Source organism: Salmonella sp. 32031103-2018-00083-FB-01-SM-01 (genome assembly GCF_017571995.1).
GTDB lineage: Bacteria > Pseudomonadota > Gammaproteobacteria > Enterobacterales > Enterobacteriaceae > Salmonella > Salmonella enterica.
The window spans coordinates 113220-156663 of the sequence record NZ_JAGEQL010000008.1 but is presented as its reverse complement, the minus strand read 5'-3'; the positions used below and the strand labels follow the sequence as shown (position 1 = coordinate 156663).

Annotated in this window: 33 protein-coding genes, 1 rRNA gene, 1 pseudogene and 1 riboswitch (1 of these 36 running past the window's edge); of the genes and pseudogenes, 20 read left to right on the top strand and 15 right to left on the bottom strand. The window is 53.5% G+C overall.

The window, feature by feature from the left end:
- The 3 genes from J4614_RS20305 to btuB all read right to left on the bottom strand — a co-directional run.
- Nucleotides 1–110: ribosomal RNA gene (locus tag J4614_RS20305) — 16S ribosomal RNA — on the bottom strand; the annotation flags it as partial.
- A 379-nt stretch (nucleotides 111–489) separates the two neighbouring features.
- Nucleotides 490–1341, bottom strand: coding sequence for a glutamate racemase (gene murI, locus J4614_RS20300; protein ID WP_023197534.1), 852 nt, complete (start codon nucleotides 1339–1341; stop codon nucleotides 490–492).
- The gene (gene btuB, locus J4614_RS20295; protein WP_023213940.1) at nucleotides 1286–3130 is read right to left on the bottom strand and encodes a TonB-dependent vitamin B12 receptor BtuB; all 1845 of its coding nucleotides are present in this window, start codon (nucleotides 3128–3130) and stop codon (nucleotides 1286–1288) included. The genes murI and btuB overlap by 56 nt, the downstream gene beginning before the upstream one ends.
- A 65-nt stretch (nucleotides 3131–3195) precedes the next feature.
- Nucleotides 3196–3389, bottom strand: a riboswitch (cobalamin riboswitch).
- Nucleotides 3390–3503: 114 nt separating this feature from the next.
- On the opposite strand from btuB, the gene trmA reads away from it, so the two are divergent.
- Nucleotides 3504–4604 carry a tRNA (uridine(54)-C5)-methyltransferase TrmA gene (gene trmA, locus J4614_RS20290; RefSeq protein WP_208293299.1) on the top strand — a complete coding sequence of 367 codons (1101 nt, stop codon included), beginning with the start codon at nucleotides 3504–3506 and terminating at the stop codon, nucleotides 4602–4604.
- A 46-nt stretch (nucleotides 4605–4650) separates the two neighbouring features.
- On the opposite strand, the gene J4614_RS20285 is transcribed toward trmA, so the two are convergent.
- The gene (locus tag J4614_RS20285) at nucleotides 4651–5010 is read right to left on the bottom strand and encodes a YijD family membrane protein (RefSeq protein ID WP_000813838.1); all 360 of its coding nucleotides are present in this window, start codon (nucleotides 5008–5010) and stop codon (nucleotides 4651–4653) included.
- A 15-nt stretch (nucleotides 5011–5025) separates the two neighbouring features.
- Nucleotides 5026–5661 carry an HTH-type transcriptional repressor FabR gene (fabR, locus tag J4614_RS20280; protein ID WP_000971958.1) on the bottom strand — a complete coding sequence of 212 codons (636 nt, stop codon included), beginning with the start codon at nucleotides 5659–5661 and terminating at the stop codon, nucleotides 5026–5028.
- Nucleotides 5662–5859: 198 nt separating this feature from the next.
- On the opposite strand from fabR, the gene sthA reads away from it, so the two are divergent.
- Nucleotides 5860–7260, top strand: a complete 1401-nt coding sequence (sthA, locus tag J4614_RS20275; protein WP_001120789.1) for a Si-specific NAD(P)(+) transhydrogenase — start codon at nucleotides 5860–5862, stop codon at nucleotides 7258–7260.
- Here the strand turns inward: sthA and oxyR are convergent.
- The 4 genes from oxyR to argC all read right to left on the bottom strand — a co-directional run bounded on the left by oxyR (nucleotide 7243) and on the right by argC (nucleotide 11727).
- Nucleotides 7243–8160 carry a DNA-binding transcriptional regulator OxyR gene (gene oxyR / locus J4614_RS20270; RefSeq protein ID WP_001025919.1) on the bottom strand — a complete coding sequence of 306 codons (918 nt, stop codon included), beginning with the start codon at nucleotides 8158–8160 and terminating at the stop codon, nucleotides 7243–7245. The two genes, sthA and oxyR, sit on opposite strands and share 18 nt — an antisense overlap.
- Nucleotides 8161–8444: 284 nt before the next feature.
- Entirely contained in the window at nucleotides 8445–9821 is a 1377-nt protein-coding gene (gene argH / locus J4614_RS20265) for an argininosuccinate lyase (protein ID WP_001230054.1), read from the bottom strand.
- A gap of 117 nt (nucleotides 9822–9938) precedes the next feature.
- Nucleotides 9939–10715: an acetylglutamate kinase gene (gene argB / locus J4614_RS20260; RefSeq protein WP_086776771.1), complete on the bottom strand. Its 777-nt coding sequence runs from the start codon at nucleotides 10713–10715 to the stop codon at nucleotides 9939–9941.
- A 7-nt stretch (nucleotides 10716–10722) separates the two neighbouring features.
- The gene (argC, locus tag J4614_RS20255) at nucleotides 10723–11727 is read right to left on the bottom strand and encodes an N-acetyl-gamma-glutamyl-phosphate reductase (protein ID WP_000935332.1); all 1005 of its coding nucleotides are present in this window, start codon (nucleotides 11725–11727) and stop codon (nucleotides 10723–10725) included.
- Between the two features lie 88 nt (nucleotides 11728–11815).
- Here argC and argE point away from each other — a divergent pair, with 88 nt between their 5' ends.
- From argE to J4614_RS20225, 6 genes are all read left to right on the top strand, one after another.
- Nucleotides 11816–12967 (top strand): acetylornithine deacetylase, encoded by a 1152-nt coding sequence (gene argE, locus J4614_RS20250; RefSeq protein ID WP_000800208.1) that lies wholly within the window; start codon nucleotides 11816–11818, stop codon nucleotides 12965–12967.
- Nucleotides 12968–13358: 391 nt separating this feature from the next.
- Nucleotides 13359–16010, top strand: a complete 2652-nt coding sequence (gene ppc / locus J4614_RS20245; RefSeq protein ID WP_001005549.1) for a phosphoenolpyruvate carboxylase — start codon at nucleotides 13359–13361, stop codon at nucleotides 16008–16010.
- 210 nt (nucleotides 16011–16220) lie between these two features.
- Nucleotides 16221–17954, top strand: a complete 1734-nt coding sequence (locus J4614_RS20240; protein WP_001192092.1) for a phosphoethanolamine transferase CptA — start codon at nucleotides 16221–16223, stop codon at nucleotides 17952–17954.
- A gap of 160 nt (nucleotides 17955–18114) precedes the next feature.
- On the top strand, nucleotides 18115–18951 hold the full coding sequence (locus tag J4614_RS20235) for an AraC family transcriptional regulator (RefSeq protein WP_053445377.1): 837 nt from the start codon (nucleotides 18115–18117) through the stop codon (nucleotides 18949–18951).
- A gap of 254 nt (nucleotides 18952–19205) precedes the next feature.
- Entirely contained in the window at nucleotides 19206–19868 is a 663-nt protein-coding gene (gene fsa / locus J4614_RS20230) for a fructose-6-phosphate aldolase (RefSeq protein ID WP_000424861.1), read from the top strand.
- A gap of 11 nt (nucleotides 19869–19879) precedes the next feature.
- Entirely contained in the window at nucleotides 19880–20983 is a 1104-nt protein-coding gene (locus tag J4614_RS20225; RefSeq protein ID WP_000374031.1) for a glycerol dehydrogenase, read from the top strand.
- A 106-nt stretch (nucleotides 20984–21089) separates the two neighbouring features.
- On the opposite strand, the gene katG is transcribed toward J4614_RS20225, so the two are convergent.
- From katG to J4614_RS20210, 3 genes are all read right to left on the bottom strand, one after another.
- Nucleotides 21090–23270 carry a catalase/peroxidase HPI gene (gene katG / locus J4614_RS20220; RefSeq protein ID WP_000108114.1) on the bottom strand — a complete coding sequence of 727 codons (2181 nt, stop codon included), beginning with the start codon at nucleotides 23268–23270 and terminating at the stop codon, nucleotides 21090–21092.
- Between the two features lie 164 nt (nucleotides 23271–23434).
- The gene (gene metF, locus J4614_RS20215) at nucleotides 23435–24325 is read right to left on the bottom strand and encodes a methylenetetrahydrofolate reductase (RefSeq protein ID WP_000007507.1); all 891 of its coding nucleotides are present in this window, start codon (nucleotides 24323–24325) and stop codon (nucleotides 23435–23437) included.
- A 194-nt stretch (nucleotides 24326–24519) separates the two neighbouring features.
- Nucleotides 24520–26076, bottom strand: a complete 1557-nt coding sequence (locus tag J4614_RS20210) for a bifunctional UDP-sugar hydrolase/5'-nucleotidase (RefSeq protein ID WP_001647007.1) — start codon at nucleotides 26074–26076, stop codon at nucleotides 24520–24522.
- A gap of 135 nt (nucleotides 26077–26211) precedes the next feature.
- Here J4614_RS20210 and J4614_RS20205 point away from each other — a divergent pair, with 135 nt between their 5' ends.
- Nucleotides 26212–27336: a hypothetical protein gene (locus J4614_RS20205; protein WP_023263120.1), complete on the top strand. Its 1125-nt coding sequence runs from the start codon at nucleotides 26212–26214 to the stop codon at nucleotides 27334–27336.
- Between the two features lie 234 nt (nucleotides 27337–27570).
- Nucleotides 27571–28001 (top strand): annotated as a pseudogene (locus J4614_RS20200) (hypothetical protein).
- 62 nt (nucleotides 28002–28063) lie between these two features.
- Here J4614_RS20200 and J4614_RS20195 read toward each other — a convergent pair.
- Both J4614_RS20195 and metB read right to left on the bottom strand, forming a co-directional pair.
- The gene (locus J4614_RS20195; RefSeq protein WP_000110805.1) at nucleotides 28064–30496 is read right to left on the bottom strand and encodes a bifunctional aspartate kinase/homoserine dehydrogenase II; all 2433 of its coding nucleotides are present in this window, start codon (nucleotides 30494–30496) and stop codon (nucleotides 28064–28066) included.
- Between the two features lie 2 nt (nucleotides 30497–30498).
- Nucleotides 30499–31659 (bottom strand): cystathionine gamma-synthase, encoded by a 1161-nt coding sequence (metB, locus tag J4614_RS20190; protein WP_000197211.1) that lies wholly within the window; start codon nucleotides 31657–31659, stop codon nucleotides 30499–30501.
- Between the two features lie 264 nt (nucleotides 31660–31923).
- Between metB and metJ the strand changes: the two genes are divergently transcribed.
- From metJ to J4614_RS20175, 3 genes are all read left to right on the top strand, one after another.
- The gene (gene metJ / locus J4614_RS20185; RefSeq protein WP_000852811.1) at nucleotides 31924–32241 is read left to right on the top strand and encodes a met regulon transcriptional regulator MetJ; all 318 of its coding nucleotides are present in this window, start codon (nucleotides 31924–31926) and stop codon (nucleotides 32239–32241) included.
- Between the two features lie 457 nt (nucleotides 32242–32698).
- On the top strand, nucleotides 32699–34489 hold the full coding sequence (locus tag J4614_RS20180) for an aryl-sulfate sulfotransferase (protein ID WP_023251908.1): 1791 nt from the start codon (nucleotides 32699–32701) through the stop codon (nucleotides 34487–34489).
- Between the two features lie 200 nt (nucleotides 34490–34689).
- Nucleotides 34690–35352: a TIGR02117 family protein gene (locus tag J4614_RS20175; RefSeq protein WP_023233053.1), complete on the top strand. Its 663-nt coding sequence runs from the start codon at nucleotides 34690–34692 to the stop codon at nucleotides 35350–35352.
- A gap of 44 nt (nucleotides 35353–35396) precedes the next feature.
- On the opposite strand, the gene rpmE is transcribed toward J4614_RS20175, so the two are convergent.
- Nucleotides 35397–35609 (bottom strand): 50S ribosomal protein L31, encoded by a 213-nt coding sequence (rpmE, locus tag J4614_RS20170; RefSeq protein ID WP_000715284.1) that lies wholly within the window; start codon nucleotides 35607–35609, stop codon nucleotides 35397–35399.
- 203 nt (nucleotides 35610–35812) lie between these two features.
- Between rpmE and priA the strand changes: the two genes are divergently transcribed.
- The 7 genes from priA to rraA all read left to right on the top strand — a co-directional run.
- A complete protein-coding gene (gene priA, locus J4614_RS20165; protein ID WP_208293298.1) occupies nucleotides 35813–38011 on the top strand; it encodes a primosomal protein N' in 2199 nt (732 codons plus the stop codon).
- Between the two features lie 154 nt (nucleotides 38012–38165).
- Entirely contained in the window at nucleotides 38166–39191 is a 1026-nt protein-coding gene (gene cytR / locus J4614_RS20160) for a DNA-binding transcriptional regulator CytR (protein ID WP_000841337.1), read from the top strand.
- 93 nt (nucleotides 39192–39284) lie between these two features.
- On the top strand, nucleotides 39285–40277 hold the full coding sequence (ftsN, locus tag J4614_RS20155; protein WP_000068798.1) for a cell division protein FtsN: 993 nt from the start codon (nucleotides 39285–39287) through the stop codon (nucleotides 40275–40277).
- A 91-nt stretch (nucleotides 40278–40368) separates the two neighbouring features.
- On the top strand, nucleotides 40369–40899 hold the full coding sequence (gene hslV / locus J4614_RS20150) for an ATP-dependent protease subunit HslV (protein WP_000208240.1): 531 nt from the start codon (nucleotides 40369–40371) through the stop codon (nucleotides 40897–40899).
- A gap of 9 nt (nucleotides 40900–40908) precedes the next feature.
- Entirely contained in the window at nucleotides 40909–42240 is a 1332-nt protein-coding gene (gene hslU, locus J4614_RS20145; protein ID WP_001293360.1) for an HslU--HslV peptidase ATPase subunit, read from the top strand.
- Between the two features lie 66 nt (nucleotides 42241–42306).
- A complete protein-coding gene (gene menA, locus J4614_RS20140) occupies nucleotides 42307–43236 on the top strand; it encodes a 1,4-dihydroxy-2-naphthoate polyprenyltransferase (RefSeq protein WP_000139639.1) in 930 nt (309 codons plus the stop codon).
- A 92-nt stretch (nucleotides 43237–43328) separates the two neighbouring features.
- Nucleotides 43329–43444, top strand: partial view of a ribonuclease E activity regulator RraA gene (rraA, locus tag J4614_RS20135; RefSeq protein ID WP_000872918.1) — the beginning only. Its footprint extends 370 nt past the window's final position; only the first 116 of its 486 coding nucleotides appear in the window; it begins with the start codon at nucleotides 43329–43331; the stop codon falls past the right edge of the window.

The window sequence follows — 43444 nt, the reverse complement described above, 5'->3', positions numbered from 1 at the left end:
GTCCGCCACTCGTCAGCAAAGCAGCAAGCTGCTTCCTGTTACCGTTCGACTTGCATGTGTTAGGCCTGCCGCCAGCGTTCAATCTGAGCCATGATCAAACTCTTCAATTTAAAAGTTTGATGCTCAAAGAATTAAACTTCGTAATGAATTACGTGTTCACTCTTGAGACTTGGTATTCATTTTTCGTCCGAGGACGTTAAGAATCCGTATCTTCGAGTGCCCACACAGATTGTCTGATAAATTGTTAAAGAGCAGTGCCGCTTCGCTTTTTCTCAGCGGCGCGGGGTGTGCATATTACGCTTTCCCGCTTCAGAGTCAAGCGTTTATTTTCGCTTTTCTCCGTGAGGTTCTGGTCTGAACCCCGCTGACCCGGCGGCCTGTGTGCCGTTGTTCCGTGTCAGTGGTGGCGCATTATAGGGAGTTATTTCTGCCTGACAAGAGGAAATTTAAAATAATTTCTCAAGTGCCTGGTATTTACCCAAAACGCCATTAAACCGCCAGTTTTTCGAGCGTTTCAAAGCCATAACGCTGTAAAACGGGTAATAATTGTTCAGCTCCTGGCGTCATTGCCATGCAATAAGCAATATTGGCATCGGTTGATTTCGCATCCGGCGCTTCATGTTCCAACAGCCAGGCTGTACGACGCGCTATCGCCGCGCCGGAATCCACTAACCGCGTCCCTTCGGGCAGGACTTGCAAAAGCTCGTCCCGTAATAGAGGGAAATGCGTACACCCCAGAACGACCGTGTCAGGCGGCTCCGGCATTCGTAGCCATGGGCGTAATATGCGGCGCAGCTCTTCCAGCGACACCGAGTCGCCATGTAATTTCGCTTCCGCCAGTTCCACCAGTTCTGCCGACCCCAACATGGCTATCTGACATTCATTAGCGAAGCGCGCAATCAGCTCGTGAGTATAAGGACGTTTGACCGTCGCTCTCGTCGCCAGTAGCCCGACGACGCCATTGGCGGTCAGCCGCGCCGCTGGTTTAATCGCAGGCACAACGCCCACCACCGGGAAGGCAAACTTTTCACGTAATGCGGGAAGTGAGACCGTACTGGCGGTATTGCAGGCAATCACCGCCAGTGAAAGGGGATAGCGCTGCTGTACCGCAGTCACAATCTCGACAACGCGATCAACGATAAACGTTTCGCTCTTTTCCCCGTAGGGGAAAGCCACGTTATCGAAAGCATATATATAGTGGAGATCCGGCAGGAGCCGCCGAATCTCATCATAGACCGACAATCCACCGACGCCGGAATCAAATACCAGCACGGTGGGACGTGGTTCAGAAGGTGTAGCTGCCAGACAAGGTGTATTCTCGTCCTGCAGTTTGGTAGCCATAAACTGTCTCGTAATCTTTGTCGAACAGGTTGGCTATTTTACCACGAACTGTCAGATGTGAGGTGACCGGATATGCAACCGTAAGATCCCATAAACTGACGCCGCCCATTTTTACTGTCCGGTATGGGTAAGCGGAGTAATCCGAATCATAGCGGGAACCAAGGTATTGATATGTCACCCCCCAGTCAAAATCGAAAACGTCCCAGTCAAGTTGATATTTTGCCATCTGTTTGGAACGCCGCGGTAATGGCGTATCGGTAATCGCATTACGCGCATCAACGTAATCATAACTGACCGTATGCGTTAACGGTCCGGTATCGAAATTCGCCGTCGCCTCAATACCTTTAATGCGCGCCTTACCTTCGTTGTAATATTTTTGCAGATGATCGTCATAATCGATCATGTCATTAATATCGTTACGATAACCTGAAATACGCCAGCTGACGCCAGCGGTTAGCCCTTCAAATGCGCCTTCCCACTGTTTACTCTTTTCAGGATTCAGGTTCGGATTACCGTAATAACCATACAGTTGGCCCAAATTAGGCGCTTTGTAGGAGGTTCCGTAGGAAGCAATAAAGCGATAACCTTCTATAAACTCCCATCCCGCGCTGGTTTGCCATGTACCGTGACGACCAAACTGGGAGTTGTCATCACTGCGCGCCGCCGCTTCCAGAGTGAAGTCACCCAACTGTTGTAATCCTGTCAGGTAAACCCCGGTATTACGCTGGTCATATCCCTCGGGCACATAGCCGGTACCTGGCGTGGTAGTCTGTTTCTGCCAGTCTACGCCCGCCCCAACATTACCGTGCCCCACGACCACACTGTTGGTCCATTGAACATTGTACTGTTTCATCTCATCCAGCGTGGCGGAGGTATCATACCGGCCATAGTGCGGATCATAGTTGTAATCTTTACTGTGGCTATAGCTTGAAACCAGCTGAGACTGAATACGTTCGCCATTAAAGCGCAGCCCGGCGTCCCAGCTTTGGCTATAAAGTTTGCGTGTATCAATCAGCGGCGAGCCCGGCGAGTAATAGGCGTCGTAATCGGTACGGTTATCGTAGCCATAACCACGCACGAATCCGCTCCAGCGATCAGAAAAGGTATGCTCTAACGCGCCATAAAGCGTTTTACTCAAAAAGCCGTCCCGGTCAGGCTGCGCCTGCATCCCGGTACCGCCTTTCGCTACCACGTCAAACCCTTTGGTGTATTCGTAATCGCCGATCAACGTCGCCCGCGTGTTTTCGCCAAGTTGCTGTTGCGTCGAGAGGTCGTAATTCTGGTAGCTATTGCTTCCCCATCCAGCGGTTAATTCTGTGCCTGGGTTATCGCGCGTCGTAATGATATTCACTACGCCGCCGATAGCATCGGAACCATAAATAGCGGAACGCGGACCACGAATATATTCAATGCGCTGTACCAGCGACACCGGGAACTGGCTGAGATCGGCGGACCCGCTCACGCCTGCTAAATTCAGACGCACGCCGTCAATCAATACCAGTACATGGCTGGAGTTGGTGCCGCGAATGAAAATGGAGGAGTTTTGTCCGGCGCCGCCGCTCTGCGCAATATCGACGCCAGGCAAACGGCGCAGAACATCATTTACGGAGGTCGATTGCCAGCGTTCAATATCCTGACGCGTCACGATGGTAACGGGCGCCAGAACCGCGCTGCGCGGCTGCTGAAAACGGTTGGCGGTGACAACCAGGGTATCCGGGCTAGTGTCCTGCGCCCAAGCGGAAAAGGCCGTGACGGAGAACGCCGTCAGCAGCGTAGCTTTTTTAATCATTGTAAAGCATCCACAATATAAGAAGGATGCCGCAGGCTTCATCGATAGTACGCGATGATGAAAAACCAGATGCGACGTTAGCCGGCAGGTCTTCGGGCTTGGAGGGTTATCCGTTGGCTGGATAGCAGAAATGATGACTTCCCGCCGGAGGCAGTGTCTGCTTACGCTCTCATCTCACCTTTCCTTACCGCTGCGCGTCAGCTCCAGATTTTCACTGGATTCCCTATTAACTCACAGGACCGGCCCACGGATGCTACCGTCTGTCACAACACCCTGTCCAGACCGCGCATCACAAATCAGAAATCATCAATAGCTGGACATCCACTGAGCAATCCCTACAATCCCCGCGTACTTTTATTATTCAGGATGCGATATGACCCCCGAACATCTTCCGACAGAACAGTATGAGGCGCAGCTGGCCGAAAAAGTGGCACGCTTGCAGAGTATGATGGCGCCGTTTTCTGGCCTGGTTCCGGAAGTATTTCGCTCGCCGGTCAGTCACTATCGTATGCGTGCGGAATTTCGCCTGTGGCATGACGGCGATGATCTGTACCACATTATGTTTGATCAGCAGACCAAAAGCCGGATTCGCGTTGACTCCTTCCCGGCGGCCAGCCAACTGATTAATACCTTAATGAAGGCGATGATTGCCGGCGTGCGCGATAATCATGCACTGCGGCATAAGCTGTTCCAGATCGATTATCTCACGACCTTGAGCAACCAGGCGGTAGTGTCGTTGCTGTACCATAAGAAGCTGGACGAAGAGTGGCGTGAAGCCGCCACTGCGTTACGCGATGCTTTACGCGCGCAAGGTCTGAACGTACACCTGATTGGCCGGGCTACTAAAACCAAGATCGAATTGGATCAGGATTATATTGATGAGCGTCTGCCTGTGGCAGGTAAAGAGATGATCTACCGCCAGGTCGAAAACAGCTTTACGCAGCCAAACGCCGCCATGAATATTCAGATGTTAGAGTGGGCGCTGGAGGTGACGAAAGACTCAAAAGGCGATCTGCTTGAGTTGTATTGCGGCAACGGCAATTTTTCTTTAGCGCTGGCGCGCAATTTTGACCGCGTGCTGGCAACCGAAATCGCCAAACCGTCCGTCGCTGCCGCACAGTACAATATTGCCGCTAATCATATTGATAATGTACAAATTATTCGCATGGCGGCGGAAGAGTTTACCCAGGCGATGAATGGCGTTCGTGAGTTTAACCGCCTGCAGGGGATCGACCTGAAGCGCTATCAGTGCGAAACCATTTTTGTCGATCCGCCGCGCAGCGGTCTGGACAGCGAAACGGAAAAAATGGTGCAGGCTTATCCACGTATTCTGTACATTTCCTGCAATCCGGAAACGTTGTGCAAAAACATGGAAACGTTAAGCCAGACGCACACGGTGTCTCGCCTGGCGCTATTCGATCAGTTCCCATATACGCATCATATGGAATGCGGGGTATTACTCACCGCAAGGTAAAATGTACGTCGGATGGCCGGTTATACCGCCATCCGGCATTCGCACACTATTCCGCGGTGTCCTGCTTGCGGTTACGCAGTTTAAAGCCAATCCAGAATACCAGAATCACCGACAGCACCGCCGGGAAGAAATTAGAGCCAATATCCGGATATTCTGCACGCACGACGGTGCTATACAGTAAAACGCCAAGAATGAAACAAGCGGCGGCCAACCCCGGCAAACCTACCGGCATAGTACGATTTTGGTAGCGCTGATGCAGGCAATATACCGTCAGCACCAGCGAGATAACCGGGAATACGGAGAACGGCACAATAGCGCTAAACAGCGCCGCGAATGTGCCGTTAATCGATAAGCCAGCGATGAGCGCCAGCAACAGCGTACCTTTATCTTGACCTGACTGTTTCATTACTCGTCCTTCACGTTATTCGGAATGATGTGCTATTTTCTCTTGCTCACGGCGATACCAGTAATACGCCCCTTTCGCAATCATGCGCAGTTGCAATACCAGCCGCTCTTCTAATTGCCGACGCTGTTCAGCGCCGATGTCCAACGCCTCTGCGCCCGCGCTAAAAACAATAGTCACCATCGCTTCGGCCTGGGCTTCAGTAAACGCGCGCGGCATATGGTTTTCGAGTTCCAGATAGTCGGCAAGTTCCGCAATAAAATGCTGAATCTCCCGCGCGACGGCGGCACGAAACGCCGCTGAAGTGCCGGAACGCTCGCGCAACAACAGACGGAAGGCGTTGGGGTTGTTGCCGATAAACTCCATAAATGTGGAGACCGACGTGCGAATGACGCTGCCGCCTTTCGCGATGCGCTGTCGCGCCTGACGCATCAACTGACGCAGCATCAGACCACTTTCATCCACCATCGTCAGACCGAGTTCATCGACATCGCGAAAATGACGGTAAAACGACGTTGGCGCAATGCCCGCTTCACGCGCCACTTCACGCAAACTCAGGCTGGCGAAACTCCGCTCAGCGCTCAGTTGGCTGAATGCGGCTTCCACCAGCGAACGCCGGGTTTTTTCTTTTTGTTGCGCTCTAACACCCATCACAATGTCTGAATCCTTCCATATGCCTTATTCGGCACTATACCAGAGAATAAAAGTAACGGGTTCACACTGGATTGTGAATGATTGTTTACAGACAGTTTGTGCTCCGGCTTCGCAAAAAAGCACAACGATAATTGGGTTAAAGCTGGGCAAATGTTATCATCGTGTTTATTTTATGTATAAAAACAGGTGAGTAATACCATGCCACATTCCTGGGATTATGATGCAGTCGTCATAGGGTCAGGCCCCGGCGGTGAAGGCGCTGCAATGGGTCTGGTTAAGCAAGGAGCACGCGTCGCGGTGATTGAGCGTTATCATAACGTTGGCGGCGGATGTACCCACTGGGGCACCATTCCATCCAAAGCCCTTCGCCACGCCGTCAGCCGCATTATTGAATTTAATCAAAACCCGCTCTATAGCGACCACTCCCGTCTTCTTCGTTCTTCATTCGCCGACATCCTTAATCATGCCGATAACGTGATTAATCAACAAACGCGTATGCGTCAGGGGTTTTATGAGCGTAACCACTGTGAAATCTTGCAGGGCAACGCCCATTTTATTGACGAACATACCCTGGCGCTGGAATGCCATGACGGCACGGTTGAAACCCTGACGGCAGAAAAATTTGTTATTGCCTGTGGTTCGCGTCCTTACCATCCCAATGATGTGGATTTCTCGCATCCACGCATTTATGACAGCGACTCAATCCTGAGTCTCCACCATGAACCGCGCCACGTTATTATTTACGGCGCCGGCGTTATCGGCTGCGAATATGCGTCCATCTTCCGCGGTATGGATGTGAAAGTGGATCTGATCAACACCCGCGATCGCCTGCTGGCCTTTCTCGATCAGGAGATGTCCGACTCTCTCTCTTACCATTTCTGGAATAGCGGCGTGGTTATTCGCCACAATGAAGAGTATGAGAAAATCGAAGGCTGCGATGATGGCGTCATCATGCACCTGAAATCCGGTAAAAAACTGAAGGCTGACTGCCTGCTCTATGCTAATGGCCGTACCGGTAACACCGATTCGCTGGCGCTGGAGAATATTGGTCTGGAAACAGACAGCCGTGGACAGCTCAAAGTCAACAGTATGTACCAGACCGCCCTGCCGCACGTCTATGCGGTGGGCGACGTGATTGGCTATCCCAGTCTGGCCTCCGCCGCCTACGATCAGGGACGTATTGCAGCGCAGGCGCTGGTGAAAGGCGAAGCGACCGCGCATCTTATCGAAGATATCCCCACCGGGATTTATACCATTCCGGAAATCAGTTCTGTCGGCAAAACCGAGCAGCAGTTAACGGCAATGAAAGTGCCTTACGAAGTGGGCCGCGCGCAGTTTAAGCATCTGGCGCGAGCGCAAATCGTCGGCATGAACGTCGGCACGCTAAAAATTCTCTTCCACCGCGAAACCAAAGAAATTCTGGGGATTCACTGCTTTGGCGAACGCGCCGCCGAAATTATTCATATCGGCCAGGCGATCATGGAGCAGAAAGGTGGCGGTAACACCATCGAATACTTCGTTAACACCACCTTTAACTACCCAACCATGGCGGAAGCTTATCGGGTTGCGGCGTTGAACGGCTTAAACCGCCTGTTTTAACGCCTTGTCGAAATGGCCATCCATTGCGCCACGGATGGCCTCAGCCAGTTGCTCATAACGGCTACGCAGCGGCGATCCCGGGCGATAAACCAGCCCCACGGTACGACGCGGCTCCGGCTTAATGCATGGCAGATAAACCACGCCGTCGCGCTTACGCTCCTGTGGTACGGCCAGCGCGGGGAGTAGTGTAATACCACTGCCCGCCGCCACCATGTTGCGCAGCGTTTCCAGACTGGTCGCCCGGAAATGGGTATCTTCATCCGCTCCCGCTTCAAAACAGAACCCCATCGCCTGATCGCGCAGACAGTGGCCATCTTCCAGCATTAGCAATTTCTCGCCCGCCAGGTCGGACATCGGCACGCGATCGCGATTCGCCCACGGATGATCCTCATAAATAGCCAGCATCATGGGCTCATCAAACAGCGGCACTTCGATGAACGCCTCGCTCTCTTTCACCAGCGCCAGAATAGCGCAGTCAAGCTTGCCGCTATCGAGTTGCGCTAACAACTGATGCGTTTGCGCCTCATGCAGATACATTTCCAGCTTCGGGAAAGTCTGGTGCAACATTGGAATGATAAGCGGCAGCAAATAGGGACCAATTGTTGGGATTAAACCAATATGCAGCGGGCCGGACATCGTCTCGCCTTGTTGGCTTGCCATCTCCTTGAGCACCTTGACCTCACGCAGTACGGTACGCGCCTGATCCACCAGCAGTAAGCCCGCCTGGGTAAACAGCACCTTACGGCTCGTACGCTCCAGCAGCATAACGCCCAGCTCATCTTCCAGCTTACGTATTTGCCCGCTAAGGGTTGGCTGGCTGACGTGACAGGAGTCCGCCGCTCGCCGGAAATGGCGATGTTCGGCTAACGCCACCAGATATTCAAGATCACGAATATTCATTATTCATCCTCCGTCGCCACGATAGTTCATGGCGATAGGTAGCATAGCAACGAACGATTATCCCTATCAACCTTTCTGATTAATAATACATCACAGAACGGAGCGGTTTCTCGTTTAACCCTTGAAGACACCGCCCGTTCAGAGGGTATCTCTCGAACCCGAAATAACTAAAGCCAACGTGAACTTTTGCGGACCTCTGGTCCGCTTTTTTTTTGCGTAAAAAAGCCCGGCGTCGCTGATGCTCGGCCGGGCAGTATTACCTGATGGCGCTACGCTTATAAGGCCTACAACGCGAGGCGCGCCCTGGCATCGTCGATGGCCTGCGCCACCTGCTGCGGAGAAACGCCGCCTTTTGCCGCCCGTTTATCCAGACACGACTGCAAAGACAATATCGGATACACATCGTCGCCAATCACGCGGCTGAATTTCTGTAAATCGGCCAGCGGCAACGCTTCCAGCGGCTTACCCTGGCGAATGGCTTCTACCACCGCTTCGCCGACAATATGGTGCGCTTCGCGGAACGGCACGCCTTTCGCGACCAGGTAATCCGCCAGCTCCGTGGCGTTGGCATACCCCTGTTGCGCCGCGTCCTGACAACGTGGGCGTTTCACCTGAATACCGTCCAGCACCAACGCCGCCATATGCAGGCAGTCAAGCCAGGTATCGAGCGCATCGAACAGCCCTTCTTTGTCTTCCTGCATATCTTTGTTATACGCCAGCGGCAGACCTTTTAAGGTCATCATCATGCCGGTTAGCGCCCCTTGTACGCGACCGCACTTACCGCGAATCAGCTCCAGCGCGTCCGGGTTTTTCTTCTGCGGCATTAACGATGAACCGGAAGTCACGCGGTCAGAAAGCTCTACAAAACCCGCTTCACCAGAATTAAAGAAAATCAGATCTTCCGCGAAGCGTGACAGATGCACCATGCCGATAGCCGCATCAGAAAGCAGTTCCAGTACGTGGTCACGATCGGACACGCTGTCCAGGCTATTGCGGGTCGCAGACGTAAAGCCCAGCCAGCCTGCCAATTGTTCACGGTCAATTTCATAGGCCGTTCCCGCCAACGCGCCGCAGCCTAGCGGACTCACGTCCAGACGTTTAAGCGTGTCCTGCAGGCGGCTTTCATCGCGCGCCAGCATTTCGACATACGCGAGACACCAGTGGGCGAAAGTCACTGGCTGCGCGCGTTGCAGATGGGTATATCCCGGCATTACCGCGTCCTGGTTCGCCTGCGCGGTTTCCACCAGCGCGCTCTGTAGCTGGCGGTTAGCGGTAAGCAGTTCCCTCACCGTCTCTTTGCACCACAGTTTCAGGTCCGTCGCCACCTGATCGTTACGGCTGCGTCCGGTGTGCAGCTTTTTACCCAACTGACCCACTTTGTCGATGAGCTTACCTTCCACCCAGCTATGGATATCTTCCGCATCGCTTTGCAGGATTTGCTGCGGATTCGCGCGAACCTCTTCCAGCAGCACGTTCAGCGCTTCTTCCAACTGTCGTTGCTCATCGGCAGTCAGTACGCCTACCGTGACCAATGCTTTGGACCAGGCCACAGAACCGACAATATCCTGCTCCGCCAGACGGTAATCGAAGCGCAACGAATCATTGAATTGTTTAAACCGCTGGTCTGCCGCCTGTGTAAAACGCCCACCCCAAAGTGCCATAATAGACTTCCTTAAATTCTTCGAATTTCACTGCCGGATGGCGCTACGCTTATCCGGCCTATAATTTCTGTTCACATAGGCCCGATAAGGCGCAGCCGCCATCGGGCGAACAAATAGTTAAGCCAGAATACGCGTGCCAATCGGCGTGCCGTTAAACAGCGCCGGCAGTTGCTCCGCATGACGCCAGGAAGCGATATCCACAGGGCGACCCAGCGCCCGCGCAGCATCGAGGGCCGCATTCACTTTCACAATCATCCCGTCGGTAATAATGCCCTGGTCGATAAGCTGCTCGGCTTTGGACGCCGTCATTTCGGCGATACGCTGGCCTTTGCCGTCCAGAATACCGCTCACGTCAGAAAGCAGGATCAGATCGGCCCCCAGCGTCGCCGCCAGCGCGGTTGCCGCCTGATCGGCGTTGACGTTCATCAGTTGGCCGTCGTCTGTTACGCCAATGGAGCTGACCACCGGCAGAAAGCCATTTTCCAGCAGCATGTTAATCAGCTTCGGCGACCCCGGCTGTGCCAGCCCGACGTGGCCTAAAGCTTCATCGAGTTGGGTCACTTTTACGCTGTCGCCATCGCCCAGAAACAGACCAACAGAGGCGATATGGTGTTTCTTCGCCCAGGCCAGCAGAGTTTTGTTAGCGGTTCCCGCCAGCGCGCCGGTAATGATGCCAATCTGATCGGCAGGCGTCACGCGCAGGCCGTCTTTCTTTTTCACTGGCAAATTAAGCCCTTTCATCAGCTCATCCACCACGCAACCGCCGCCGTGAACAATCACCAGCGGACGCTGATGGGACTCACGATAGTTGACCAGCGCGGTAAAAAGACGTTCCAGAGCCTCTTCGCTATCCAGTAATACGCCACCCAGCTTGATAATTAATGGATTCATCATTTCACCCTTAAATAAGAGACTGCGTTTCAGCGAAGCCAAAACGAATATTAGCGCACTGCACCGCCTGCGCCGCTGCGCCTTTCAACAAGTTGTCTTCGGTTGCCACCACAATCAGATGTTCGCCCTGGACGGCAAAACCAATATCGCAGAACGGCAGCCCGACGACGTTCTTTAACGCCGGAACGCCTTTGTCATACAGGCGCACCAGCGGTTTGTCGCCATAGGCTTTTTGCAACACGTCGGCGACCTGCGCATGGGTTACTCCCGCTTTCAGGCGGCAGGTAATGGTTTCCAGAATCCCGCGCGGGAAATTCCCCAGATGCGGGGTGAAGATGACCTCCGCGCCCAGATGGGCGGCGATTTCCGGCTGATGACGATGCGTAAACACGCCATACGGTTGCAAACTCACTTCACAGAAACTGTTCGATATTGCCGCCTTGCGCCCCGCGCCGCTCACCCCGCTGGTGGCATTAATTACCGGCCACTGCGTCAGATCCAAAAGACCGCCGTCAATCAGCGGTTTTAGCGACAACTGCGCTGCGGTTGGATAGCAACCAGGAACCGCAATCAGATTCGCCGTGTTCAGTTTATCGGCATTCCACTCCGCCAGACCGTACACCGCCTGCTCCAGCAGCTCAGGATACTGATGAGTAAATCCGTAGTACTTTTCATAGAAGGCGCGATCGTTTACCCGAAACGCGCCGGAAAGATCGAATACGACGCATCCGGCCTGTAAAAATTGCGGCGCCAGATCGTGGCTCACTTCATGCGCTGTCGCCAGGAACACCACATCAACATCTGCACTAAAATCACGTACATCCGACATCGGTTGCAATGGCAGGTCGACAATCCCTTTTAACTGCGGATGTAAATCAGAAATTAACTTTCCTGCATCATTGCTTTGCGCTGAGACGGTCAAAGCGGTTATGGTCATATGTGGGTGGCGATTTACGTAGCTTACAAGCTCTGCGCCCGCATAACCGCTAGCGCCTACAATCAGCGTATTCAACATCGGGTTCCTTTATGCTCAACGTTAATGTATTTTTATTCATAATTAATGCATGAATATTGATACTATCATGACCTGAGGTGTGTCAACAATGAAAAACGTTTTACCGCCATTTATCGAGATTTACCGCGCTCTGATTGCCACACCGTCGATAAGCGCAACCGAAGAATCCCTGGATCAAAGTAATGCGTCTTTAATCACTTTGCTTGCAGGCTGGTTCAGCGATCTTGGTTTCAACGTAGAGGTTCAACCGGTTCCAGGAACGCGAAACAAATTCAATATGCTCGCCAGCACCGGACATGGCGCGGGCGGTTTGCTGCTGACCGGCCATACCGACACGGTTCCCTTTGATGACGGACGCTGGACGCGCGACCCGTTCACGCTGACCGAGCACGACAATAAGCTCTATGGTCTGGGCACTGCGGATATGAAAGGCTTCTTCGCTTTTATTCTGGACGCGCTACGGGACGTTGACGTCACAAAGTTGAAAAAGCCGCTCTACATTCTGGCGACCGCCGATGAAGAGACCAGCATGGCGGGGGCGCGTTATTTTTCCGAAACCACGGCATTACGTCCGGACTGCGCGATCATTGGCGAACCGACGTCGTTGCAACCGATACGCGCGCACAAAGGGCATATCTCTAATGTCGTTCGCGTCCTGGGGCAGTCCGGTCATTCCAGCGACCCGGCGCGTGGGGTTAACGCCATTGAACTGATGCACGATGCGATTGGCCATATCATGCAACTGCGTGACTCGCTGAAAGCGCGGTATCACTACGAGGCGTTTACCGTTCCGTATCCAACGCTGAATCTGGGCCATATCCACGGCGGCGATGCCTCAAACCGTATCTGCGCCTGCTGCGAATTGCATATGGATATTCGTCCACTGCCGGGCATGACGTTAAACGACCTTAATGGACTGCTTAACGACGCGCTGGCCCCGGTAAGCGAACGCTGGCCGGGCCGCCTGACGGTGGCGGAATTACATCCGCCGATTCCAGGTTACGAGTGTCCACCGGACCACCAACTGGTTGAAGTAGTAGAAAAACTGTTGGGAACAAAAACCGACGTGGTGAACTACTGTACTGAAGCGCCGTTTATGCAGACATTATGCCCAACGCTGGTGCTTGGTCCGGGCTCAATTAATCAGGCGCATCAGCCGGATGAATATCTCGAAACGCGTTTTATTAAGCCAACCCGGGAATTGATTACCCAGGTAGTACACCATTTTTGCTGGCATTAATGCATATTGCCCGGTGACACGATGTTTACCGGGCCTCCCCCGTCTTGTAGGCCGGATAAGCGCAGCGCCATCCGGCATCTCTACGCCACATGTTCATAAGCATTTCTTATTTGGCACGATGCGAATTAACTTTAATAAATTACCGCCATTTTTTCGTTTGCTGAACCGATTTCGCAGTAATTGACGCCACGGGTTTTACGTGGCTTTATAAAGATGAGAAGTGATGTGAAAAAGCTTGGTCCGAAAGATTTCGCGTTGCGGCAAGACGGCAAACGAGCACATCCCAGGGAGCTTACATAAGTAAGTGACCTGGGTGGGAGAGCGCAGCCAACGCCGCCGCAGCGTGAAAGATGCAGGACAATTACAACAGAGATGGGGTGTCTGGGATCATATGAACGAACAATATTCCGCGTTGCGTAGTAATGTCAGTATGCTCGGCAAGGTGCTGGGAGAAACCATCAAGGATGCGCTGGGAGAACACATTCTTGATCGCGTAGAAACAATCCGTAAGCTATCCAAATCTTCACGCGCCGGCAATGAAGCTAATCGCCAGGAGCTGCTCACCACGCTACAAAACTTGTCTAATGACGAGCTGCTGCCAGTTGCGCGCGCGTTTAGTCAGTTCCTGAACCTGGCCAATACTGCCGAGCAATACCACAGCATTTCGCCAAAAGGCGAAGCCGCCAGCAACCCGGAAGTGATTGCCCGCACTCTGCGCAAACTGAAAAACCAACCGGACCTCAACGACGCAACCATCAAAAAAGCGGTAGAGTCGCTGTCTCTGGAGTTGGTGTTAACCGCCCATCCGACAGAAATTACCCGCCGTACGCTTATTCACAAGATGGGTGAAATCAATAACTGTCTGAAACAGCTTGATAATACCGATATCGCCGACTACGAACGCCACCAGGTAATGCGTCGCCTGCGCCAGTTGATTGCCCAATCCTGGCATACGGATGAGATCCGCAAGCAGCGCCCAAGCCCGGTGGATGAAGCCAAATGGGGCTTCGCCGTGGTTGAGAACAGCCTGTGGCAGGGCGTACCTAACTATCTGCGTGAACTGAACGAACAGCTGGAAGAAAATCTCGGCTACAAATTGCCGGTGGATTTTGTGCCGGTACGTTTTACCTCCTGGATGGGCGGCGACCGTGACGGCAACCCGAACGTGACGGCGGATATCACCCGCCACGTGCTCCTGTTAAGCCGCTGGAAAGCCACCGATCTGTTCCTGAAAGACATTCATGTTCTGGTATCAGAACTGTCGATGGTCGACGCCACGCCGGAGCTGCTGGCGTTAGTGGGCGAAGAAGGCGCGTCTGAACCGTATCGCTACCTGATGAAAAAATTGCGCGCCCGTCTGATGGCGACCCAGTCCTGGCTGGAAGCGCGTCTGAAAGGCGAGAAACTGCCCAAACCGGATGGCCTGCTGACGCAAAACGAGCAGCTCTGGGAACCTCTGTACGCCTGCTACCAGTCGTTACAGGCCTGCGGCATGGGCATTATCGCCAACGGCGAGTTACTCGACACGCTCCGCCGCGTGAAGTGTTTCGGCGTACCGCTGGTGCGTATTGATATCCGTCAGGAGAGCACCCGCCATACCGAAGCGCTGGGCGAAATTACCCGCTACCTTGGTATTGGCGACTACGAAAGCTGGTCGGAAGCCGACAAGCAGGCCTTCCTGATCCGCGAGCTGAACTCCAAACGTCCGCTGCTGCCGCGTAACTGGGAGCCGAGCAACGATACCCGCGAAGTGCTTGAAACCTGCAAGGTTATTGCCGAAGCGCCAAAAGGGTCGATCGCCGCCTACGTAATTTCAATGGCGAAAACGCCGTCTGATGTGCTGGCTGTGCATCTGCTGCTGAAAGAGGCAGGTATCGGCTTTGCCATGCCGGTCGCGCCGCTGTTTGAAACCCTCGACGACCTGAACAACGCCGACGACGTGATGACCCAGTTGTTGAATATCGACTGGTATCGCGGGCTGATTCAGGGTAAGCAGATGGTCATGATCGGCTACTCCGACTCGGCGAAAGACGCCGGCGTTATGGCCGCGTCATGGGCGCAGTATCAGGCGCAGGACGCCCTGATCAAAACCTGTGAAAAAGCCGGCATCGAGCTCACCCTCTTCCACGGCCGCGGCGGCTCTATTGGCCGTGGCGGCGCGCCAGCCCACGCGGCGCTGCTTTCGCAACCGCCAGGCAGTCTGAAAGGCGGTCTGCGCGTGACCGAGCAGGGCGAGATGATCCGCTTCAAATACGGCCTGCCGGAAGTCACCGTCAGCAGCCTCTCGCTCTACACCAGCGCAATTCTGGAAGCAAACCTGCTGCCGCCGCCGGAACCGAAAGACAGCTGGCGTCATATTATGGATGAGCTTTCCGTCATCTCCTGTGAAACCTACCGCGGCTACGTGCGCGAAAATAAAGACTTTGTACCGTACTTCCGCTCCGCGACGCCGGAACAAGAGCTGGGCAAATTGCCGCTCGGCTCACGTCCGGCGAAACGTCGTCCAACTGGCGGCGTCGAATCGCTGCGCGCGATTCCGTGGATCTTCGCCTGGACGCAAAACCGCCTGATGCTGCCAGCCTGGCTGGGCGCGGGTACTGCGCTGCAAAAAGTGGTGGAAGACGGTAAACAAAGCGAACTGGAAGCCATGTGCCGCGACTGGCCGTTCTTCTCCACGCGTCTTGGGATGCTGGAAATGGTATTCTCGAAAGCCGACCTGTGGCTGGCCGACTATTACGATCAGCGTCTGGTGGCGAAAACGCTATGGCCGCTGGGCAAAGAGCTACGAGACCTGCTGGAAGAAGACATTAAAGTGGTGCTGGCGATTGCCAACGATTCGCACCTGATGGCCGACTTACCGTGGATTGCGGAGTCCATTCAGTTAAGAAACGTTTATACCGATCCATTAAACGTGTTGCAGGCCGAGTTGCTGTATCGTTCCCGTCTGACTGAAGAGCAGGGCAAATCGCCCGATCCTCGCGTCGAACAGGCGTTGATGGTCACGATTGCGGGCGTCGCCGCCGGTATGCGCAACACCGGCTAACGCCAAAAGAAAGCCGCCCTCACGCAGTTATGTGGGGGCGGCATGAAATACTGCTGTCATCCTCGTCATTTTTTCAATATATTCCTGTCTGCATTTTATGCATTTGTAAATCTTTCTTAGCAAAACGTGCGGCATAAAGCAGGTTTGCTTCAGATTCTTTTAAGGTTCAGGCGTTACGTTTGGCGCTACGATTAAAGACAGGCTCTCATTATGCAATCCACATTACTCCAGACTAAACCCGCGTTTAGCTGGAAAGCCCTGGGCTGGGCACTGCTCTACTTTTGGTTCTTTTCCACCCTCCTGCAGGCCATTATTTATCTCACCGGATACAGTGGGACAAACGGTCTGCGGGATTCGCTACTGTACAGCTCACTGTGGCTGATCCCGGTCTTTCTGTTTCCAGGCCGCATCCGGGTTATTGCTGCCGTTATTGGCGTCGTACTTTGGGCCGCCTCGCTGGCGGCGCTGAGCTATTACGTAATCTACGGGCAGGAGTTCTCGCAAAGCGTGCTGTTTGTGATGTTTGAAACCAACGCCAATGAAGCCAGCGAATATTTAAGCCAATATTTCAGTCTGAAAATTGTTCTTGTCGCGCTGGCTTATACGGTAGCGGCGATTCTGCTGTGGACACGTCTGCGCCCGGTTTATATTCCATCCCCCTGGCGCTATCTGGTGTCGTTTGCCCTGCTGTACGGGCTGATCCTCCATCCCATCGCGATGAATACCTTTATCAAGCATAAGTCGATGGAGAAAACGCTGGATAGCCTGGCGTCACGAATGGAACCCGCCGCGCCGTGGCAATTTATTACTGGCTACTATCAGTACCGTTTACAGCTCGCTTCGCTGAATAAACTGCTGAATGAAAACGATGCCCTGCCGCCGCTGGCTAACTTCCAGGACCACTCCGGCGATGCGCCGCGCACGCTGGTACTGGTGATTGGCGAATCGACCCAGCGTGGCCGTATGAGTCTGTACGGTTATCCGCGCGAAACCACGCCGGAACTGGATGCGCTGCATAAAACCGACCCCGGGCTGACCGTGTTTAATAATGTGGTGACTTCACGACCGTACACCATTGAGATTCTGCAACAGGCGCTAACGTTCGCGGACGAAAAGAACCCGGACTGGTATCTGACGAAGCCATCGTTGATGAATATGATGAAACAGGCCGGGTATAAAACCTTCTGGATCACTAACCAGCAGACGATGACGGCGCGTAATACCATGCTGACCGTGTTCTCCAAGCAGACTGATAAGCAGTTCTATATGAACCAGCAGCGCACTCAAAGCGCACGCGAATATGACAGCAACGTGCTGGCGCCGTTTAAAGCGGTGTTAGCCGACCCGGCGCCGAAAAAATTCATTATTGTGCATCTGCTGGGAACGCACATTAAATACAAGTTCCGCTATCCAGAAAACCAGGGCAAGTTTGATGGTAAAACCGACCATGTTCCGCCGGGATTAAGCAGCGACGAACTGGAGTCGTATAACGATTACGACAACGCGAATCTGTATAACGACTATGTTGTCGCCAGCCTGATTAAGGACTATAAAGCGACCGATCCGAACGGTTTCCTGCTCTACTTCTCCGATCACGGTGAAGAAGTGTATGACACGCCGCCGCATAAGACGCAGGGACGAAACGAAGATTCGCCAACCCGTCATATGTATACGGTGCCGTTCCTGCTGTGGACCTCAGAGAAATGGCAGGCGGCGCATCCGCGCGACTTCTCACAGGATGTCGATCGTAAGTACAGCAGTTCCGAGCTTATCCATACCTGGTCGGACTTAGCGGGCCTGACCTATGATGGTTACGACCCGACACGTTCCATCACCAACCCGCAGTTCAAAGAGACCACGCGCTGGATTGGCAACCCGTATAAGAAAAACGCGCTGATTGATTATGATACTTTGCCGTATGGCGATCAGGTCGGTAATCAATAGCCTGTATGTTGCCCGATAACGCTAACGCTTATCGGGCCTGGCGTGCTTCTCTCCCGTAGTCCGGATAAGGCGCAAAGCGCCGCTATCCGGCAATAATCGCTTGAGGACATCGGTTTTCGACGTTACTGTTTCCTCTGTTTGCGATCGGCAGGGGATTATCATGTATCACGACGTCAGCCACCTTCTCTCCCGTCTCATCAACGGCCCGCTGCCGCTGCGCCAGATTTATTTTGCCAGCGCCAGCGGCCCAGCGCCGGAACTGGCGTACCAGGTGGATTTTCCGCGGCTGGAGATTGTGCTGGAGGGCGAGCTTACTGACATGAGCATTACCGCCCCGCTCATTCCTTGCGATGTTCTCTACGTTCCGGCTGGCGGCTGGAACATCCCGCAGTGGCAAACGCCCGTCACCACCCTGAGCATTCTGTTTGGCAAACAGCAGTTAGGTTTCAGCGTAGTCCACTGGAATGGTCAGCAGCATCAAAACCTCACGAAACAGCACGTTGCGCGCCGCGGCCCGCGTATAGGCTCGTTCCTGTTACAAACGCTTAATGAGATGCAGATGCAGCCGCAAGAGCAGCAAACGGCCAGATTGATTGTCGCCAGCCTACTAAGCCATTGCCGCGATCTGCTCGGCAGCCAAATCCAGACCGCCTCCCGCAGCCGCGCGCTTTTTGAAGCCATTCGGGAGTATATTGATGAACGCTACGCCGCGCCGTTGACGCGCGAATCGGTAGCACAGGCGTTTTATATCTCGCCAAATTACCTCTCGCACCTGTTCCAGAAAACGGGGGCCATCGGCTTTAACGAATATCTGAACCATACGCGACTGGAACACGCCAAAACGTTGCTGAAGGGTTATGACCTGAAAGTGAAAGAGGTGGCACACCGCTGCGGCTTTGTCGACAGTAACTATTTCTGCCGCCTGTTTCGCAAAAATACGGAACGCTCGCCGTCGGAGTATCGCCGCCAGTATCACAGCCAGCTAACGGAGAAATAATCCACACGCCAATAAAGAGAATACAGTAGATAAAACGCGCATTTACTGGATTATTGTAATATCAATGCAAAAACCTCACTCCCCCACATGGCATACAACAGCACGTTATACGTTAATCATCACCAACTTGTGAAGTAAATCACACTTTACCAAGAGCATCACATTTGTCCAGTTTTTGGCAGATTTGTCACATAGCGCATCCGGGACACGCTCCTTTATCCTGTCCATAACGAAAACTCACGAAGAGAAAGACTATGGAACTCTATCTGGATACCGCTAACGTGGCGGAAGTTGAACGTCTGGCGCGCATTTTCCCGATTGCCGGCGTCACCACCAATCCAAGCATTGTGGCAGCCAGCAAAGAACCTATCTGGGATGTGCTGCCCAGGCTGCAAAACGCCATCGGCGAAGAAGGCACTTTATTTGCGCAGACCATGAGCCGCGACGCGAAAGGGATGGTGGAAGAAGCCAAACGGCTGAATAACGCCATCCCCGGCATTGTGGTTAAAATTCCGGTGACCGCCGAAGGTCTTGCAGCGATTAAATTGCTGAAAAAAGAAGGCATCGTGACGCTGGGCACCGCCGTCTACAGCGCATCGCAGGGCCTGCTGGCGGCGCTGGCGGGCGCAAAATATGTCGCTCCCTACGTCAACCGCGTTGATGCGCAGGGCGGCGATGGCATTCGTATGGTTCAGGAGCTGCAAACGCTACTGGAACATCACGCTCCCGACAGCATGGTGCTGGCGGCCAGCTTTAAAACACCGCGGCAGGCGCTGGATTGCTTACTGGCAGGTTGCCAGGCGATTACCCTTCCTTTAGATGTAGCGCAACAAATGCTCAATACGCCTGCGGTAGAGTCAGCAATAGAGAAGTTTGAGCAAGACTGGAAAAACGCTTTTGGTAATCTGAACCTGTAGGGGAGAAATGTATGGATCGCATTATTCAGTCACCAGGTAAGTATATTCAGGGTGCAAACGTCATCGCGCGTCTTGGCGATTATTTAAAACCAATGGCGAACAACTGGCTGGTTGTGGGCGATAAATTCGTGCTGGGATTTGCCGAAGAGACGCTGCGCAAAAGCCTGACGGATGCCGGTTTGTCAGTAGAAATCGCCCCGTTTGGCGGCGAATGTTCGCAAAATGAGATCGACAGGCTGCGCGCCGTCGCCGAAAAAAGTCAGTGTGGCGCCGTACTGGGTATCGGCGGCGGTAAAACGCTGGATACCGCCAAAGCGCTGGCGCATTTTATGAACGTCCCGGTCGCTATCGCGCCGACCATCGCCTCTACCGACGCACCGTGCAGCGCGCTCTCGGTTATTTATACCGATGCCGGTGAGTTTGACCGTTATCTGTTGCTGCCGCATAACCCGAATATGGTCATTGTCGATACGCAGATAGTGGCGGGCGCGCCGGCGCGTCTGCTGGCAGCCGGTATCGGCGATGCACTGGCGACCTGGTTTGAAGCGCGCGCCTGCTCACGCAGCGGCGCCACCACAATGGCGGGCGGCAAGTGTACACAGGCCGCGCTGGCGCTGGCGGAGCTATGCTATAACACGCTGATCGAAGAAGGCGAAAAAGCCATGTTGGCCGCCGAACAGCACGTCGTCACGCCAGCGCTGGAGCGCGTCATCGAAGCCAACACCTACCTGAGCGGGGTCGGTTTTGAAAGCGGCGGTCTGGCCGCAGCGCACGCGATTCATAACGGTTTAACGGCGATTCCGGATGCGCACCACTATTATCACGGTGAGAAGGTCGCTTTCGGTACGCTGACGCAACTGGTGCTGGAAAACGCGCCGGTCGAAGAAATCGAAACCGTTGCGGCGCTGTGCCATTCCGTTGGCCTGCCGATTACGCTGGCGCAACTGGATATTAAACAGGATATCCCGGCCAAAATGCGCACCGTCGCGGAAGCCTCCTGCGCAGAAGGTGAAACTATTCATAACATGCCTGGCGGCGCAACGCCGGATGAAGTGTACGCCGCGCTGCTGGTCGCCGACCAGTACGGTCAACGCTTCTTGCAGGAATGGGAATAAGGTCGGCTTGCAATGAAAAATCCCCGCAATTGCGCGGGGATTTTTTTGCCCGGTGGGCATATGAGACGGTAGGCCGGATAAGCGTTAGCGTCATCCGGCATAAGATTTACAACAGATCGAAACGGTCCAGGTTCATCACTTTCACCCATGCCGCGACGAAGTCCTTCACAAACTTCTCGTGCGCATCGCTACACGCGTAAACTTCCGCCAGCGCGCGCAGTACAGAGTTGGAACCAAACACCAGATCGGCGCGGGTTGCCGTGTATTTTACCTCGCCAGTCAGACGATCCCGGCCTTCGAACAGCTCATTAGCGTCGTCGGTGGGCTTCCACTCGTAACGCATATCCAGCAGATTAGCGAAGAAGTCTGTGCTGAGCACGCCCGGTCTGTCGGTAAAGACACCGTTCTGGCTGCCGTCAAAGTTGGTTCCCAGCACACGCATCCCGCCAACCAGTACCGTCATTTCCGGCGCGGTCAACGTTAACTGCTGCGCTTTATCAATCAACAGCGATTCGGTCGTCGACACATCCAGACGCGCACGATAGTTACGGAATCCATCGGCAATCGGTTCAAGCAGCGAGAACATCTCGATGTCGGTCTGATCCTGACGCGCATCCACCCGGCCCGGCGCAAAAGGTACGCTGATGCTGACACCCGCAGCAGCGGCCGCCTGCTCGATACCAACCACGCCCGCCAGCACAATAATATCGGCCAGCGAGGCTTTATTCGTCGTTTTCTGGATCTCTTCTAATACCGGCAGAACGCGAGCCGCAACGGCGTTGACCTCCCAGTCGCGCTGAGGCGCTAATGCCAGACGCGCGCCGTTAGCGCCGCCACGCTTATCGCCGCCGCGGAAAGTAGACGCGGATGCCCAGGCAACCGAAACCATCTCGCTAATAGAAAGCCCGGATGCAGCGATCGCCGCTTTCAGGTTGATAATGTCTTCCTGCGTTGGCTGATAGAGCGGTTGCGGCAACGGGTCCTGCCAGATCAGATCTTCTTTCGGCACTTCCGGTCCGATGTAACGCGCTTTTGGTCCCATATCTCTGTGCGTCAGTTTGAACCAGGCACGAGCAAAGGCTTCATTAAAGGCCTGCGGATCGTTAAGGAAACGACGGGAAATCTTCTCGAACTCCGGATCAAAACGCAGCGTCAGGTCGGTGACCAGCATGGTTGGCTTACGTTTTTTCGACGGATCGAACGGGTCCGGGATGATATCCGGCGCGTCTACCGCTTCAAACTGAATAGCGCCAGCCGGACTACGGGTTTGTACCCACTCATATTTGAACAGGTTCTCGAAGAAATAGTTGCTCCACTGGGTCGGCGTCTGCGTCCAGACCACTTCCAGCCCGGAGGTGATAGCATCCGCGCCAACGCCGCTACCATAGCTGCTGGCCCAACCTAAGCCCTGCGCTTCAATCGGCGCGGCTTCCGGATCGGCCCCTACATGTGATGCCGCTGCCGCGCCGTGGGTTTTACCGAGGGTATGCCCGCCAGCGATCAACGCCACGGTCTCTTCGTCGTTCATCCCCATATTGCCAAAGGTAGCGCGAATAGCGGCGGCGGCAGAAAGTGGTTCGCCGCTGTGATCCGGCCCTTCCGGGTTAACGTAGATAAGGCCCATCTCGGTCGCGCCCAGCGGCGCTTTTGCCAGCGCTTCAGGGTGTCGGTGAGTCAACCAGGCTTTTTCATCGCCCCAGTTCACATCCAGATCCGGTTCCCAGACATCTTCACGCCCGGCGCCGAAACCGAAGGTACGGAAGCCGGAGTTTTCCAGCGCCACGTTACCCGCCAGAATAAACAGGTCGGCCCAGGAAATTTTCTGGCCATATTTCTGCTTAATCGGCCACAACAAACGACGCGCCTTATCCAGGCTGACGTTATCCGGCCAGGAGTTAAGCGGCGCAAAACGCTGTTGACCACGACCCGCGCCGCCACGACCATCAATAGAACGGTAGGTGCCAGCGCCATGCCAGGCCATACGAATAAACAAACCGACATAGCTGCCCCAGTCAGCGGGCCACCACGGTTGTGAATCGGTCAGCAGCGCCTTGAGATCCCCTTTCAGGGCGGAGTAGTCTAACTTGCTAAACTCTTTGCGGTAGTCAAAGTCTTCACCCAGCGGGTTAGAACGGTTGGAATGTTGATTCAAAAGATCCACACGAAGCTGGTTCGGCCACCAGTCGCGGCTGGCAGTCCCTGCGCCTGCGCTTCGGTCATGCCCCCCCTGATGGAAAGGACATTTTCCAGTGGATAACGTGTTATGGGTATCGTCGGTCGTGCTCATATCTCAGCTCCCTTTTAAAGTGTTACCGTTACGATATACACCAGGAGCAAATAGATATAGTTGAATTAATCCACAGATTCGATAGCTAATACCTTTTATATTTTTAGTTACAGAGATGTAGATCAATATGAGGTGTAATAAAGCTCCCGGCAGGGAGCTGGAGATTATAAACCGGGTCTTACGCCCAGCGTGTGGCAAATGGCATAACTCATTTCCGCACGATTCAACGTGTAGAAGTGGAAATCCTTCACTCCTTCGCGGCTTAAAATTTTCACCATGTCCATCGCAATGTTAGCGCCCACCAGCTTGCGGGTTTCTGCGTCATCATCCAGCCCCTCAAACATCAGTGACATCCAGGACGGAATGCGGACATTGGTCATATCGGCAAATTTTTTCGCCTGTTTAAAATTAGACACCGGTAAAATGCCGGGAATAATTTCTACGTCGATACCGGCGGAAACACAGCGGTCACGAAAACGCAGATAGCTTTCCACATCGAAGAAAAATTGGGTTATCGCGCGGTTAGCGCCAGCATCCACTTTACGCTTCAGATTAAGCAGATCGGCCTGCGCGCTTTTCGCTTCCGGATGTACCTCCGGATAGGCCGCTACTGAAATATCGAAATCGGCCACCTCTTTGAGCAAACCAACCAGATCGGCGGCGTACATCTCCGGCTTACCGCTGCCCGGCGGCAAATCGCCGCGCAAAGCGACAATGTGGCGGATACCGTTATTCCAGTAGTCGCGGGCGATGGTGCGCAGTTCATCGCGCGTGGCGTCAATACAGGTAAGGTGCGGCGCGGCCTCAAGCCCAGTACGCTCTTTAATGCCTTTAATAACGCTATGGGTGCGGTCGCGCTCCCCGGAGTTGGCGCCATACGTTACCGAAACAAACTTCGGTTTCAGACTGCTCAGGCGATCGATGGAGTTCCACAGGGTTTGCTCCATTTCACTGGTGCGCGGCGGGAAAAATTCAAACGAAACGTTAATCTGACCCTGTACTTCCGCCAGGCTCTGATTCAGGGCTTCCCGCTGGTTGGCGTGAAAAAAGCTCATACCTTACCTCATCAATCGCATGTTATTATTTGTTGTGTTGTAAACATCTATCCGTTTAGACGTCCAGATGTAAAAATGACGGAAAAGCAGAAGGACGTCAACTGAAAAATCACGCCAAAGAATGAGGAATATTCAGCAAAGTTGAATTTTCTTCATGTCACGCCGCGACACTGAACGCGCCGCGGCAGGGGAAATTACTTCTTCACATCCGCAACGCGCATCCCTTTGAGCTGCTCATCCGTGATGGTGTTGCCCGCCTTAAAGTAATCGACTATCGCATTCGACACATAGTAGCCGCCGGAGGTATTCCGCGCCTGGCCTTCCGTGAATGCCGCAAAACCATCGCCGCCGTCGGCAAGGAAGCTGTTGGTGGCGATGTGATAAACCGCCGCATCGTCAATCGGCTTGCCATTGAGCGTCAGCACGGTAACCCGCTGACCGATACGTTTGCTGCTGTCATACTTCATCTCCAGCCCTTTAGACACCTGCAATACGCCGTTGCTTAATCCGGCGCCATGCTCCATCAGGCTGCGCAATTGTTTACCGGTTAAATCCATCGTGACCAGTTCATTAGGGAACGGGAAGGTACTGATTACCGCCCCCATCGTCACCGCGCCAGCCGGGATTTCGTTGCGGATACCTCCAGAGTTAGTAAGCGCTAACTGGGTGTCTTTCCCCGCCGTAAAAAGCAGCGCATCCGCCGCCAGATTCCCCAGCGACGACGATTCGCCATACGCGCGGGTCAGCTCAACCGGCGACTGCGCCACCGTCTGCTGCACGACTTTATCGAGCTTTTTGTTCCAGCCGTCGATCACCTGTTTCGTTTGCGGATCTGGCTTCCACTCATCAGCAAAAATGGTCTTCAGCTCGAAGTTCTTCACGGTAAACTGATGCGGCTTTTCCTGGTAGTCCAGCACCAGTTTGCCGACATCAATGCCGCCGCTGTCCGTTGAGAGGATCAGCGTATTGCCGACTTTAATCGGTTCCGGCGTACCGACATGCGCGTGGCCGGTAATCAAAATATCCAGCCCTTTTACCTGACTTGCGGTCTGAATATCTTTATCCAGCGCGCGTCGCACATCGGTATTCCCCATGCTGGACTGGCGGGCCGGGGTGCCTTCGTGAATCAGCGCGACGGTCAGATCGACTTTACCTTTAAGTTCATCAATGTAACGTTGCAGCCACTTAATCTCATCGCGTGCCTCAATGCCTACGCGTGTCGCGGCGGAAACCGTATCATTAAAAGCAAAGACACCGTGTAAGCCGATTACGCCAATCTTGACGCCATCTTTTTCAACAATGGTGTACGGCTTATCCCAGAAGGATTTACTGCTGTCCTCATAAAAAATATTGCCCTGCACGATAGGGAATTTTGCCCGGCTCAGTTGCAACAATGTATTGTCCCAACCATGATCGAACTCATGATTACCGATAGTGGCAGCGTCATACTGCATGGTATTCAAAATATCGATAATCGCTTTACCCTTCGTCAGGCTGCTGATATAGGGTCCGGTAAAGTAATCTCCGGCATCAAAAAACCACGTCGCCTTATTTTTGGCTTTTTCCTGCTTCACAAGCGTAGTGATATTGGCCCAGCCGCCAATATCGCGTTTACCGTCAGCAATCCACGGCACTTTATAAGGCTCTACGTGAGCATGAAGATCGTTGGTGTAAATAATGGTGACATCTTTAGCGCAGGCCCAGAACGGCAGTGTGAACAAAATACCGGCAGCAAGCAGTTTTACTTTCATAAATAAGTCCCTTTCAGTCATATAAAGATTCGCTACGTTACGTTCTGAAAGGTTTTTTTATGTGAGAGTCCTCACACCCGCGTACCGTTTTATGAAGGCAGAATCAACGACCTGCCAAAATCGTTGGTAAAATGTATGCCGCCTCTGTTCACCATTAATGCCTGCAAAAGCGCTGGTTGTCGCAATCTTGGGCTGCCTGACTCGCCGGATTATGTGTGGCCGGACTATCGCCTGGGTTATCCGGCATTGCATTGTCGAGCCTGCGGCAGTTATCCACCGCTCTTCAACGAGGGGGAATTTCGCCGCTGGGCGTCTGCTTATATCGCGCAATATGCCAAAGAGCATGGTCACTTTTGCCCCGACTGCTATCAAAAAACATGGATTCGTTATGGACGTAATCCCGGCGGAACGCAGCGACTTCAGTGCCAGTACTGTAAGAAGGTCTGGACGCCAAAACAGCACGCGCTGAATGTCGCCGAAACGCCGGAACAGATTTGCAGTATTCCGCTGCTCGTACCGTTTCAGGGAGCGAATGCCTTCCAGCAATTGTATTTTTTATTCAGTTTTGACGCTGTTCGCGGCAATATTCTTCACCTTTCCAGCAATTTCACGTTACTTTCTGCCGGAAAGAGTTTGCATTACCACTGGAAAGGAATTGCGCCGCCCGAGGGTGAGGATGGCGATATTATCCACCGTATCGCCATTAAAGAACGGCAATTTTTACAGCGCAGTCAGTTCGATGAGATTCAGTATGGCCCGGCGGCGCTTAAACGTAACGCGCAAGGAACAATACTTCGCCCGGTCATTACGGCGCATGGTCATTTTCGGGTGCTGAAAAACCGCTTTCCTGATGTCGCGACACACATCATTGCCCATGAGTGTTTTTTGCGCGGCGCGGTCATTACGGCATGGGCGGAGCGGTTTCGCCAGCGTCTCTCCTCGCTGTGGTTCGTTGAGGAAGAGATAAACGATGACGATTGCCGCGCAGAGTGGCAACTGTTAGGCAAAACATGGCAGGGATGGTGGCAAAATCAGTGGCAACTCTGGGGGCAAGGTCACAACCGCAAAATGGTCTGTTCGTTAACTGGTTCCCACTTAGAACAAGGTGTCGCCGTTAATCTGGCGGCCAGTCGCCGCTTTGTTACCTGGCTATGGCAACAACCTGAATTCCAGCAAAGCGCCCACTATTCCGCCAAACGCGTCACGCAAATTCTGTATTTGCTGACGGAAAAATATAACTCACAATGGAATCACATTTAACCCAATGATGTAATGCCACGCATAAAAAATCACAGATTATCATTCAGAAGGCGCTATAGATTTAATCACCTCACATCCTGCTTTTATACGCTGAAAAAGAATAGAACTATTTGATAAAATGGCCCTTCGTTTTAAGTTAAAATCGGCTATAAACGTTGTTCACATAATAAATATTTATTATCGATTTGAATAGTTCTATACATTCTTATTTTCTATGGAAAACAAGGGATAAATATGGAAATTACTTTACCGTCAATGTCAGATAAAAAATGGACCTGCGCCGATCTCCTGAGTAGCTATCGATTCTGGGGGATCACTTTTTTCTTTTTGGTGCTCTCTTTTATCAGTTCGCTGGGATCGTCGTATGGTGTTTATTTTTGGAGTAAATCACTGTCTATTCCAGCCGATCGTATTGGCGCCATTCTCGTTTGCGTAAATGGCCCATCTGACGTAGTCAGGCTTATCATAGCACAGCAATATTGTGTCTGACGCTTAGCGGCGAAATCCGAACATTGCTGGCGAATGCAAACGAAAATACGGGGATAAAGAGCGGCTGGGCGCTATTTTGGGCCTTGCTGTTCCCACCTGTCGGCATAGCCATTATTCAGGCGAAGATGAACCGATTTATCGTCGCCAATGCAGAAAACGCATCTGACGAAGAATAAACAGATACCCCGGTTTGCCCGCTGCCGGATCTGGCGAAGCCGCTATCCGGCAGGCAGGCGTATTACAATAGCTGCGCCAGGCGGTTGATGTCAGACTGAATCGCCCCGGCGGTCACATCGCGACCCGCGCCCGGCCCACGGATCACCAACGGGTTATCGCGATACCAGCGGCTTTCAATAGCAAAGACATTATCGCACGGCAGCAGCGCCGCCAGCGGATGCTCCGGACGCACCGCTTCAACGCCGACGCGCGCTTTGCCATTGGCGTCGAAACGCGCCACGTAACGCAACACCAGCCCCAGTTCGCGGGCTGCTTCCAGACGCTGTACCATCTGTTCATTCAGCGCGTCGCCGTTTTCGAAAAAGTGATCGATAGACCCTTCTTCACAATGCGCCGGCACCAACGATTCTACACGCACCTGATCCGGCTCGATGTCGTATCCCGCCTCGCGCGCCAGAATCACCAGCTTACGCATGACATCTTTTCCGGAAAGATCGACGCGCGGATCGGGTTCGGTCAGCCCCTGCTGCCAGGCCTGATCCACCAGATCGGTAAACGGCACCGTACCGTCAAATTGCAGGAACAGCCAGGATAGCGTCCCGGAGAAGATCCCGCTGATCGAGAGAATCGTATCGCCGCTGTCAATTAGATCCCGCACCGTGTGGTTGATCGGCAATCCCGCGCCCACGGTGGCGTTATACAGCCAGTAACGCCCGGTTTTTTCAAACGCGTCATGAATCTGGCGATACTTATCGCTGGCGCTTGCGCCCGCCAGTTTATTAGCGCTAATCACATGAAAACCGTGGCTGGCGAAATCCAGATACTGATCGGCCAATTGCTCGCTTGCTGTCACATCCAGCACCACTAAATCATCATACGGATGCGCACGCATCCACAGGAATAGCGACTCTTCGTCCTGCTCAACGGCTTCATCATCAAAGAATGCCAGCGCGCGGCTGGCGTCCAGCCCCTCATAATTCAGCAGGCTACGGCGGCTATCCACCACGCCCGCCAGCACAAATTCAAAACCAGTACGCGCGGAAAGCGTGCTTTGTTCACGGGCAAACAGTTCCAGCCAACGGGAGCCGATGTTCCCCTTACCGAACAGCATCAGGCCGATGCGTTTTTCGGCGCGGAAAACCGACTGATGCAGCCCCTGAATCAGGCTCTCAGTCGGGCCGGTACGCAGCACCGCCACCAGACTGATGCCCTCCTCCGACTGCCAGGTAAATTCCACTGGCTGACCTTTAAGCTGCTGCCAGAAGCGATGGCAGTGTAGCGGATTGCGAGTGACGCCCGCACCGACCATCGCCACCAGCGCCAGCCCCTGCCGCAGGCGCAATTCGCCCGGCAGCCCGACATCGTCGAGGAGTTTCAGTACGCTATCCGCTACCTCGGCGGTATAGCAGAACTGCAATAGCTGGCGATCGCGATGCACGCCCACCGCCAACGGACGCGCCTGCGCCCGTTTTAAAATGTGGTCGAGCTCTTTATGCGCCAGCCTGAAATCCTGGCTGGCAGGCACCTGAAACTCAATCAGACAGATATCATCGTGACTGGTCACGATACGCGCGCCCGTCCCGGAAGCCAGCACACGTTCAATGCGCGTGGAGCCTTGATCCGGCGTGTAGCTACAGCGCAACTGGAGGTCAATATCGCTGCCGGAAACCGGCTGTAGCGTGCGGGCGTGCAGAACAGGCGCCGCCAGACGCGCCAGCTCGCTGGCTTCGTCCAGACGCAGCAACGGCAGCAGGCAGGCATCTTTCACTTTGCGCGGGTCGGCGCTATAAACGCCCGCGACATCGCTCCAGATGGTCACGCGGGAAACACCCGCCAGCGCGCCGATTTGCGTGGCGGAATAGTCGGAACCGTTCCGGCCTAACAGGACTGTTTCGCCGTCGTGATTGCGGCTGATAAACCCGGTCACGACCAGACGTTTGCCAGGATGCTGCGCCAGTAGCTGTTGCAATAAAGGATAAGATAGCCCTTCATCAACCTGCGGCTGTGCGGCGCGTTCGGCGCGTAAAAATGCGCGCGCGTCCAGCCAGGCGGCATCCAGCCCCTGCTGATTCAGGACGGCGGACATCAATCTCGCCGACCAAATTTCGCCGTGTCCGACAATCTCGGCATAGACGGCATCCGTTACGCCGCCGTCGAGCAAGGCGGCAAGACGTTCCAGATCGCTGATAAAAGCGCTGGTTAAGTCATCTGCCGCGTCGGCGGGAAGCAGCCCGCTAATCAGATCGCACTGGTAGCGGCGTAACGTCTGTAATACCTGATGCGCAGAAAGGCGATCGGTCTGGCTTAACTTGAGCCAGCTAATCAACTGGTTGGTGGTACTGCCTGCGGCGGACACTACCATCATATCGTCAGGCTGCGAATACTCCGCCATAATGCCTGCGACACGCAGGTAACACTTCACATCCGCCAGACTACTGCCGCCAAATTTATGCAGTTGACGACCTTTCGCCCCTGCCTGCGCAATCACACTCATGTTTACCCCTTGTTTGCAGCCCGGAAGCCATTTTCCAGGTCGGCAATTAAATCTTCGCCATCTTCAATACCGGTGGAGATACGCAGTAGCGTTTCGGAGATCCCGGCGGCGGCACGCGCCTGCGGCGACATACCGGCATGCGTCATGGTGGCGGCGTGAGAGATCAAACTTTCCACTCCCCCTAAAGATTCCGCCAGCGTAAACAGCGACAGCCCGCCCAGAAAACGACGCAGCGTCTCCTCATCCCCATCCAGTTCAAAACTCAACATTGCGCCAAAGCCTTTTTGCTGGCGCGCGGCAATTTCATGCCCCTGATTTTCCGGCAGCGACGGGTGATACAGTTTTTTCACCAACGGCTGGGTTTGCAGGTAATCCACAATCGCCTGCGCGTTGCGCTGCGCCAGCTCCATACGCGGCACCAGAGTTCGCAAACCACGCAGCAGCAGATAACTATCAAACGCCCCGCCCGTCACGCCAATATTATTCGCCCACCACGCCAGTTCAGTGACCATTTCCGGATCTTTAGCAATCACCACGCCGGCCACGACATCCGAATGACCGTTGAGATATTTCGTGCATGAATGCAACACCAGATCGGCACCCAACGCCAGCGGATTTTGCAGCGCCGGGCTTAAAAACGTGTTATCAACGACGCTCACTGCGCCCGCCTCGCGCGCCAGCCGACAGATTTTCGCAATATCCACCACGCGTAACAATGGATTACTTGGACTTTCTACCAGCACCAGCTTCGGTTTTTCTTCCAGCGCCGCCTGTAAGGCGCGTTCATCGCCCTGATCGACAAACCGCACACGATAACAGCCGCGTGTCGCCAGACTGTCAAACAGACGATAACTGCCACCATAGCAATCATGCGGCGCGACCAGCAGATCGCCCGGCTTGAGGAAAACGGTGGTGACCAGATGAATCGCCGACATGCCGGTATTCGTCAATACCGCGCCCGCGCCGCCTTCCAGTTCCGCTAATGCGCGCTGAACCACATCACGCGTGGGATTACCGCGGCGGGAATAATCATGCGCGCGCGGCTCATTGAAACCGGTAAAGTTATAGGTACTGGAGAGATGGATTGGCGGCACAACGCAGCCGTATTGCTCGTCGTCGTTTAATCCGCTACGCACTGCGATAGTGGCCTGTTTACGCGTCATATGAAGATATTCCTGGCTGAGTCGGTGAAAGTCAGGCCACAGATTAACCACTACCACAATAGACGTCAATACATCTGGACATCTAAACTTCTTTGCGTATAGATTGAGCAAACCGCAAATAGCCGTTAAAATTATATGCATTAGCGCACATCTGCGACCGCTAACTTCGTGTCAGGGCCGCGCCACTACGGTAAACTACGCGCGATTATGGTCCGGGCTCAGGTTCAGACCTCAATATTAATGACGAAGAGGATTAAGTATCTCATGGCTGAATGGAGCGGCGAATATATCAGCCCATACGCTGAGCACGGTAAGAAGAGTGAGCAAGTCAAAAAAATTACGGTTTCCATTCCTCTGAAGGTGTTAAAAATCCTCACCGATGAACGTACGCGTCGTCAGGTGAACAACCTGCGCCACGCCACCAACAGCGAGCTGTTGTGTGAAGCATTTCTGCACGCCTTTACCGGGCAACCCTTGCCGGATGATGCCGATCTGCGAAAAGAGCGCAGCGATGAAATCCCGGAAGCGGCAAAAGAGATCATGCGTGAGATGGGGATTGACCCGGAAACGTGGGAATACTGATAGCAAAGCATGCGGTCAGAACGCCTCTGGCCGCGCTTTTTTAACGATTCCCGCTGTACACGGCTATCTCCGACATTTTTCTAAATGTTCATCTTCCCGAATAGCCCTCGATAGATAAATTTGTCATACATGATAAGTTTCTCTTCGTTATTTTCCTGAAAAAAATCCCCGACATGCCATAACCGATATAATTTTATTATATTTAAACTTCCAATCTTTATTTAAAGTTTCACGTAGCAAAGCGTACATGAATAATAATACACCGCTATGTATTTACTGAACAAATAGTATAACGATGAGTATTGTTAAAAAGACCATGAATACCTCATATTTGTGACCAGCATCATTATTCCCCTCCGCGGATTGTTTTACTTTTTTAAATGTTTTTTTCATCTCCAACAAATAAGGAAGTTAATATACATTCAACTTATCGATAATATCGAATGGGGAAATAAACATGTTATTTACAAGGAAAGTCTTACCTGTATTATGTTGCCTGTGTTTGAGCGGCAGCGTTTTAGCCTCAGGCGTTTTAGACCCAAACAGGCCAATGGTCGCATCAGCAGATGTCATTCCAGTACATGAAGGGCCATTAGGTATGGTCGATGTCGCCCCCTACGGCGGCGTTTTCCCATTAACAGCAATCATTAATAAAGCCAATCATAATGTACAGGACGTGAAGGTTACCGTTTTAGGGAAAGGGGAAAAAGGTATCCCGATCAGTTATGATGTCGGCCCGCAGGCTATAAATACCCATGACGGCATACCTGTATTTGGCTTGTATCCAGATTATGTCAATAAGGTTAAAGTTGACTGGACTGAAGAAGGTAAAAAACAAACTTATACGTGGTCCATTTACGCCGCACCGGTATCATTGCCCTCTACTACCGGGCAAACTGCCGTTCTTCCTACGGTAGAACCGGTTAAAGTCGATAGCTCGCTTAAAAATCGCTTATATCTTTTTAACCATATAACAGGGATGCCAAGAGCCGGCCACATTATGCATGTCGCAGGCGGCGCGGCGAACTGGGATTATACCGGTATCAACTGGATTAGCGATACGAATGGCGACGTTCGCGGCTATATGAATATTGATAAATTCCGTAACCAGGATGATATAACGCGCTTTGGTTCCATGATGAGCTTCCATCAGGTTAACGATGGCAATCTTATTTTTGGTCAGGGTCAACGTTACTTTAAATATGATTTCTTAGGCCGCGTTATTTCCGATAAACGACTGCCAAAAGGATTTATTGATTTTTCGCACGCCATTACCGAAACGCCGAAAGGCACCTACCTGCTGCGTGTCGCAAAAGAAAATTATCCATTAAATGGTAAATACACCATCAATACTGTGCGTGATCATATTCTTGAAGTTGACCAGAACGGCGATACCGTCGATTACTGGGATCTGCCAAAAATCCTCGACCCCTATCGTGACGACGTTATTCTGGCGATGGATCAGGGAGCGGTATGTTTGAGCGTCGATGCCGAACATTCCGGTCAGGTCATGACCAAAGAGCAGCTTGCAAAACAACCCTTCGGCGATATCGCGGGCTCCGGCCCGGGCCGCAACTGGGCACATGTTAACTCCGTCAGCTACGATCCTCGCGACGACAGCATTATCATTAGCTCGCGCCACCAGTCTGCCATCATCAAAATTGGCCGCGATAAAAAAGTGAAATGGATACTTTCCGATCCATCCGGCTGGAAAGGCGAACTGGCGAAAAAAGTGCTGAAACCCGTAGACAGCAACGGTAAACCACTAACCTGCGAAGCGCACCACTGCGACGGTGAATTTGACTGGACATGGACACAACATACCGGTTGGTTAGTGCCATCCAAAAGCACCGGAGGTAAAACCGTCGTGACCGCCTTTGATAACGGCGATGCGCGCGGCATGGAACAACCGGCCATGCCATCAATGAAATATTCCCGCGGCGTGGAATATCAAATTGACGAAAAAAATATGACGGTTTCCCAAATGTGGGAATATGGTAAAGAGCGCGGTTTTGACTGGTACAGCGCCATTACTTCCGTCACGGAATATCGCCCGGAAACCAAAACGATGTTCATGTACTCGGCTACAGCGGGAATGAGCGGTACAAAACCGATCGTATCCGTTCTGGATGAAGTCAAAGACGGTACTCAGGATGTGATGCTGGAGCTAAAAGTACACAGTAACCGTGCCGGTATGCTGGGTTATCGGGCGCTGATTATCGATCCAGAGCAGATGTTTAAAAAATAAAGCGAGATAGTAAAAGTAAAACAGGCGGAAGCTAACTTCCGCCTGAATGGTTAAAACGTATTGTAATTATGACATTCGCCTTATTGCCCTCGAAGAGGAATGCAAAAATATCAATGAATTACCAATCCGGCACCGACCCGATAAACGCAGCGTCATTAGACAAACGCCACAACATACCGCGCCTTTGCTGGTGATATGTCATGAAAAATCTCTTTATCGCCTGGTTAAGTTTATTGCTATATGGCTGCACAACCTTTCCACAAGCCGTAAAACCTACGACAGGCGGACAGCCCTCCCCGACGGAAATCTATATCGTCAGTCATGGCTGGCACACGGGAATTATTGCGCCGGCCCATGATGTTAATACCGTTCTGCCACAGCTTAAAAAACGGTTCGCTCAGGAGACGCAGTGGTATGAAATCGGCTGGGGCGATAAGGGCTTTTATCAGTCACAAGAAATAACCACCGCGCTTACGCTCCAGGCCATGTTCTGGTCATCTGGCGCGGTTATGCACATCGTCGCCTTTTCCGGTCAACCAGAACGCTATTTCGCCGGTAGCGAGATAAAATCACTGCTCCTGCACACAAACCAGCGTAACAGTCTGATGCGTTATCTGGGCCGCAGCTTTGCGCGTGACGCAGAGGGTAATCTGATTCCGTTAAAACAAGGAATTTACGGCGATAGCCAGTTTTACACCGCGAATGGCCGCTACGGCATACTCAATACCTGCAATAAATGGACAGCGAAGGGGCTGGAAAGCGCGGGACTGACTATAAATCCTTCGTTAAAACTCACGGCAGGAAGCGTAATGAAAGCGATTACGGATCACAGAATGTGTCTGAACAAATACTGTTATCCCTAGAAAACAAAAAAAGCGCCCTGCGGCGCTTTTTTTCTGGCGGTAACTTATTTGCTGCCAGGGATGCTGAAGCGCTTGTTGAAGCGCTCAACACGACCACCGGTATCAACAACACGCTGCTTACCAGTGAAGAACGGGTGGCATTTGCCGCACACGTCCAGGTTCAGGTCGTGACCCACGGTAGAGTGGGTTTTGATAACATTACCGCAAGAACAGGTTGCAGTAATTTCTACGTAATTCGGGTGAATACCTTTTTTCATGGGGAACCTCAGTGTAAGGCCGCGTCGCTCTTCCAGCCCTAACGCCAGACACCACGCGAAGTTAATAGTAAAGGGTTTGATGCTCACAACACGCACCAAAGGCGGCGAATCATACAGAATTTGACCACCGTATGCAAACTGATCCGCGCTCCCTTATCGTAATGTGTATACTACCCGACGAAATTTCAAGTCAGGAAGATGCTATGTCCGTCGCGCACGTTGCCTTGCCCGTTCCGCTTCCCCGAACCTTTGATTACCTGCTGCCGGAAGGCGGGGTCGCCAAAGCCGGGTGCCGCGTGCGCGTGCCGTTCGGCAAGCAGCAAGAGCGCGTGGGCATTGTCGTCTCGGTTAGCGACCACAGCGAATTGCCGCTCAATGAATTAAAATCGGTCATTGAAATCCTGGATAACGAGCCAATCTTTTCTCCCTCCATCTGGCGCTTACTCCTCTGGGCGGCGGATTACTACCACCATCCCCTCGGCGACGTTCTGTTTCACGCTCTGCCGGTTTTATTGCGTCAGGGAAAACCAGCCAGCAACGCGCCCCTATGGTATTGGTTCGCCACCGAAGAGGGGCAAGCCGTCGACATCAACAGCCTGAAACGCTCCGCCAAACAACAACAGGCGTTGGCGGCGCTGCGGCAAGGAAAGATCTGGCGCTATCAGGTAGCCGAGCTTGATTTTGCTGACGCCACGCTGCAAACGCTGCGGCGTAAGGGGCTTTGTGAGCTTGCCAGTGAAACGCCCGCGTTTACCGACTGGCGGGAGCATTATGCCGTCGCAGGAGAGCGCCTGCGGCTAAATACCGAACAGGCGACAGCGGTCGGCGCGATTCACAGCGCGTCGGACGGTTTCTCCGCCTGGTTGCTGGCAGGCGTAACCGGTTCCGGCAAGACCGAAGTGTATCTGAGCGTGCTGGAAAACGTCCTCGCCCAGGGCAAACAGGCGCTGGTGATGGTGCCGGAAATCGGCCTGACGCCGCAAACGATCGCCCGTTTTCGCGAACGTTTTAACGCGCCGGTGGAAGTGCTGCATTCCGGGCTAAACGACAGCGAGCGTCTTTCGGCATGGCTGAAAGCGAAAAACGGCGAAGCGGCGATTGTCATCGGCACGCGTTCCTCGCTGTTTACGCCGTTTAAAAATCTTGGCGTGATTGTCATCGACGAAGAGCACGACAGTTCTTATAAACAGCAGGAAGGGTGGCGCTACCATGCCCGCGATTTGGCAGTGTATCGCGCCCATAGCGAGCAAATCCCGATTATTCTCGGCTCCGCCACCCCAGCCCTGGAAACGCTATGCAACGTGCGGCAGAAAAAATACCGGATGCTGCGTCTGACGCGGCGCGCAGGCAACGCCCGCCCAGCCCTGCAGCATGTGCTGGATTTAAAAGGCCAGCGTCTTCAGGCGGGACTGGCGCCCGCCCTTATCGCCCGTATGCGCCAACATCTCCAGGCCGACAATCAGGTAATTTTATTTCTTAACCGCCGGGGATTCGCGCCCGCGCTGCTTTGCCACGACTGCGGCTGGATTGCGGAGTGCCCGCGTTGCGATCACTACTACACGCTGCACCAGGCGCAGCATCATTTACGCTGTCATCACTGCGACAGCCAGCGTCCGGTACCGCGTCAGTGCCCCTCCTGCGGCTCCACACATATGCTACCGGTTGGGTTAGGGACCGAACAGCTGGAGCAGGTGCTGGCGCCCTTCTTCCCCGGCGTGCCGATCTCACGAATCGACCGTGATACCACCAGTCGTAAAGGCGCGCTGGAGCAGCATCTGGCGGAAGTTCACCGCGGCGGAGCGCGCATTCTGATAGGCACACAAATGCTGGCGAAAGGCCATCACTTTCCGGACGTCACGCTGGTGGCGTTGCTGGACGTCGATGGCGCGCTTTTTTCCGCAGATTTTCGTTCGGCGGAACGCTTCGCCCAGCTCTACACTCAGGTTTCCGGCCGCGCCGGGCGCGCGGGTAAACAGGGCGAAGTGGTGCTCCAAACGCACCATCCTGAGCATCCCCTGCTGCAAACGTTACTGTATAAAGGCTATGATGCGTTTGCGGAGCAGGCGCTGGCGGAACGGCAAACGCTCCAGCTTCCGCCGTGGACCAGCCACGTCATTATTCGCGCAGAGGATCACAACAATCAGCAGGCGCCCGTCTTTCTCCAGCAGTTGCGTAATCTGATTCAGGCCAGCCCGCTATCAGACGATAAGCTGTGGATCTTAGGTCCGGTTCCGGCCCTCGCGCCAAAACGCGGCGGCCGCTATCGCTGGCAAATTTTACTTCAGCATCCTTCACGGATTCGCCTGCAACACATCATCAGCGGCACGCTGGCGTTGATCAATACGCTCCCTGAAGCGCGGAAAGTTAAATGGGTTCTGGACGTCGATCCGATTGAAGGATAGTCCTCACGATGCGAGGCGGATCGTAAAATTAAAGATCCATCACACTTTTTATGAAAATTCTGTAACCGCTTCCACGCACTATCTGATAAAAATGTTTTCGATGAGTGTTACCAGGGATAGATCTGCGCCAGCAGTTCCCAGGCGAGGAGAAAGAGTGAAATCGAACAAGCAGGTTACTGCCGCTACGATGAAGGATGTTGCGTTGAAGGCGAAAGTCTCTACGGCAACCGTATCCCGCGCGTTAATGAACCCCGATAAAGTCTCCCAGTCGACCCGTAGCCGGGTTGAACAGGCCGCGCTTGAAGTGGGTTATTTCCCGCAGTCGATGGGGCGAAATGTAAAACGCAATGAATCCCGTACGATTTTGGTGATTGTCCCGGATATTTGCGATCCCTTCTTCAGTGAAATTATCCGCGGTATCGAAGTGACCGCGGCAGAACAGGGATATCTGGTGCTGATTGGCGATTGCGCCCATCAAAACCAGAAAGAAAAAACCTTTCTTAATCTCATCATCACCAAACAGATCGACGGCATGGTACTTCTCAGTTCCCGACTGCCCTTTGACGCCAGCGTTGAGGAGCAGCGCAATTTGCCTCCGATGGTGATGTCGAATGAGTTTGCGCCGGAGCTTGAACTGCCGACGGTACATATCGATAACCTGACCGCCGCGTTCAATGCCATGAACTACCTGTTGGATTTGGGCCACAAGCGGATTGGTTGTATTGCGGGGCCGGAAGACATGCCGCTCTGTCACTATCGCTTACAAGGTTACGTACAGGCATTAAGACGCAGTGGCATTGTGGTCGATCCGCATTACATCGCCCGTGGCGACTTTACCTTTGAAGCCGGGGCAAACGCATTAAAGCAGTTGCTTGAGCAACCGTTGCCGCCTACCGCCGTCTTTTGTCATAGCGACGTAATGGCGCTGGGCGCCCTCTCCTGGGCCAAGCGCCAGGGACTGAAAGTGCCTGACGATCTGTCGATTATCGGCTTTGACAATATCGCGCTGGCCGAGTTTTGCGACCCTCCGTTGACAACCGTGGCGCAGCCGCGTTTTGACATTGGTCGCGAGGCGATGCTGTTGTTGCTCGATCAGATGCAGGGGCAAAATGTGAGCAGCGGCTCGCGTTTAATGGATTGCGAGCTGATTATTCGCGGTTCTACGCGCGCTTTACCCTAAAGTAAATAGCTTTAAGACTCACCTGTCTGGTCAAAGGCCCGCCGCTTCAGTAACATGACGGGCTGACGAACGAATAAATACAGCGAAACGATAGTGGCACAACGAGATTATGTACGTCGCGGCCAACCGGCTCCTTCGCGGCGCAAAAAGAGCACCTCACGGAACTCACGGAAGAAGCAAAGCAACATGCCTGCCGTCTCGCCGGCAATGGTCGCGATTGCGGCAGCCGTCCTTGTGACCTTTATCGGCGGTCTGTACTTCATTACTCACCATAAGAAAGAAGAGTCCGAAACGCTACAAAACCAGAAAGTCACCGGCAATGGGCTTCCGCCAAAACCGGAAGAGCGCTGGCGTTACATCAAAGAGCTGGAAAGTCGCCAGCCGGGCGTGCGTACGCCAACGGAACCGTCCGCCGGCGGCGAAGTCATGAATCCGAATCAACTCACCAGCGAGCAGCGTCAACTTCTGGAACAGATGCAGGCGGATATGCGTCAGCAGCCGACGCAACTTAACGAAGTCCCGTGGAACGAGCAGACGCCAGAACAACGCCAACAAACGCTACAGCGCCAGCGTCAGGCGCAGCAGCAGCAGCAGCAGCAGCAGCAGCAGTGGGCTCAAACGCAGCCTGTTCAGCAACCACGCACGCAGCCGCGGGTAAACGAGCAGCCGCAAACGCGCACGGTACAATCCGCCCCGGCGCAACCTGCGCGCCAAAGTCAGCCGCCGAAGCAGACGGCTTCGCAGCAACCTTATCAGGATTTGCTGCAAACGCCGGCGCATACCAGCGCGGCAGCGCCGAAAGCCGCGCCAATTACACGCGCGCCTGAAGCGCCGAAGGCGACAGCAGAGAAAAAAGATGAGCGTCGCTGGATGGTGCAATGTGGTTCATTCAAAGGCGCCGAGCAGGCAGAAAGCGTCCGCGCTCAGCTGGCGTTTGAAGGCTTTGACTCCAAAATTACCACCAATAACGGCTGGAATCGCGTGGTTATCGGGCCGGTGAAAGGTAAAGAAAATGCCGACAGCACCATTAACCGTCTGAAGATGGCGGGCCATACAAACTGCATTCGACTCGCCACCGGGGGTTGAAACCCTCAAAATCTCCCCCATCTATACTTGCATTATGCCCCGTACGCCGTACGGGGCCGCAATTCAGCATTAGTAACCAAGGGGTCTGCTCGTGACAACAATAGTAAGCGTACGCCGTAACGGCCACGTGGTAATCGCCGGTGATGGTCAGGCCACACTGGGTAACACAGTAATGAAAGGCAACGTGAAGAAAGTCCGCCGCCTCTACAACGACAAGGTCATTGCGGGCTTTGCGGGCGGTACTGCGGATGCATTCACGCTGTTCGAGCTGTTTGAACGTAAACTGGAAATGCATCAGGGGCACCTGGTCAAAGCCGCCGTTGAACTGGCGAAAGACTGGCGTACCGACCGTATGCTACGCAAACTGGAAGCGTTGCTGGCCGTCGCGGATGAAACCGCCTCGCTCATCATCACGGGTAACGGCGATGTCGTGCAACCTGAAAACGATTTAATTGCTATCGGCTCCGGCGGTCCTTATGCCCAGGCTGCCGCTCGCGCTCTGTTGGAAAATACCGAGCTCGGCGCGCGCGAAATTGCTGAAAAGGCGTTGGATATTGCAGGCGATATCTGCATTTACACCAACCATTTCCACACCATTGAAGAATTGACCGCCAAAGCGTAAGGACCTCTCATGTCTGAAATGACCCCACGCGAAATTGTCAGCGAACTGAACAAACACATTATCGGCCAGGATAACGCAAAGCGTTCCGTGGCGATTGCATTGCGTAACCGCTGGCGTCGTATGCAGCTTGATGAAGAGCTGCGCCACGAAGTAACGCCGAAAAATATTCTGATGATTGGCCCGACCGGCGTCGGTAAAACCGAAATCGCCCGTCGTCTGGCAAAACTCGCCAACGCGCCGTTCATTAAAGTCGAAGCCACCAAATTCACCGAAGTGGGCTACGTCGGGAAAGAAGTGGACTCTATCATCCGCGATCTGACCGATGCCGCTGTGAAAATGGTTCGCGTACAGGCTATCGAGAAAAACCGCTATCGTGCGGAGGAGTTGGCGGAAGAGCGTATTCTCGACGTACTGATCCCACCCGCAAAAAATAACTGGGGCCAGGCCGAACAGCAGCAGGAGCCTTCTGCCGCCCGTCAAACGTTCCGCAAAAAACTGCGCGAAGGCCAGCTCGACGATAAAGAGATCGAGATTAACCTCGCCGCCGCGCCGATGGGCGTAGAGATTATGGCGCCTCCGGGCATGGAAGAGATGACCAGCCAGTTGCAGTCTATGTTCCAGAACCTGGGCGGTCAGAAACAGAAACCGCGTAAGCTGAAAATTAAAGACGCGATGAAACTGTTGGTTGAAGAAGAAGCTGCTAAGCTGGTCAACCCGGAAGAGCTGAAACAGGACGCTATCGACGCGGTTGAACAGCACGGCATCGTGTTTATCGATGAAATTGACAAAATTTGTAAGCGTGGCGAAACCTCCGGCCCGGATGTTTCACGCGAAGGCGTACAGCGCGACTTACTGCCGCTGGTAGAAGGCTGCACGGTTTCGACCAAACACGGCATGGTCAAAACGGATCATATTCTGTTTATCGCCTCTGGCGCGTTCCAGGTGGCGAAGCCGTCTGATCTGATCCCGGAACTGCAGGGCCGTCTGCCGATTCGCGTTGAACTTCAGGCGCTGACCACCAGCGATTTCGAACGCATTTTGACCGAGCCAAACGCCTCCGTCACCGTGCAGTATAAAGCGCTGATGGCAACTGAAGGCGTCAATATCGAGTTCACCGATTCCGGTATTAAACGTATTGCCGAAGCCGCCTGGCAGGTTAACGAAACCACCGAAAACATCGGCGCGCGCCGTCTGCATACCGTACTGGAGCGTCTGATGGAAGAAATTTCCTATAACGCCAGCGATCTGCACGGCCAAAACATCACAATTGATGCGGAATATGTGAGCAAACATCTGGATGCGCTGGTCGCAGATGAAGATCTAAGCCGTTTTATCTTATAATCGCGTCCAATGCATTTTCATCACTGTTGATGGGGCTGAAAAGCCCCATTTTTATTGGCGCTAAATATGACTGAACAACAACAAATTAGCCGCACCCAGGCCTGGCTGGAAAGCTTACGACCCAAAACCTTACCCCTCGCCTTCGCAGCGATTATCGTCGGTACGGCCCTGGCATGGTGGCAAGGCTATTTCGATCCTCTGGTCGCACTGCTGGCCCTTATCACCGCCGGGCTGCTGCAAATTTTATCCAACCTCGCCAACGATTACGGCGACGCTGTCAAAGGCAGTGATAAACCGGATCGCATCGGGCCGCTGCGGGGAATGCAAAAAGGCGTCATCACCCGGCAGGAGATGAAGCGGGCGTTAATCATTACCGTCGTGCTGATCTGTATCTCCGGACTGGCGCTGGTGGCGGTCGCGTGCCATACGTTAACCGATTTTGTCGGCTTCCTGATTTTGGGCGGGCTGTCGATTATCGCCGCCATCACCTACACCGTGGGTAATCGGCCCTACGGTTATATCGGGCTGGGTGATATCTCTGTCCTGGTATTCTTTGGCTGGCTAAGTGTCATGGGGAGCTGGTACCTCCAGGCGCATACGTTGATTCCGGCGCTAATTCTCCCGGCCACCGCCTGCGGTTTACTGGCGACGGCGGTGCTGAATATTAATAACCTGCGCGATATTAATAGCGACAGAGAGAACGGCAAAAACACCCTTGTGGTACGACTCGGCGATGTCAACGCGCGTCGTTATCACGCCTGCCTGTTGCTAGGCGCGCTGCTCTGTCTGGCGCTGTTTAATCTGCTCTCGCTACACAGTCCGTGGGGATGGTTGTTTATTCTGGCCGCGCCATTGCTCATTAAACAAGCGCGCTACGTAATGCGCGAAAGGGAGCCTGCGGCAATGCGCCCAATGCTTGAACGTACCGTTAAAGGCGCGTTGTTAACCAACCTGTTATTTGTGATTGGGATACTCTTAAGTCAGTGGGCCGTTTAACTGACAAATATCAATTAACAATTGATGATTTTGCCAACAGTATACTTAGCGCGATATACTAAAAATTCTCGCAGCAACTGAACGTTAAGCCTATGAAATACGATACTTCCGAGCTTTGTGACATCTATCAGGAAGATGTCAACGTCGTGGAACCGCTGTTCTCCAATTTTGGAGGACGGTCGTCGTTTGGCGGACAAATCATCACGGT

What these genes read in the sequence shown, in the direction of transcription:
- J4614_RS20205 (WP_023263120.1), top strand. Translation starts at nt 26,212, where the DNA reads ATGCCGCCTCTGTTCACCATTAATGCCTGCAAAAGCGCTGGTTGTCGC.
- sthA (WP_001120789.1), top strand. Translation starts at nt 5,860, where the DNA reads ATGCCACATTCCTGGGATTATGATGCAGTCGTCATAGGGTCAGGCCCC.
- metB (WP_000197211.1), bottom strand. Translation starts at nt 31,659, where the DNA reads ATGACGCGTAAACAGGCCACTATCGCAGTGCGTAGCGGATTAAACGAC.
- priA (WP_208293298.1), top strand. Translation starts at nt 35,813, where the DNA reads ATGTCCGTCGCGCACGTTGCCTTGCCCGTTCCGCTTCCCCGAACCTTT.
- murI (WP_023197534.1), bottom strand. Translation starts at nt 1,341, where the DNA reads ATGGCTACCAAACTGCAGGACGAGAATACACCTTGTCTGGCAGCTACA.
- argB (WP_086776771.1), bottom strand. Translation starts at nt 10,715, where the DNA reads ATGATGAATCCATTAATTATCAAGCTGGGTGGCGTATTACTGGATAGC.
- metF (WP_000007507.1), bottom strand. Translation starts at nt 24,325, where the DNA reads ATGAGCTTTTTTCACGCCAACCAGCGGGAAGCCCTGAATCAGAGCCTG.
- J4614_RS20235 (WP_053445377.1), top strand. Translation starts at nt 18,115, where the DNA reads ATGTATCACGACGTCAGCCACCTTCTCTCCCGTCTCATCAACGGCCCG.
- trmA (WP_208293299.1), top strand. Translation starts at nt 3,504, where the DNA reads ATGACCCCCGAACATCTTCCGACAGAACAGTATGAGGCGCAGCTGGCC.
- J4614_RS20210 (WP_001647007.1), bottom strand. Translation starts at nt 26,076, where the DNA reads ATGAAAGTAAAACTGCTTGCTGCCGGTATTTTGTTCACACTGCCGTTC.
- hslU (WP_001293360.1), top strand. Translation starts at nt 40,909, where the DNA reads ATGTCTGAAATGACCCCACGCGAAATTGTCAGCGAACTGAACAAACAC.
- J4614_RS20225 (WP_000374031.1), top strand. Translation starts at nt 19,880, where the DNA reads ATGGATCGCATTATTCAGTCACCAGGTAAGTATATTCAGGGTGCAAAC.
- katG (WP_000108114.1), bottom strand. Translation starts at nt 23,270, where the DNA reads ATGAGCACGACCGACGATACCCATAACACGTTATCCACTGGAAAATGT.
- metJ (WP_000852811.1), top strand. Translation starts at nt 31,924, where the DNA reads ATGGCTGAATGGAGCGGCGAATATATCAGCCCATACGCTGAGCACGGT.
- argC (WP_000935332.1), bottom strand. Translation starts at nt 11,727, where the DNA reads ATGTTGAATACGCTGATTGTAGGCGCTAGCGGTTATGCGGGCGCAGAG.
- argH (WP_001230054.1), bottom strand. Translation starts at nt 9,821, where the DNA reads ATGGCACTTTGGGGTGGGCGTTTTACACAGGCGGCAGACCAGCGGTTT.
- J4614_RS20285 (WP_000813838.1), bottom strand. Translation starts at nt 5,010, where the DNA reads ATGAAACAGTCAGGTCAAGATAAAGGTACGCTGTTGCTGGCGCTCATC.
- J4614_RS20180 (WP_023251908.1), top strand. Translation starts at nt 32,699, where the DNA reads ATGTTATTTACAAGGAAAGTCTTACCTGTATTATGTTGCCTGTGTTTG.
- oxyR (WP_001025919.1), bottom strand. Translation starts at nt 8,160, where the DNA reads ATGAATATTCGTGATCTTGAATATCTGGTGGCGTTAGCCGAACATCGC.
- ppc (WP_001005549.1), top strand. Translation starts at nt 13,359, where the DNA reads ATGAACGAACAATATTCCGCGTTGCGTAGTAATGTCAGTATGCTCGGC.
- J4614_RS20240 (WP_001192092.1), top strand. Translation starts at nt 16,221, where the DNA reads ATGCAATCCACATTACTCCAGACTAAACCCGCGTTTAGCTGGAAAGCC.
- menA (WP_000139639.1), top strand. Translation starts at nt 42,307, where the DNA reads ATGACTGAACAACAACAAATTAGCCGCACCCAGGCCTGGCTGGAAAGC.
- rpmE (WP_000715284.1), bottom strand. Translation starts at nt 35,609, where the DNA reads ATGAAAAAAGGTATTCACCCGAATTACGTAGAAATTACTGCAACCTGT.
- J4614_RS20195 (WP_000110805.1), bottom strand. Translation starts at nt 30,496, where the DNA reads ATGAGTGTGATTGCGCAGGCAGGGGCGAAAGGTCGTCAACTGCATAAA.
- argE (WP_000800208.1), top strand. Translation starts at nt 11,816, where the DNA reads ATGAAAAACGTTTTACCGCCATTTATCGAGATTTACCGCGCTCTGATT.
- J4614_RS20175 (WP_023233053.1), top strand. Translation starts at nt 34,690, where the DNA reads ATGAAAAATCTCTTTATCGCCTGGTTAAGTTTATTGCTATATGGCTGC.
- fsa (WP_000424861.1), top strand. Translation starts at nt 19,206, where the DNA reads ATGGAACTCTATCTGGATACCGCTAACGTGGCGGAAGTTGAACGTCTG.
- btuB (WP_023213940.1), bottom strand. Translation starts at nt 3,130, where the DNA reads ATGATTAAAAAAGCTACGCTGCTGACGGCGTTCTCCGTCACGGCCTTT.